44 protein-coding genes, 3 tRNA genes and 2 pseudogenes are annotated in these 57,671 nt (G+C 49.2%); 40 read left to right on the top strand and 9 right to left on the bottom strand.

Annotated features, from left to right (window positions below; all coding sequences use genetic code 11):
* The first annotated feature begins 360 nt into the window (after positions 1-360).
* Positions 361-639 carry a colicin immunity domain-containing protein gene (locus tag A3EQ_RS0117940; protein WP_020156525.1) on the top strand — a complete coding sequence of 93 codons (279 nt, stop codon included), beginning with the start codon at positions 361-363 and terminating at the stop codon, positions 637-639.
* 639 nt (positions 640-1,278) lie between these two features.
* On the opposite strand, the pseudogene A3EQ_RS23030 reads toward A3EQ_RS0117940, so the two are convergent.
* Positions 1,279-1,697 (bottom strand): annotated as a pseudogene (locus tag A3EQ_RS23030) (SgcJ/EcaC family oxidoreductase); the annotation flags it as partial.
* A 383-nt stretch (positions 1,698-2,080) separates the two neighbouring features.
* Positions 2,081-2,629 carry a signal peptidase I gene (gene lepB, locus A3EQ_RS0117945; protein ID WP_026500066.1) on the bottom strand — a complete coding sequence of 183 codons (549 nt, stop codon included), beginning with the start codon at positions 2,627-2,629 and terminating at the stop codon, positions 2,081-2,083.
* Positions 2,630-3,297: 668 nt separating this feature from the next.
* Between lepB and A3EQ_RS0117960 the strand changes: the two genes are divergently transcribed.
* The 7 genes from A3EQ_RS0117960 to A3EQ_RS0117995 all read left to right on the top strand — a co-directional run bounded on the left by A3EQ_RS0117960 (position 3,298) and on the right by A3EQ_RS0117995 (position 12,893).
* The gene (locus A3EQ_RS0117960) at positions 3,298-5,223 is read left to right on the top strand and encodes a sigma-54-dependent Fis family transcriptional regulator (protein WP_020156529.1); all 1,926 of its coding nucleotides are present in this window, start codon (positions 3,298-3,300) and stop codon (positions 5,221-5,223) included.
* Between the two features lie 205 nt (positions 5,224-5,428).
* Positions 5,429-6,415 carry a thiamine pyrophosphate-dependent dehydrogenase E1 component subunit alpha gene (locus A3EQ_RS0117965; RefSeq protein WP_020156530.1) on the top strand — a complete coding sequence of 329 codons (987 nt, stop codon included), beginning with the start codon at positions 5,429-5,431 and terminating at the stop codon, positions 6,413-6,415.
* Between the two features lie 25 nt (positions 6,416-6,440).
* Complete coding sequence (locus A3EQ_RS0117970) at positions 6,441-7,460, top strand: alpha-ketoacid dehydrogenase subunit beta (protein ID WP_020156531.1); 1,020 nt, start codon at positions 6,441-6,443, stop codon at positions 7,458-7,460.
* A gap of 28 nt (positions 7,461-7,488) precedes the next feature.
* Positions 7,489-8,856 carry a dihydrolipoamide acetyltransferase family protein gene (locus tag A3EQ_RS0117975; RefSeq protein WP_020156532.1) on the top strand — a complete coding sequence of 456 codons (1,368 nt, stop codon included), beginning with the start codon at positions 7,489-7,491 and terminating at the stop codon, positions 8,854-8,856.
* A 930-nt stretch (positions 8,857-9,786) separates the two neighbouring features.
* Positions 9,787-10,458 carry an N-formylglutamate amidohydrolase gene (locus tag A3EQ_RS0117985; protein WP_020156534.1) on the top strand — a complete coding sequence of 224 codons (672 nt, stop codon included), beginning with the start codon at positions 9,787-9,789 and terminating at the stop codon, positions 10,456-10,458.
* The gene (locus A3EQ_RS0117990) at positions 10,459-11,547 is read left to right on the top strand and encodes a hypothetical protein (protein ID WP_020156535.1); all 1,089 of its coding nucleotides are present in this window, start codon (positions 10,459-10,461) and stop codon (positions 11,545-11,547) included.
* Entirely contained in the window at positions 11,544-12,893 is a 1,350-nt protein-coding gene (locus A3EQ_RS0117995) for a bifunctional folylpolyglutamate synthase/dihydrofolate synthase (protein WP_020156536.1), read from the top strand. Before A3EQ_RS0117990 ends, A3EQ_RS0117995 begins: the two co-directional genes overlap by 4 nt.
* Positions 12,894-13,242: 349 nt before the next feature.
* On the opposite strand, the gene A3EQ_RS0118005 is transcribed toward A3EQ_RS0117995, so the two are convergent.
* From A3EQ_RS0118005 to A3EQ_RS0118020, 3 genes are all read right to left on the bottom strand, one after another.
* Complete coding sequence (locus A3EQ_RS0118005; RefSeq protein WP_020156538.1) at positions 13,243-14,319, bottom strand: NAD(P)H-dependent flavin oxidoreductase; 1,077 nt, start codon at positions 14,317-14,319, stop codon at positions 13,243-13,245.
* A gap of 45 nt (positions 14,320-14,364) precedes the next feature.
* Positions 14,365-15,483 carry an o-succinylbenzoate synthase gene (gene menC / locus A3EQ_RS0118010; protein WP_020156539.1) on the bottom strand — a complete coding sequence of 373 codons (1,119 nt, stop codon included), beginning with the start codon at positions 15,481-15,483 and terminating at the stop codon, positions 14,365-14,367.
* Positions 15,484-15,692: 209 nt separating this feature from the next.
* Complete coding sequence (locus A3EQ_RS0118020) at positions 15,693-16,310, bottom strand: alpha/beta hydrolase (protein ID WP_154652915.1); 618 nt, start codon at positions 16,308-16,310, stop codon at positions 15,693-15,695.
* A 570-nt stretch (positions 16,311-16,880) separates the two neighbouring features.
* Between A3EQ_RS0118020 and A3EQ_RS0118030 the strand changes: the two genes are divergently transcribed.
* From A3EQ_RS0118030 to A3EQ_RS0118040, 3 genes are all read left to right on the top strand, one after another.
* Positions 16,881-16,953, top strand: a tRNA-Thr gene (locus A3EQ_RS0118030).
* 6 nt (positions 16,954-16,959) lie between these two features.
* Positions 16,960-17,042, top strand: a tRNA-Tyr gene (locus A3EQ_RS0118035).
* Between the two features lie 101 nt (positions 17,043-17,143).
* A tRNA-Gly gene (locus A3EQ_RS0118040) sits at positions 17,144-17,216 on the top strand.
* A 503-nt stretch (positions 17,217-17,719) separates the two neighbouring features.
* Here the strand turns inward: A3EQ_RS0118040 and A3EQ_RS22630 are convergent.
* Complete coding sequence (locus A3EQ_RS22630; protein ID WP_154652916.1) at positions 17,720-18,046, bottom strand: hypothetical protein; 327 nt, start codon at positions 18,044-18,046, stop codon at positions 17,720-17,722.
* Between the two features lie 562 nt (positions 18,047-18,608).
* Here A3EQ_RS22630 and A3EQ_RS23275 point away from each other — a divergent pair.
* The 3 genes from A3EQ_RS23275 (at position 18,609) to aceA (ending at position 22,195) form a co-directional block, all read left to right on the top strand.
* Positions 18,609-18,761, top strand: a complete 153-nt coding sequence (locus tag A3EQ_RS23275) for a DUF3221 domain-containing protein (protein ID WP_407637038.1) — start codon at positions 18,609-18,611, stop codon at positions 18,759-18,761.
* Positions 18,762-19,326: 565 nt separating this feature from the next.
* Positions 19,327-20,904, top strand: coding sequence for a malate synthase A (gene aceB, locus A3EQ_RS0118075; protein WP_020156549.1), 1,578 nt, complete (start codon positions 19,327-19,329; stop codon positions 20,902-20,904).
* Positions 20,905-20,920: 16 nt separating this feature from the next.
* Positions 20,921-22,195 carry an isocitrate lyase gene (gene aceA / locus A3EQ_RS0118080; RefSeq protein WP_020156550.1) on the top strand — a complete coding sequence of 425 codons (1,275 nt, stop codon included), beginning with the start codon at positions 20,921-20,923 and terminating at the stop codon, positions 22,193-22,195.
* Between the two features lie 511 nt (positions 22,196-22,706).
* Here the strand turns inward: aceA and A3EQ_RS21430 are convergent.
* The gene (locus A3EQ_RS21430; RefSeq protein WP_322786164.1) at positions 22,707-22,988 is read right to left on the bottom strand and encodes a DUF4440 domain-containing protein; all 282 of its coding nucleotides are present in this window, start codon (positions 22,986-22,988) and stop codon (positions 22,707-22,709) included.
* A 186-nt stretch (positions 22,989-23,174) separates the two neighbouring features.
* Here A3EQ_RS21430 and A3EQ_RS21435 point away from each other — a divergent pair, with 186 nt between their 5' ends.
* From A3EQ_RS21435 to A3EQ_RS0118130, 9 genes are all read left to right on the top strand, one after another.
* Positions 23,175-24,257, top strand: coding sequence for a hypothetical protein (locus A3EQ_RS21435; protein WP_020156551.1), 1,083 nt, complete (start codon positions 23,175-23,177; stop codon positions 24,255-24,257).
* A 19-nt stretch (positions 24,258-24,276) separates the two neighbouring features.
* Entirely contained in the window at positions 24,277-25,209 is a 933-nt protein-coding gene (yhfZ, locus tag A3EQ_RS0118095) for a GntR family transcriptional regulator YhfZ (protein ID WP_020156552.1), read from the top strand.
* Positions 25,210-25,272: 63 nt separating this feature from the next.
* Positions 25,273-25,704, top strand: a complete 432-nt coding sequence (locus A3EQ_RS21440) for a PRD domain-containing protein (protein WP_020156553.1) — start codon at positions 25,273-25,275, stop codon at positions 25,702-25,704.
* Positions 25,649-26,008, top strand: coding sequence for a DUF2620 domain-containing protein (locus tag A3EQ_RS0118105; RefSeq protein WP_026500069.1), 360 nt, complete (start codon positions 25,649-25,651; stop codon positions 26,006-26,008). The genes A3EQ_RS21440 and A3EQ_RS0118105 overlap by 56 nt, the downstream gene beginning before the upstream one ends.
* 11 nt (positions 26,009-26,019) lie before the next feature.
* A complete protein-coding gene (locus tag A3EQ_RS0118110) occupies positions 26,020-27,312 on the top strand; it encodes a YhfT family protein (RefSeq protein WP_020156555.1) in 1,293 nt (430 codons plus the stop codon).
* A gap of 18 nt (positions 27,313-27,330) precedes the next feature.
* A complete protein-coding gene (locus A3EQ_RS0118115) occupies positions 27,331-28,245 on the top strand; it encodes a phosphotriesterase family protein (protein WP_020156556.1) in 915 nt (304 codons plus the stop codon).
* Positions 28,242-29,390, top strand: coding sequence for an aminotransferase class V-fold PLP-dependent enzyme (locus tag A3EQ_RS0118120; protein WP_020156557.1), 1,149 nt, complete (start codon positions 28,242-28,244; stop codon positions 29,388-29,390). The genes A3EQ_RS0118115 and A3EQ_RS0118120 overlap by 4 nt, the downstream gene beginning before the upstream one ends.
* Positions 29,391-29,417: 27 nt before the next feature.
* Positions 29,418-30,578: a YhfX family PLP-dependent enzyme gene (locus A3EQ_RS0118125; protein WP_020156558.1), complete on the top strand. Its 1,161-nt coding sequence runs from the start codon at positions 29,418-29,420 to the stop codon at positions 30,576-30,578.
* Between the two features lie 4 nt (positions 30,579-30,582).
* Entirely contained in the window at positions 30,583-31,788 is a 1,206-nt protein-coding gene (locus tag A3EQ_RS0118130) for a phosphopentomutase (RefSeq protein WP_020156559.1), read from the top strand.
* A gap of 322 nt (positions 31,789-32,110) precedes the next feature.
* On the opposite strand, the gene A3EQ_RS22640 is transcribed toward A3EQ_RS0118130, so the two are convergent.
* Complete coding sequence (locus A3EQ_RS22640) at positions 32,111-32,428, bottom strand: hypothetical protein (RefSeq protein ID WP_154652917.1); 318 nt, start codon at positions 32,426-32,428, stop codon at positions 32,111-32,113.
* Between the two features lie 162 nt (positions 32,429-32,590).
* Here A3EQ_RS22640 and rocF point away from each other — a divergent pair, with 162 nt between their 5' ends.
* The 15 genes from rocF (at position 32,591) to A3EQ_RS0118250 (ending at position 52,546) form a co-directional block, all read left to right on the top strand.
* Entirely contained in the window at positions 32,591-33,487 is an 897-nt protein-coding gene (gene rocF / locus A3EQ_RS0118145) for an arginase (RefSeq protein ID WP_020156562.1), read from the top strand.
* Positions 33,488-33,959: 472 nt separating this feature from the next.
* Positions 33,960-34,499: an RNA polymerase sigma factor SigW gene (sigW, locus tag A3EQ_RS0118155; RefSeq protein WP_020156564.1), complete on the top strand. Its 540-nt coding sequence runs from the start codon at positions 33,960-33,962 to the stop codon at positions 34,497-34,499.
* Positions 34,500-34,529: 30 nt separating this feature from the next.
* Positions 34,530-35,186, top strand: coding sequence for an anti-sigma factor (locus A3EQ_RS0118160; protein WP_280510713.1), 657 nt, complete (start codon positions 34,530-34,532; stop codon positions 35,184-35,186).
* Between the two features lie 256 nt (positions 35,187-35,442).
* Entirely contained in the window at positions 35,443-36,279 is an 837-nt protein-coding gene (cdaA, locus tag A3EQ_RS0118170; RefSeq protein WP_020156567.1) for a diadenylate cyclase CdaA, read from the top strand.
* Positions 36,272-37,504, top strand: coding sequence for a CdaR family protein (locus A3EQ_RS0118175; protein ID WP_020156568.1), 1,233 nt, complete (start codon positions 36,272-36,274; stop codon positions 37,502-37,504). The genes cdaA and A3EQ_RS0118175 overlap by 8 nt, the downstream gene beginning before the upstream one ends.
* A 68-nt stretch (positions 37,505-37,572) precedes the next feature.
* Positions 37,573-38,922 carry a phosphoglucosamine mutase gene (gene glmM, locus A3EQ_RS0118180; protein ID WP_020156569.1) on the top strand — a complete coding sequence of 450 codons (1,350 nt, stop codon included), beginning with the start codon at positions 37,573-37,575 and terminating at the stop codon, positions 38,920-38,922.
* A gap of 1,198 nt (positions 38,923-40,120) precedes the next feature.
* The gene (gene glmS / locus A3EQ_RS0118195) at positions 40,121-41,923 is read left to right on the top strand and encodes a glutamine--fructose-6-phosphate transaminase (isomerizing) (RefSeq protein WP_020156572.1); all 1,803 of its coding nucleotides are present in this window, start codon (positions 40,121-40,123) and stop codon (positions 41,921-41,923) included.
* Positions 41,924-42,617: 694 nt separating this feature from the next.
* Positions 42,618-43,193, top strand: a complete 576-nt coding sequence (locus A3EQ_RS0118205; protein WP_020156574.1) for a cupin domain-containing protein — start codon at positions 42,618-42,620, stop codon at positions 43,191-43,193.
* 790 nt (positions 43,194-43,983) lie between these two features.
* Positions 43,984-44,553 carry a TetR/AcrR family transcriptional regulator gene (locus A3EQ_RS0118210; protein WP_020156575.1) on the top strand — a complete coding sequence of 190 codons (570 nt, stop codon included), beginning with the start codon at positions 43,984-43,986 and terminating at the stop codon, positions 44,551-44,553.
* Positions 44,554-44,698: 145 nt separating this feature from the next.
* Positions 44,699-45,820 (top strand): ABC transporter permease, encoded by a 1,122-nt coding sequence (locus A3EQ_RS0118215; RefSeq protein ID WP_020156576.1) that lies wholly within the window; start codon positions 44,699-44,701, stop codon positions 45,818-45,820.
* 2 nt (positions 45,821-45,822) lie between these two features.
* Positions 45,823-46,524 (top strand): ABC transporter ATP-binding protein, encoded by a 702-nt coding sequence (locus A3EQ_RS0118220; RefSeq protein WP_020156577.1) that lies wholly within the window; start codon positions 45,823-45,825, stop codon positions 46,522-46,524.
* Positions 46,525-46,799: 275 nt separating this feature from the next.
* Positions 46,800-47,492, top strand: a complete 693-nt coding sequence (locus tag A3EQ_RS21445) for a hypothetical protein (RefSeq protein WP_020156579.1) — start codon at positions 46,800-46,802, stop codon at positions 47,490-47,492.
* Between the two features lie 33 nt (positions 47,493-47,525).
* The gene (locus A3EQ_RS0118235; protein ID WP_020156580.1) at positions 47,526-48,491 is read left to right on the top strand and encodes a hypothetical protein; all 966 of its coding nucleotides are present in this window, start codon (positions 47,526-47,528) and stop codon (positions 48,489-48,491) included.
* Between the two features lie 2,345 nt (positions 48,492-50,836).
* Positions 50,837-51,097 (top strand): hypothetical protein, encoded by a 261-nt coding sequence (locus tag A3EQ_RS0118245; protein WP_154652918.1) that lies wholly within the window; start codon positions 50,837-50,839, stop codon positions 51,095-51,097.
* Between the two features lie 453 nt (positions 51,098-51,550).
* Positions 51,551-52,546 (top strand): hypothetical protein, encoded by a 996-nt coding sequence (locus tag A3EQ_RS0118250; RefSeq protein WP_020156583.1) that lies wholly within the window; start codon positions 51,551-51,553, stop codon positions 52,544-52,546.
* Positions 52,547-53,106: 560 nt separating this feature from the next.
* Here A3EQ_RS0118250 and A3EQ_RS0118260 read toward each other — a convergent pair.
* The gene (locus A3EQ_RS0118260) at positions 53,107-54,609 is read right to left on the bottom strand and encodes an amidase (protein ID WP_020156585.1); all 1,503 of its coding nucleotides are present in this window, start codon (positions 54,607-54,609) and stop codon (positions 53,107-53,109) included.
* Positions 54,610-55,466: 857 nt separating this feature from the next.
* On the opposite strand from A3EQ_RS0118260, the pseudogene A3EQ_RS23310 reads away from it, so the two are divergent.
* Both A3EQ_RS23310 and A3EQ_RS0118270 read left to right on the top strand, forming a co-directional pair.
* A pseudogene (locus tag A3EQ_RS23310) lies at positions 55,467-55,618 on the top strand (nucleoside triphosphate pyrophosphohydrolase); the annotation flags it as partial.
* Between the two features lie 167 nt (positions 55,619-55,785).
* On the top strand, positions 55,786-57,060 hold the full coding sequence (locus A3EQ_RS0118270) for a hypothetical protein (RefSeq protein ID WP_020156587.1): 1,275 nt from the start codon (positions 55,786-55,788) through the stop codon (positions 57,058-57,060).
* The last annotated feature ends 611 nt before the right edge of the window (positions 57,061-57,671 follow it).

Here is a 57,671-nt window from a genome sequence, read left to right on the forward strand (position 1 = left end):
AACAAAAAAGTTCAAGTGTGCAGATGCTAAAAATGTACTTCCTAAGAAAATGATATAAGATAAGCCTAAAACAACCGAACCGACGATTATTTTTTACAAATCGTTCAAGCGATGTGTAAAAAACAACAGCGGATCTGAAGGACAATAACGGAAAGGCTAAAATGATTTAACATCATCCATCTAGCTCAAGGAAAAGAATAAAAAATCGCGAAGCAGTTTTGGAGTTACTTGAGTCGCCTGTTCGATATGTTGAACCGAACGGAACGTTGGTGAAATTTTTGAATGGAATGTCAGCCCATATCGATTCTATAACGGTAACACCACGGAAAAAGCCGTGTGATGATTGGAAGGTGGTAGACAGTGACCAATGAAGCTCAATACTTGGTGCGAGTATGCAATGATTTTCTGAATGAGAAGATAGATACAGTACAATTTGTAGAAAGGTATCAGACTTATTTTGAAAACTTCCAGGAACAGTTAAGCAGAGATGAGTTTGAAATACTGGATTTTATCTATATGGCTTGCGAATATTACCAATCTGACGCATCGATTAGAGAAACCGATCCTCATTTACTTGATGAAGAGCAACTGCGACAAGCTGTAGTGAAGAAGGTACAAAGTCTAAATGCTATCAGCTAAAATCCGCCCAAGCCAAATGGCAAGGGCGATTTTTTAGTATGCCCGGCATGGGTGTGACGCGATAGGGTGAAAGTCCTGAACGGGGGCTGGCGAGCGCCTGCCGTTAGCTGAAGGCAAGGGTGTCCGCCGTGAGACGGAATCTGAAAAAAGCTGGAGGCAAACACTCGGCCTGAGGTACACGAACCCAATCGGAGGCCGTCACAGTCGGACGAGTCTGCGAAACAAGACGAAGTCCCAAGCCGCCAAGGACTGTAGAGGTATATTGGGCAGGTGCATGAGTGGAAAGTGTCCATCCTTATCCGGGGAGACCTGTACGGAACGCCTTCTGTCGATGGGAACCAGAACCGGAAGGTTCTATTGAATGTATAGGAGTCGGCAGAGGCCAAAGTTTGACGCAACGATACTTCAAACTCTGTCAAGGTTGACGAACCCCCTAGCGCGGCCCCGCATGCCAGGTGGTGTGAGGGGACGGGGGTTAGCCGCCCCCTCCTGCTCGATTTTATTTTTCCGTTTTTGCCGACATTTTGCCGGGAACATGTAATTTTTGTAGAACATGGCCAGATTTGAATTTCCAGTTCATAGGAATACAGATTATTGATAAGAATGGCGGATGGTCGATCAAGCCTTGTCTCGGCGGATTCATTTAAGCAATTGTCTCAGCTCTTCGGTCATTTGTTCAACGAGTTCGGGTCTTCCATCAAATTCAGCCGGGGTGTTTTGAAAAAGCTGAATCTGCCATTTCTCCCCGTTTTTTTCTGTAGCCAGTGTGTGATGCGTGTTGACCTTCGGATTAATATCTGATTGTCCTGGGAGGCACCATGCCGGCGATGGCACGTAATATGACGATATTTCCACTCAGCAATCGCACATTTTTGACTTTGCCGACGAATCTTGCGGTTGGATGATCTTTAAAGATGGTGTTGAGGTGCAAAAAAAACATTCTCGCGTCCTATCTCCAAACTGCCATCGTATCCGATCAGCTCCCCCCTGTCCGCAAACAAATCCGCTATGGCACGAGCGTTTCTGCAGTTCCAAGCCTCTAAAAACCGGTGATAGAGTACCTAAATTTCATTTGATCTGTCCATATTTCCCTCCTTAAAGACTTGAAAGGTTATGCTTGCGATTTAGCGACAAAGAGTCAGGCGCTTTCTCCGTTTAGAAGCAGCGGGGCAGGGTGCCTTCGGATGAGTCAAGCTTGTTCCGGACGGTTTTTGGATCTCTATTTCAAAAGTCCTGCCATATCGAATGCTGTTAGAGAAGACCATCATTGATATTTTTGCAAATTTGTCCCACGGCACTGGAAGTGGACATATATAAATATTGACCCGTTCCTTGCAACCTAAGCGAAGAAGATATAGTCCTCTTAGAGTAGAAAGATGAGGAGAGCCAATTGCTGTCATCAACTTGGAAGATGTATTTGTAATAATTATACCTATTGATCTTACTCAGGAATTCCGATTTTTTTTAAAGGATAAAACCTGAATTTTACCTCGCCAATCACAGATTTAATCGGGATGAATTTAAAATGCCGGCTGTCCTTGCTGACCGGCCGATTATCGCCCATGACAAAGAGGTGGCCCTTTGGCACTTTTGATTTTCCGGTTATTTCTTTTAATGTAAAATCCCCTGTAAAATTGCCGCCCGCCCATAGATGGTTCCGATTGGGCTTCAGATATGGTTCCTTATAAGGTTTGTCGTTGATATATAGTGTGTCATCCTTTACTTCAATCCGGTCTCCGGGAAGACCGATAATCCTTTTGATATAGTATGCGTCCGCATCCGGGGCATGAAAGACGATCACATCGAAATGCTCCAATTTGCTGACCTTGCTGATAATGATTTTTTCATGATCTTTCAATGTGGGGGCCATCGATTCTCCGTAAACGGTTGAAGGAGAAAATAAGAAGTGCCGGCAGATCGCGACGATGACCAATGAGAAGAAGATCGTTTTCAGCCATGAAAAAATCTCTTTGTTTATATTTGTTTTCAATAAAACCACTTCCTTATTTAGATTTCCTGCCCATCCGATTCGTTTTTTATTTAAATTCATTATTTCAAATATTTGCTGCAGGTTCAACCGATCTAAATCATCCTTCCTTGTTCTTACGGAAAAACAAAGCAAAATACCAGAGGCGCCGGTGATGCGGTGCGGCCGGCGGCCGCGGAAACAGGGGATGCTGAATATCGAAGATGGGCCAGGAAAACCCGGCCAAGTCCCTGCAGCTGGGGTTCAGCCGGTAAACGAAAAACCTATCCTGACATATCCGGTCCCCGAAAAAGCAGGGAAATGGCCGCACGCCTGGCGGGAAATGCTTCGTTTAAACTTGCCTTTTTGTAAATCGCGGGGGCTGCCCGCAGGAATCGCCCAAACCTTTGAGGCTTAAAAGTGAAGGCACGATAAACGGGAAAATCACCGGGATATTGAACATGGCGGAGGCAATGAAACCGGCCATCCGTTCGCGGGAAAACTTGCGGAAGGAAACTTTTCCGACGGCCCGCGGACAGGATTTGCTTTATAATAGAAATAGGTGCAATTAACTCAAGGACAAAAGCCGTCCGGCTTGCGCATCCATGCGAACCATCGATGAAGGACACGGCTGAAATCTCGTTTCTCATTCTTTCGGGAACCACCAAACTGTTCATATGGAGGCGGTTGACGTGAACAGCCAACGGGAGATTGTCAAAGAAAATTGGAAGCGCTTTATTTTCAATGATGAGCTGGACGAAAGGCTTTCTCCCATCGTCAAGGAATCGTGGATCCGTTCAAAAAAGTGGAAGGTCGATCCTTTCCAGCCATATGGCCGCATCAAACCGATCAACAAGGAACAATATCAATACCTGATCGATTTATCGATACCGTTGATGGAGGGGCTTTATTCCATCGTGAAGGGATCGGGCTTTTTAGTCATTCTTTGCAATGAAAACGGGCAGCTGCTGAAATCAATCGGCGATCCCGATACGTTGGAAATGGCGGAGAAGATCCGCTTTGTCGAAGGGGCGGATTGGAGCGAACGGATGATGGGCACCAATGCGATCGGCACGTCCATTGTGATCGATCAGCCTGTACAAATCTTTGCCGAGGAACATTATTCGCAAATATGCCAATCATGGACTTGTTCCGCGGCCCCGATCCATGATTCCAAGGGCCGCATCATCGGAGTGCTGAATGTGGCCGGTCCATATGAAAAAGTCCATCCGCACACGTTGGGCATGGTGGTTTCCGCGGTCAAAGCCATTGAATATCAATTGAAATTAAATGAAAATGCCGAAAAAAATATGATGATGCAAAGGTTCCTGGAAGCGACAACCAATAACATGAAGGAAGGCATCCTCATCATTGACACGGAAGGAAAGATTATCAAGGCGAACGATCAGCTGAAGAAACTCCTCTGCCTCGACCGGCATCTGGAAGGAAAAAGGATCAACGAGATTTTTGCAAACTTGTCGATCCCGTCCAACCGGCCTGTCAATCTGCAAAACAAGGAACTCCATTTAAAGGTGAAGCCGTCGGGAAACATCCATCATGTCATGGTCGACAAAATCCCCATCTATAAAGACAGCCATTGGATCGGTTCGATGGTTATATTGAAAGAAATCCAAAAAGTGCGCCAATTCGTCAATCATTTGTCGGGAAACCAGGCAAAAATAACCTTTGATGATATCATCGGCCAAGAGCCGCACTTCCTCCAAAAACTGAATGAAGCCAAACTCGCTGCTGCGACCGACTCCAACGTTTTGATCATGGGGGAAAGCGGAACGGGAAAAGAAATGCTCGCCCAAGCCATCCATAATGCCAGCAAGCGGAGAAACAAGCCGTTTATTGCCATCAATTGCGGCGGAATCCCCCGCGATCTGCTCGGCAGCGAACTGTTTGGCTATGTCGAGGGGGCTTTTACCGGGGCGAAAAAAGGCGGAAGCGCGGGAAAATTCGAACTTGCTGACGGCGGCACCCTCTTTTTGGATGAAATCGGCGAGATGTCGCTGGAGATGCAAGTCCTTCTTTTGCGCGTCATTCAGGAAAAAGAAGTGACGCGGATCGGCGGCCATAAAGTGATCCCGGTGGATGTCCGCATCATTGCGGCGACGAATAAAAACCTCCGGGAAGAAGTGCAAAAGGGGAGCTTCAGGGAAGATCTGTTCTTTCGCCTGAACGTCATGCCGATCACCTTGCCGCCTTTGCGGGAAAGAAAGGAGGACATCCCCCTTCTTGCCCGGCACTTTATCGGCAAGCTTTGTCAAAAATTAAACAAACCCTTTCCGGAAATCCGGCCGGACTTTTTGGAAGCGCTGATGCAGTACGACTGGCCCGGGAATATCCGGGAATTGCAAAATATAATCGAAAGGACGCTGAACCGGACGACGGACCCCGTTTTATCCGCAAAGGATTTGCCGGATGAAGTGTTTCAAATCTTTCCAAGGCCGAAAATGGAAGAGGCGGCGTTGCATCGCGACGATATTAAAAAACAATCGATCATCCAGGCGCTGTATGTATGCAACGGGAATATTTCCAAAGCGGCCAGGCAGCTGGGAATTTCCAGGAGCACTTTTTACCGGCAAATGAAAAAATATAACATCGCTTATTAATGTTTCATTTTGTATCAAATTGTATCAATATGTAACAACAAAGTGTTTCAAAATGGGACACTTTGTTTTTTTATGATCGGGCTCGGGTTTGAAAGAAAGGATGGGCGTTTCGCGGCCGGCTGCCCGCTTTCTGGCCATTGGCATGCTTTTTGCATATATACTCTTAATGGAAGCGCTTTATTTTTAACTGAAGGAGGAGAGTAAATTGGCGATTCCGATCGATCACCTGCTTTGGATGTATGAAACGATGTACAAAATCCGTTATTACGAGGACAAAATGGCCGAAGCTTACGCCGAAGGAAAGAACCCCGTCTTCAATATCGGTGCGGGGCCCGTACCCGGTGAAATGCATCTGGCGACGGGGCAGGAACCGGCCGCCGTCGGCATATGCATTCATCTGAAGAAAGAAGATACGGTGACGTCTCCGCACCGGCCGCACCATCACGCGATCGCGAAAGGTGTCGATTTAAACCGGATGACCGCCGAAATCTTCGGGAAAGTGACAGGACTCGGAAAGGGAAAAGGCGGGCATATGCATTTGTTCGATCCCGATGTCAAATTTTCTTGCGGCGGGATTGTCGGAGCCGGCATTCCCCATGCCGTTGGCGCGGCGCTTGCCGCGAAGAAAAAGGGAACGGACTGGGTAGCCGTCGCTTTTATCGGGGAGGGCGCGGCCAACCAAGGCGCTTTCCATGAATCGTTAAATCTGGCTTCGCTTTGGAATCTGCCGCTGATTATCGTGATCGAGAACAATCAATACGGGATATCGGTTCCGAAATCCGCGTCCACAGCGGTTCCTTCGAATGATATCCGGGCGGCCGCTTATGGCGCGAAAGGATATTATGTGAAAGAAAATGACCCGATCGAAATGTACCGCGTTTCCAAAGAAGCGGTGGAGCGGGCGAGAAAGGGAGAAGGGCCGTCGATTATTGAAATCGAAACTTACCGTTATATGGGGCACTTCCAAGGGGACCCGGAAGTTTATCGGGATAAGAAGGAAGTGACTTTGTTAAGGGAAAAGGATCCGATTGTCCGGATGCGCCAATATTTGATGAAAGAGCATGGGATCGAGGAACAACGGCTGGCCGAGTTGGAAAATAAGGCAAAACGGGAAGTCGACGCCGCTTATCAGTTCGCCCGCGAAAGCGATTATCCGGAACCGGAAGATGCTTTGAAGGATTTGTTTGTGTAAAACACGATGGAAAGGGGTCATCCAAATGCAAAAGACGAAGAAACGCCTGTTAACGGGAAATAAAGCGATTGCCGAAGCGATCCGTTTGGAAATGGAAAGGGATCCGAACGTGTTCGTCATGGGGGAGGATGTCGGCGTATACGGCGGCATCTTCGGGGCGACGGAAGGGTTGTACCAAAAGTTCGGACCTGAACGGGTGATGGATACGCCGATTTCCGAAACCGCATTTATCGGCGCCGCCATAGGCGCGGCTTCCGAAGGGATGCGGCCGATCGTCGAATTGATGTTCGTCGATTTCTTCGGCGTCTGTATGGACCAAATTTATAACCATATGGCAAAGATTCCGTATATGTCGGGAGGACGGGTCAAGCTGCCGATCGTGCTGATGACCGCCGTCGGCGGGGGATACAGCGACGCCGCCCAGCATTCGCAAACCTTGTACGCCACTTTTGCCCATCTGCCGGGCATGAAAGTGGTGGCGCCCTCCACCCCGTACGATTTGAAAGGGATGATGATTTCCGCTATCCGGGATGATAACCCAGTCGTCTTTATGTTTCATAAGACATTGCAAGGATTGGGCTGGATGGACCAGCTGGACGCGTCCGTCGGACATGTGCCGGAAGAAGCGTATACCGTGCCGATCGGCAAGGCGAACGTGGTGAGGGAAGGGACGGATCTTACGATCGTGGGCATCCAAATGACGGTCCATCACGCGCTGGAAGCGGCGAAAAAGCTGGAGGAACACGGCGTTCAAGCGGAAGTCATCGATTTGCGCACCCTCGTCCCGCTCGACCGTGAAACGATCCTTCAGTCGATCAAAAAGACGCACCGTTTGCTCGTCGTCGATGAAGATTATTTGTCGTACGGCATGACGGCGGAAATCGCCGCGCTTGCCGCCGAAGAATGCTTGTATGATTTGGATGCGCCGGTCCGCAGGCTGGCCGTTCCGGATGTGCCGATTCCCTACAGCCGTCCGCTCGAACAATTCGTCCTGCCGAACGCCGACAAAATTTTTCAAGAAGCGATGAAACTCGTCAACGAATAAAATCGACTTCCAAACGGGAGGTAGCCCCATGTTAATCGAAGTGAATTTGCCCCGCCTGTCCGATACCCTCGATGAGAGTTTGATCACCTTCTGGCACGTCTCGGAAGGGGATCCTGTGGAAAAAGGCGATACCCTTGTGGAAGTGCAGACGGAAAAGGCCGTCTCGGAGATTGAGGCCCCGGAATCGGGCGTTGTCAAAGAAATCAGAAAAAAACGGGGCGAAACGGCCGCCGTCGGGGATGTATTGGCCGTGATTGAAACGGCCGCTGCAGCCGCGGATTCCCCGCGGGAACAGGAAAAAGCGGAAGGGGAGACAGCCGAGGAAAGGGGCGTGCCGGAGGTTCCGGTTGAGAAAAGGGCGACGCCGCGTGTAAAAAAATTGGCCAAAGAGCTTGGAGTGGATTGGCGCCTTGTCACACCCACCGGCCCGAACGGCAAGGTCACCGAAGAAGATGTCCGAAACGCGGCAAAACAAAGGGAAGACGGAAAGCAGCCGAACCGGTTCGTGAAAGCGGCGCCCTCCGTGCGCAAATTTGCCAGGGAACATCAGGTGAATCTTGAAGAAGTGACGCCGACCGGCCCGAAGGGAAGAATATTGAAAAGCGACGTCGACGCCGTCATCGCCAAACGGAGATCCGAACAAGCGGAAGCGGAAAAAGAAACGAAGGCCGGCAAGGAACCGGCGCGGGAAATCCCGCGAAGCCAGCGCAGAATTCCGCTTACCGGCATTCGAAGGGCCATCGCAAACGCCATGGTTCATGCGAAATCGACGATTCCCCACGTCACCCATTTTGACGAGGCGAATGTCGCAAAGCTGGTGGAACACCGGCAGCGGATGAAAGCGTTCGCCGCCGAAGAGGGAATTAAACTCACCTATTTGGCATATGCGGTCAAAGCGTTGACGGCCGTGCTGAAAAAATACCCGATGCTGAACGCCTCGATCGATGATGAACGGGAGGAAATCATCGTAAAGGAAGACTACCATATCGGCTTTGCCGCCGATACCGAACGGGGCCTGGTTGTTCCGGTGATCAGACATGCCGATCAAAAATCGTTATTCCAAATCGCGAAAGAAATTCAAGAGCTTGCGGAAAAAGCAAGGAATGGTTCCATCAAAGCGGATGAAATGACGGGATCGACGTGTACGATTTCGAATATCGGTTCGGCAAACGGGGCTTGGTTTACGCCGATCATCAACCATCCGGAATCGAGCATTTTAGGCATCGGCCGAATTGAGAAAAAACCGGTCGTTGTGGATGACTCGATTGAAATCGCCCCGATGATGGCACTATCGCTCAGCTACGATCATCGCTTGATCGACGGCGTTCTGGCGCAAAAGGCGTTAAACGACCTGAAAAAATATTTAAGCGAACCGGATTTGCTGTTCGTTCGATAAAAAGGCCTTGGGAAAACGGTTTGCCCCGGACCATCTGACGGGGCGGAAGCCGCCATCTTCCCCCGTTCCCCTTTGAAAAGAAGCTTTGGTCCAGGGCCTCCCTGATCAAACCGGCAAACCGTCGGAAGGAGAGGGCGGGTTAACGGAACGCCTGAATGAAGCGGGCGCTATCCCGCCCGGGCAGCAAGGCGGGTGGAGGTTCGGGCGCAAAACGCGGCCCTTCTTTCCATCGCGGCAGCCGAACCCAAACAGCAGAAACCGCATGGGAAAAGGCGGTTTTCGTCGGCGAGGTAAGATGAACTCGCGGAAAGGCCAATTCCGTTGGCGGCGGCCCTTTTCCGCCGGGACAAAAGGCGAAATGGGCGGAAGGGATCCCGCCCGAACCGCGAAGCTATCTTTAAAGGCCGGCATCACGGCCTTTGAGATAGCTTTTTTTATCGAATGGCTCCAAAATTCCAGCCGTTATTGGAAAATTCCCTTCCGGCCTTTGGCCGGCGGGTATTCTAGCAGGCATCGGCGGTTTCGGTTATTCTGCATGACTTGGAAGCGGGATGCTCCTTTTTTTCGGCTTTTTCCAAAAAGCCTTCTGCAAATATTTCCGGTTTTGATCGGTCCCCTCCGCGGCAAACGGGCGCCTCATCGGCAACCGGCACGACCGCCTCAGGAGTGAAGGTCCGCCGGCCGATGTTCAGCATCTCGCTCGCGCGGAGGGCAGTTTGGCTTCCCCCGGACCATGGCTGCCGCCATCTGCCCGTTTTGGCGGGAACGGACCGTTGCCGGTCTGCCGCCCGCTGTGCGCTCCTCTGTGATCTGAGAGGGTGAAAATGACCGGTCCCGATACCTTTCATGGGCCGCCGCAAAATCCATTTGTTGAAACGGGAGTTTTGTAATAATATTATTGGTGATCATTCCGGATGAAGGAGTTCTTCCATGCTGAACCCTGATCTTCTGCGAAATGCGGCGATCCTGATCGAAGAACAGTTTTCCTGCGACCGATACAACGGGCTGGATTTTTCCCTGCGGCCATTCGCGATCAAGCTGGGGCAGGGAAATATTGTCATTTCGGCCCCCCATTCGGTGAACCATATCCGGAACAACCGGGTCAAACATGCGGACATGCACACGGGTTCGATCGCCCAAATCGTCCAAATGGCCACCAATTGTTTCAGCATCTTTAGCACCCGGATATCCGAAGAGGATCCCAATTATGTGATCGGAGGAAGGTATAAGGAGGCCCTGCGGGACCTTTGCGCCCGGTATCCGATCGATCTCGTCATCGATATCCACGGCGCATCCCCCGACAGGGATTTCGATATCGATCTGGGGACGCTGAACGGGGAATCCGTAGACGGGGAATCGTTGGAGATCATAAGAAAAATCTTCCATAAAAACGGCATTAAAAACGTGACAACCGACAGCGTGTTCAAGGCATCCCACCCCGGCACGATCACCTATTTCGCCAAAAACACGTTGAAAATTCGTGCCGTCCAAATGGAAATCAACCGGTCTTTCCGGGATCCGCGATCCAATATCGCCGGTTATGCCGCAATCATCCAATCGTTGATCGAGATTGTCGGAACATTCAAAAAGGGGCATGCGTAAATGGACAGCGCTAAATTTGAACGGATGGAAAACTATTCGGCCGTCGCCCGGCTGCAAATCGAATTGAACCCTACAGATTGCGAAAGATTGGGCCTGCAAAATTTTTTGTTCGCGACGGCGGAAGGTGAATCGGGGCGCAAGGCCCGCTGCATGATCTTCGCCAATCCGGACATCGAATCCGGCAAAGCGAAAGCTTCGAAACGTTTGTTGGAACGGATCGGATTTGACAGCCCGACCGTCATCATCCGCAAAGAACCTTATCAATTTGTCCGGCGCGGGATCCCGAAGATTGAGCATATCAATGAGAATGCCGTTTTCGCCACGAAGGATTTGATCGAAAAATACGGCGATCAGGTGGAATTGATCCATATATCGAACGGATACCGGATGAAGCTGGGGCTTAAGGAACATGAAAACAAGCAGTTAAAAAACAAGGTGTTCATCAACCGGTATCAAATGTTATTGCTCGGATTGGATGGCGGGCAAGCGGACCGTTTGGCGATCATGAAAAGCGGCAGGGACGCCGATCCCTCATTTTTGCGAAGGCTGTTCGCGGAAATCAGGGGCGGCTATCATGCCCTTTTGCGGTCGGTCGGCCAGATCTTCGTCGGCTATCGGGAATTGGATTTACGGGTGGGATACATTTACCCGTTTGACGAGAACCACCGGCTGTGCAGGATCCATCCGAACATCGCCAAATTCCTCGGCCTGGAAGAAAATGACCGGGTGATCGTTTCCTATAACCAAAAGGAAGTGGAATTGCCCGTCCTTTATTTGGACACGGGCAATGCGGGCGAAGTGATCAAGATCGAGAATGAGTTTATCGACAGCCACCTGTATATCGGGATACCGGCGACCGTCCGGTTCGATCTGTCCATCCCGAATATCGGGACGGTCGTCCGGGTGAGAAGGAGCACGAAATTTTTGCTGAAAAAACATATCAATAAATTAAGTTTGCCGATGATCGCTTTATATTTTACCATTTTCAGCCTGGTCGAAAATAATGTCCAGCGTCTCTTGCTGGTCCTCGTGATCTCTCCCCTCATCATTTTTGCCTCCCTTTCGGAGGAAAGGGCGAAAGTCAAATGAACGGCATCCATACCAGAAAAGAAGCGGAGGACCTCATTTACCGGTCCTATTTGCGGGCGGTCGGGAATATCAAGGAAAAGCGGGATGCCGAGGTCAGGAAGCCGGAACTGACGCGAAAGCTGTTCCGCCTCCTCGGTTCCCCCGACCGCGGTCAAAAATTCATCCTTGTGGCCGGCAGCAAAGGAAAGGGCTCCACCGCCCGGCTGATTTCTTCCTTGCTCAGCCATTTGGGCTGGAAAGTCGGCCTGTTCACCTCTCCCCACCTTGTCGCTTTTAATGAAAGGATCCGGATCGACGGAAAGGCGATCCCGGACGGGGATTTCATCCGTTTGGCGAACGAGATCCTCGGTCCGTTCACCGAGATCGAATCGGGACTCCGGGATGATGAATATCAGGGGCCGATCGGCCTGGCATTGGCCGTCGCCTGCCTCTGGTTCAAAGAGAAGAATACGGATATCAACGTGATCGAATGCGGCAGGGGCGGGAAGTTTGATGATGTGAATATATTGGACAATGAATGGGCGGTCATCACGCCGGTCATGGAAGAGCATATGACGCACCTCGGCCCCACCATGGACGACGTCGTTTCCCACAAGCTGGGGATCATCAAGCCAAAAACGAAATTCGTGTATGTCAGCGGACAAGGGGAGACGCTTCCCAAAATCAAGGAGCGGATGGGCGATTTGGCGCCGGCCCATGTTTTTTACTATGGGGAAGATTTTTTTGCGGAAAATATCTCGCCAGGGGAAACGGGCACTTGTTTTGATGTAAGGACGCCGAGGGCCTTCTATCCCCGTTTGCGGCTGTCCCTGCTGGGCGCATTCCAGGCGGTGAATGCGGCTGTGGCGGTCAAGGTTTGCGAAGATGTATATGGGGGCGCCATCCCTTATCAGACGGCGGACCGTTGCTTCGCCGCCATCCGATGGCCGGGGAGATGCGAGCTCATCGACCGGAATCCGGCCGTCATCGTGGATGGGGCCATCAATGAAAAATCGGCCGCCTATGTGAAAGAAGTCATCGAAAGCATGGGAAGGAAAAATGTCGTCTCCATCGTAGGGGTGCCGGCCGACAAGGATTACAAGGGCGTCATCCGGGTCGTGAGCGGGTTTTCAAAAAAACTGTTGATCACCAGCCCGGACATCTCCTATTTGACCTTTCCGGCGGACGCGCTTGCTTATGCCCGGTCGTTGACGGACCGCGCGGCGGAGATCCATCCCTTGGAGGCGGCGGTGAAAGCGGCCATGAGGGAGCGGGATGTGGATGCGATCCTGATCGTCGGCACCCAATCCCTCATCGCCAATGCGAAACGCCTGTGGAACCAGAACTTGATGGATATCGGGAAGTAAAGTCCGAAGGGGAGCGGGGCACTGAGGCTATGATGGGAGCTGTCCGTTTTTTCTCTCCGGTCCGCATCAAATCAAACCGGTTCGAAGCGGACCTCGCACACCTGCCCGTGCGGGAAAATGCCGTTCCGGACGCTTCGCTTTCGGGGTATCGCCGCTTGTCGGGTTGTTCAGTTGCCGGGAAGTCCAAAGTTTAGCCTTCGTTTTCGCGGGTATTGCCTTTTCCCTTTTCAAGGCTGAACCGGCAGGAGGAAGCCCGCAAGACGGTTTCATCCGGCAAGGCCCTGATCCCCGCCTTCCCCGTTCCCGCTGCCCTTGAGATGACCTGAAAATGGCACGGGCAAACCGCCATTTAGGTCTGGAATCGATGGATGATGGTTTCCACTTGACGGGCGATGGTTTCAATCAGTTCCGCGGCAGGCACGTTTTTGCTCAGCCGCGGATTTTGCCCGCACCAAAGGGACATCCACTCTTTCTTGTTCTGTTTTGCGGCTTCGGACCGGATATCCCGGGTGAGCATATGTTGAATGGGATAGGCCGGCAGGGCATCCTCATGTCCTTTCATCCGCAGGATAAATTCATTGATTAATCCCCGGGCCGGTTTGCCGCTGAATGCCGAGGTGATGACCGCCTGTTCTTCGGAGGCGTTTAAAATCGCTTGTTTGTGCCGTTCATGCGCTCCGCTTTCTTTGCAGGCAACAAAGGCCGTTCCCATTTGGACCGCCTGGGCTCCCAGTATGAGGGAAGCGAAAACGCCTCTGCCGTCCATGATGCCTCCGGCGGCGATAATCGGGATGGAAACATGATCCGCCGCTTGCGGAATAAGGGCTAGGTTTCCGATCATGGATTGATCGAAGGGTTCCGCAAAACTGCCCCTATGTCCCCCGGCTTCGCTGCCTTGGACCACGACCATATCCATGCCCGCCTCTTCATTCATGACGGCTTCCTTTACCGTGGTGGCCGTTCCGATGGTAACGATTCCCCGCTTCTTTAATTGACGGATCGTTTCGCTCCCGGGAATGCCGAATGTGAAACTGCAAACGGGTACTTCATATTTCAAGACGATTTGAATCATTTCATCGAAAACGGAGGTGTCGATTTCCGGGACCTCCTGCTTTTTTGCGATTCCTAACATTTGGCGGATGGGTTCCAGCAGTTGATTGGCCCTGTCAATTTCTTCTTGAATGACGGCCGGATGTTCGGGGACAAACAGATTGACGCCGAAAGGTTTGGAAGTCAATTCTCGGATCTTTTGAATATCCGCCGCCAATTTTTCCGGTGTCATATAACCCGCCCCGATCATCCCCAGACCGCCTGCATCGGATACGGCGGCCACCAGTTCGGGCGTCGTGATCCCGCCTGCCATTCCCGCTTGGATAATCGGGTATTGAATGGATAATCTGCGGGTGACTTCCGTATGATTCCACATGTTCTTTTCCCCCTCCACTTTTATCGAACGCTCCCCGCTTCCTTTTTATGCTCGAAAAGATTCCCGATGGATCAGCAGCCGGGCGATCTTCTTCCGGTCCACCGAAAAGCCGAAGCCGGGGCGGTCGGGCACTTCGATCACACCGTTTGTCATCCTGATTTCCGGCTCGACGATATCCGTTTCCAAATATTCCGCCGGGGGGGTGTTGTCCCCGGGGATGGAAAAGTCGGGCAAGGTTGAAAGATGCAGGTTCATCGCCCGGCCGATGCCGGTCTCCAGCATTCCGCCGCACCATACCGGGATCCCCTTTTCCCGGCACAGGTCATGGATGCGCACCGCTTCATGGATTCCCCCGACCCGACCGATCTTGATGTTGATGATCCGGCAGCTGCCGATCTCCGCGGCTTTCCGGGCGTCTTCCGCGCTTAAAATGCTTTCGTCCAGACAGACCGGCGTCTTCAGCTCCCTTTGCAAACGGGCATGATCGATCAGATCGTCGGAGGCGAAGGGCTGCTCGATCATCAAGAGCCCGTATTCGTCCAATGCCTTCAGCCGGTTCATGTCTTTTAGGGTGTATGCAGAATTCGCGTCGGCCATCAAAGGGATATCGGGGAATTGTTTCCGCACCGCCCCGACATAGGCCAAATCCTTTCCGGGGGATATTTTTATTTTGATCTTTTGAAAACCTTCCTGGAGGGCTTTTTCGACTTTTTCCGCCAGCCGGGCCGGGGATTCCTGCATCCCGATGCTTTTTCCCGCTGCCACCAGCCGGTTTTTTCCGCCGAGCAATTGATAGAGGGGCTTCCCGTTTTTCCTGGCGTACAGGTCCCAGAGGGCGGTCTCCATCGCCGCTTTTGCCATATAATTCCGTTTGATCATCGAGACCGACGGCCGAATGTCCCGGGGATGGCCGAAGGTCTTCCCCAACACGGCCGGAATGATAAAATCTTTCAAGATATGCACGGCGGTTTCGTAGGTTTCCTCGTTATAAAAGGGTCCGGGCAGGGCAACCGTTTCGCCCCAGCCGGAAATCCCGTCTGCGTCGACGGCTTCGACCAGGCAAATCGTTTTCTGCCGGGTGGCGCCGTGGCTGGCGAGAAAAGGCCTTTTCAGGCCGATATGGATATGATGGAGGACGATCTCGCGTATCCGGACGGATTCCATTGGCAAGATTCCTTTCTTGTGTCGTTTGGGAAAGATGCAAAAGTGCCGGAAGGAAAGGGATAAGGCGCCAAAGTTGCGGAAAAGGGGCCGGACGCAAAACTTTAGGGAAAATCAGGCCGCTGGGGGACAAAGCCGGGAGCCGATTTTCCTCCGGTTCTTCGGAATTGGAAGCGGGAACCGGGCCCGTTCCGCAGGCGGGTTGGCGTTGATTAAAGTTTTTTTACGGCGGCAAGCAAAGTCTTTAAAATATCGATCGAACCTTCGATATCCATTTCCAGTTCTAGGCTGTGATCGGCACCGGGGATCAAAAGAAGATCCAAATTCGGATTGGCCTTTAATTCCTGAAACCTTTCGCCGGCATACGCCGGGTCCGCGTTACCGATGGCAACGAGCCCCTTTTGCCGGCTGTTTTTCAATCCTTGAAAAACATCGTCCCTGTGCAGGAGAGGAGTGAGCCAGAGGGCTTTCGCTTCCCGGAATTCGTCCCATTTGCACAGCCGGGCGAGGGCGATGGTCCCGATCGATTTGGCCACGATGCAGAAATTGGCGTACGGGTGCCGGTTTAAAAAGTTTCGGACCGTTTCCTGGACAGCCGCAATAAATTCGGATTCGTTTGTCGAGGGAAGGATGTCGTGATAATGGATTTGCAAAAGGTCAAACCCTTTTTGGAAGTAATACTTGGAGGCATAGTAGAGGAGCGGCGCCTTCGCCGTGTATCCCCGGCCGGGAAGAACGATGGCCAAACCGTCGGAAGGCGGATCATGCAGGACCAGCTCGCAAGGAATCTTTCCCCGCTTCCATTCTTCTTCAAAAGCGATTTTTTTCATGGTTCCAGCTCCTTTTTTTCCATTATACAATGTTTTCGCCCTTCGGAAAAAGCTTCGGGCCTGCTGCCGGGCGTCCGGAATCGGGCCGGTGCTTTGGCGGTTTTTTGACTGCGGCTTATGGGATCCGGCCCGCGCATAAAAAGGGTTCGGGGGCCGCATTGGCGCCCGGGCGCGAATCGGACAGCATGCAAAAATGATCGCGGAAATTTATTTTCCACTGTTGCGCGCCCTATGGATCAATCTCCTTGCGGCCGGCGGCCCGGCTTTTGAGCGAAATGTCTCTCTTCCGCCTGATCGGAGGTTGTTCTTTGCGGCGGATGGAGGCCAGGCCTCACGGAAATATTTAATGGGGGCGAACCAAATCCCTGTAAATAAATGATTGCGGGGGCTTGACTAGGTCTCATTTCTCCTTTATAATACACTTTGTCGGTAGAAAAAAGTCCGCCGCATACGCCTTGAAACGCAAAGGCATGTGGCCAATACGAGCGAAATCCCATCGTTCCCCTTGAAACGACGAACCGGGAGCGGGACGGCTGAAACAAAACGGAACTCAACATTCTTCTTCAACAGGCCGACTTAGCTCAATTGGTAGAGCAACTGAATCGTAATCAGTGGGTTGCGGGTTCAAGTCCTGCAGTCGGCATCATACGGAGGGGTAGCGAAGTGGCTAAACGCGGCGGACTGTAAATCCGCTCCCTTATGGGTTCGGCGGTTCGAATCCGTCCCCCTCCATTCAAAGAATCAGCCTTGCCGGCAGTTGAGCCGGTCCGGTTCAGGAAGCAGACCTCCGATCAGACAAGGGGCGAAGTTCAAATTCCCCGAAATATACCCATGCGGAAGTAGTTCAGTTGGTAGAACATCACCTTCCCAAGGTGAGGGTCGCGGGTTCGAGTCCCGTCTTCCGCTTACTAGCAATCACGCGGTTTTGGCGGTTTGCCAATGCCGCGTTTTATTTTTCCTCTATTTGTATGAAAATTCTGAAAATATTTTGAAACCGCCGCCGGTTTTTGCGTCCGAAAAAACCAGGGAAAATTCGACGGTAAAATTTGCGCCCAATATCCTTGCCGCAATGCAAAGAAAAATCTTTTGTCCCGTCAACATGACAAATTGGAGCCAATCATCTGCGTTATATGCCCTTTGCGATGTGGATCTTCTGTGCGCTCCCTTTCTCAATTTTTATTGACCAAACCGGTTCCGATTTTGGCCGTGTTTTGGCCGGTTTTCCGGTCTATGGATTCAGGGTTGGCATTTACCGTAAAGGGTTTCTCGCCTTTTTCGGGCTGGTTTTTGCGAAACAAGGGCCTTCTTTTATATGCCGGTTTCGCTGCTGCGTGCTCCAGATTCCTCGGTGCAACGGCAGGTTTAAGGCCGAAAAGGCCGGGTAAAAACGATCGCGAAGCCAGCGGTTTTTACTTGATGGATCGAGTTTTTTGTTCTACAATTTTTATTAGAAAATTCAAAATAAATATATCTTTTTTTGAAAGACAAAATCTGCGGTGGGTGATCCTGCTGCCCGGTTCCCATTTTTGAAAGGGGGGCGAGGATGGATGAAAATCAAAGGCTTCATCTGGAACATGATTTTGGGAGGATTTCTGGGATTCCTTTGGATCATTTTTAGCGAACGGGTAGTTGATATCGCCAATTCCTTCCAAAGCCCTTGGCTTCTTGGCGGATTGATCATCGTCATCGGAACGCTTTTGTTTGGGGAAGTTTACCGAAGAGCCGTCAATCATCAAGGATCCGGTCATCTTAGATTTAAACATTTGCCCGCGTCGCTTTCCTTTGGATTGGTCGTTGTCATCTATTTCCTGATTTCGCCGTGAAAAATGGAAAAGATCGATTCGAAACGGCCCCGATCATTTCCTCTTCCGATCCGGACAGGAATAACCGTTTGCGGATTTTCCGCATGGAATTTCCTCATGGCGGATCCTTTCCTCCCATGGCATAAGCGATGAACTTTCATTCCGGAATGATGATGCCGATTCTTCTGCCGAATTGAAAAGTTCAAAAATGCGAAGGGGATTGTGATAAAAAATCTGTGTTGTTTGTGATGGCAGGCTTATGCATTTTCTTGCTGTCCGGGTGCGCAGGCCAACCCGGCCATGAGAATCGGTCCGGAAGCGCAACCGGTCCGTTCGGCAAGGATCCCGGTCCCGGAAGCGCAATTTACCGGTCGCCTGCTTTTATTCATGAAGGATACATCTTGATCAACGAAGCATCGCGGGCGATATTAATTACCGATGAAAATTCGATCCAAAAGATATGAAATAACAGACTAGGGAAATCGTCGGAAAGTATATTGCTAATGTGATCTTTTTGAAAACCGATGATCCTTCGCTTTTGGATCATATCAAATCAGGGCAGAGGGTCAGGGTCGGAATCTATCGGTTGCTGGAATCGGCACCGCCGCGAGGTTCCGTAAAATATATTGAACCGGTATCGGAGCAGTGATTCAATTTTCCTCTTTTGATTTCCCCATCATTTCCGCGGATCACCCGCCTTCCTCGAAAATCCGCGCGAAAATCTCCGCATTGACAGAAAAATCCCTCCCTATCCTTTTGGCCGCGAACGATGAAACCAATAGTGAAATAAATCCTTTTTACCGCAATTTCTTTTCCTTCCCCCAATCCCCGGATTTTTCGGAAACATGCCCCTTTCCGCATGCTTCCAAAATGATCGGACCGGTTCTTTTCCGAAGCCGGCTCTTATTTTGTCAAAAAATTGGTTTAAAAAACGTTGAACATTTTTCTGGAATCTGTTATATAATAAAATTAATAAAAATTATCTGTAATATTACAGTAGGTAAAAAGGAGGGGATTCCGTGGATTGCTCATTTTGCAACGGGAGCGGGGAAACCCCGTGCCTTTGCCGCGGAGGGAAATCCGATATGGGCGCCTGCGAGGATTGCAATGGCGACGGCTATATCGTTTGCCCGCGTTGCAACGGCACGGGACTTCTGGAGTAGGAACCGGAAAGGGGTTGTAAAAAACAATTTCGGGCAAAGGAGAGGTGGAATTTGGCACTGCAAAAAGAAAGGACGGAATTTGAACGGCCGGAAATCTTGACGGAGGAAGCCGAAGGCTTTCTGAAAAAGCTCCATCGGCAATTTGTGGGGCGCAGAAGGGAGATTTTAAAACAAAGGCAGGAACGGCAACGATTTTTTGACCGGGGCATGCTGCCCGATTTTCTTAAGGAAACGGAGGCGATCCGTTCCGGGGATTGGACGGTGGCTCCCGTTCCGGAGGATTTGCAGGACCGGCGGGTGGAAATCACCGGACCGGCCGGCGATACGAAAATGGTCATCAACGCCTTGAATTCCGGAGCGAAGGTGTATATGGCCGATTTTGAGGACGCCCTTTCCCCGACCTTCGAAAATGTGCTCCGGGGGCAAAAAAATTTAAGGGAAGCCGTGCAAGGGACGTTAACTTATACGGCGCCGGACGGGAAATTTTACAAATTGAGTGCGAAGACCGCGACCTTGGTTGTCCGGCCCCGCGGCTGGCATCTCGTGGAAAAACATTTTCTTGTGGATCATGAGCCGATTTCCGCAAGCCTTTTTGATTTCGGCCTGTATTTTTTCCATAACGCGAAGGCGTTGATCGAAAGGGGATCCGGCCCGTATTTTTATTTGCCGAAGCTGGAGAGCCGGGAAGAGGCGAGACTGTGGAACGATGTGTTTCTTTTCGCCCAGGAGGAACTCGGCATCCCGAGGGGGACCGTTAAAGCGACGGTTTTAATCGAGACGATCACCGCCGCCTTCGAAGCGGATGAGATCCTGTATGAGCTCCGGGAGCATAGCGCCGGTTTGAACTGCGGCCGGTGGGATTACATTTTCAGCGCCATCAAAAAATTTCGCCGGCATGAGGATTTTCTTTTGCCCGACCGGGCGCAGGTGACGATGGAAGTCCCTTTTATGCGGGCCTACACCCTTTATGTGGTGAAGGTGTGCCATAAACGGACCGTCCATGCCATCGGGGGGATGGCCGCGCAGATTCCGGTCAAGGATGATCCGGAGGCGAATGAAAAGGCTTTCGCCAAGGTCAGGAAGGATAAGGAAAGGGAAGTCAAGGATGGTTTTGACGGCAGCTGGGTGGCCCACCCGGGATTGGTGCCGGCGGTCATGGAAGTATTCGACCGACATATGCCGGGTCCCAACCAGATCGGCCGAAAGCGGGACGATGTGACGGTCAAAGCGGAGGATCTGCTCCGGTGGCCGGACGGAAAAATTACCGAGGAAGGATTGCGGACCAACATCTCCGTCGCCCTGCAATATATCGAAGCCTGGCTCTCGGGAAAGGGCGCCGTTCCCTTGTTCCGGCTGATGGAGGACGCGGCGACGGCGGAGATATCAAGGGCCCAGGTTTGGCAATGGATCCGCCATCCGAAGGGGAAATTGGAAGATGGCAGAAAAATCACGCTGGCATTGGTCCGGCAATTCATCCGGGGGGAGCTGGAAAAGATCAGGAAAACCTTCGGAGAAGAGACATTCAAGCAAAAACGGTTCAAGGAAGCAGAGGAATTGTTTTCCAAACTGATCGAGGAAGACGAATTCATCGAATTTTTAACGGTTCCCGGATACGATTATCTCGACTAGAAAGGAGCATGTTGCCATGAATCGAACGGAACAAATTCAAAAATTGAAGGAAGAATGGGCTTCGCCGCGCTGGGAAGGGATCACCCGCCCCTACGGTCCGGAGGACGTGGTGAGACTTCGCGGCTCCGTCCTGATCGAGTACACCTTAGCTAAGCTCGGGGCGGAGAAATTTTGGAAAATGCTTCATGAAGAAGATTATGTCCCCGCCCTCGGGGCATTGACCGGCAATCAGGCCGTCCAGCAGGTGAAGGCCGGACTAAAGGCGATTTACGTCAGCGGCTGGCAAGTGGCCGCCGACGCGAACCTGGCCGGCCATATGTATCCGGACCAAAGTTTGTATCCGTCCAATTCCGTCCCGGATGTGGTGAAAAAAATCAACCGGGCGCTGCAGCGGGCGGATCAGATCGAGCGGCTCGAAGGTAGGGAGGACACCGACTGGTTCGTCCCGATCGTCGCCGACGCGGAAGCCGGGTTTGGCGGCGCGTTGAATGTGTTTGAACTTATGAAAGCCATGATCGAGGCGGGAGCGGCGGCCGTCCATTTTGAAGATCAGCTGTCGTCGGAGAAAAAATGCGGCCATCTCGGCGGTAAGGTGTTGCTGCCGACGAAGCAGGCGGTGCGCCATTTGATTGCGGCGCGGCTTGCGGCGGACGTGCTGGGCGTGCCGACCGTACTAATCGCCCGGACGGATGCCAACGGGGCCCGGCTGGTGACGAGCGATATCGACCCCTATGACCATCCTTTTTTGACCGGAAAACGTTCCGAAGAAGGGTTCTATTATGCAAGGGAGGGAATTGACCAAGCGATCGCCCGCGGTCTGGCCTACGCCCCCTATGCGGATGTGATCTGGTGCGAAACATCGGAACCGAATCTGGAAGAGGCGAAGAAATTTGCCGAGGCCATTCATGAAAAATTCCCGGGCAAACTGTTGGCCTACAATTGCTCACCTTCGTTCAACTGGAAAAAGAAACTGGATGAAAGGACGATCCGAAACTTCCAAAAGGAATTGGGCAAGATGGGGTATAAATTCCAATTCGTGACCTTGGCGGGGTTCCATACGTTGAATCACAGCATGTTCGAATTGGCGCACGATTACCGCCAACGGGGAATGGCAGCTTATGCGGATTTTCAGGAAAGGGAATTCCTAAGCGAGGAAAAAGGCTACACGGCCACGAGGCATCAGCGGGAAGTCGGAACGGGATATTTCGATGAAGTGGCAACGGTTGTCTCCGGCGGAACCAGCTCAACCATCGCCCTGAGAGGTTCCACCGAAGAAGAGCAATTCGTCTGAAAACGAACGCCCAATTTCAGAATAATCGAAACCGCCTGTCGACGCAAGTCGGCAGGCACCTGCGAAACGAAACAGGAACCGCCCGATTTTCCCTGCCGTCCCGAATTTCGAGATAACCAAGCCAAGAGAAGGCGCCCGTCTTTCCAATCGGCGTTTGGTGACACTTATGGAGGATCCGGTGCCTTCTCTTTTTTTCGTTGATCTGGAGAAACCGCAGAAAATTTTTCCGGCAGGACGGTGTATTCGGCCGGAAAGCCGGTGCCTCCGGAATGCCCGCGTGGTGTTGCATCTGTCTTTTCTGTCCTATCCGTGGGCGCCAGGACGCTCGAAAAGCGACATTTTTCCGAAGGGCGGGGACACGCATGCGATGTTCGTCCCTGCTCCTCAAGAAATTCCATTCTGTCTCAGTCGCCGCGCCCCGGCACGGGAGATCTGAACGGATTGGCCGTTTTCGTCCCCTGATGAAAAAACATGCGCCATTCGCCGTCCTTGAATTTCCAAATGGAACTTCTCAACGTGTATTCCTTTTTTCTTCATTGAACAAAATATACGCGACAAGGACGACGTCATCGGCCAGCAGATGGACTTCAAACCGGACGATTTTCGTTTTCACCGGCCCAAGTCCGTTCTCTCCCAAGAAATCCGCTTTATACCTAACCCTTCCGGGACTGCCGAACTCGAAAAAATCATCTGAAAGCAGCCTGTCGATTTTTTCCGGCGAAGTCCGGACTTCCGGTATCAAAAGGTTTTCCAAAGCGAAGATACGGGCTTTCCATGCCTCAAGGTTTTCCATTCCAATCCTCCCGCCAATTTTTCAAAATTATAACAAAATCTTGCGTTCACGTAGGATAAATCGGAAGCGAAAAAATTGCTTGCAATTTTGAAAGAAAACGTTGAAAACGCTGTCTGAAACCGTTATAATTACAATATACAATATAATGTATATTGAAAATTAATAAAGTGATGGGAAGAATCGACGATGTTTGAAGCCAATGACCGATTGCGTTCGGCCATAAGGGAATTGGGGCGGTCCGTCGTCTCGGTGAATCCAAAAATCGCTGAAGAATTAAAAAGCAAAGATCAACCTTTATTCTATTTCGGAGTCAAAGACACAGACCAGATCCCCGACACCGTCGTGGATAAACTGAGGAGGCACAAAAATTTTATTTGGCTGACGGTAGACAAAATGGCGGACAGGGGCCGGGCCATCGACACGGATTTGATCAATCCGCTGACGTACCGGGTAATGACCGGTTCGACCAGCGGCGGACCCATCAATATATTAAAGGGCATCACGGATTTTGCCGTCGGCACCGACGGCGGGGGTTCCGTTTTGGCGCCCGCCATGAGCTGCCAGCTGCCCGCGGTTATCGGTGCGGGTTTGGGATTATTTGTCAAAAAGAGAAAAGTTTCCGCCGACGGGATTGAATTTTCAGGAAGCATCGGCGTCATCGCAAAGACGGTTAAGACGCTGACGATTGTGATGGAATATTTGACAGGCAAACCGCTGACCGGTTCGGAAAAAAAGAAATGGAAAATCGTGATCCCGAAAAAAGGTTCGCTCATTTGTCCGGACGGGACGGATATGAACGAAAAAGTCCTTTCTTATCTTTCAAAAATCAATGAAAAGGAATGGGTTTTCGAGGAAGCGGAAATGACCGGGACCGATGATCGGAAAACAGGAATTCAGGTGATTAAAAAATATTTATATGAAAATGATGCGGACTTGATCGTTACCTGTGAAGGACCGGTCGATGTTTTCGGGTACGGCGAAACATTGCCGAAGTTTTTTGGAAAGACCGGAGAAAAAATCACGCAAAATCACGGGAAATATTTGCTGAGGGCCGCGAACATGTGCCAAACAACGGCGATTGCCGTTCCCGTGGACCAATTGGCCAGCGGTTTGCTGATCATCGCGAAAAAAGGGGAAGAACAGGCGCGGATTGCCTTCGATTTCGCATTAAAAATGGAAAAAATCATCCGGCTGCCTGAAATTTGGCGGAAGCTTTTTCTGTCGGGGAGCGTCAGTCGAGACGGATTCCATTTTCAAGAAGAAAAATAAGTGCGGGGAAGGTGGAGCGATGAGCCGAGTTTGGGAAAGCCTCTACTCAAAAAACGGATTGGCGGCCAAGGAAATCGCCAAACAATTAATTTCAATCGAAGAAGGGGAACGGATTCCGCGAATCCAGGACTTTGAAAAGGATTTTCAGTTCGGGCGCGGCACCATTCAAGGGGCATTGAAAATATTGGAAAATCTGCGGGCGGTCCGTTTGGAATCCAGGGGCCACTTAGGCACATTCCTGGTGGCAAAGGATTTGGACCTGTTAAAAGAAATCGCCGGAATCGGTTCCATCATGGGAGCGATGCCCCTGCCGTATTCGTCCTTGTACGAAGGCTTGGCGACGGGGATCCTCGAAGCGTCAGAAAATATGTTGAGCAGGATCGATTTGGCGTACATGAGAGGGTCGAAACAAAGACTGCACGGGTTGAAGGCCCGTCGGTATGACTTTATCGTATTGTCCCAATTGGCTGCGGAAGAAGAAATCAAAGAAGATGACAGCTTGCAGATTGCCGTCAATTTCGGCCCGAGAACCTATGTCACGGCCCACCAAATCTTTTTCGCCGATCCTTCGAACGACCGCATGAAAGATGGCATGCGGGTGGGCATCGATTTTACATCCATCGACCAATCCCGGCTGACGGCGTTGGAATGCGAGAATCTGGATGTCCAATTGGTTCCGATCAATTACATGCAAGTTTTTGAGATGCTGCAAAAAGGCTCATTGGATGCCGCCGTTTGGAACGTTGACGACACGAGGACAAACAAAGCGTTCAAAAAGGCCGATTTTCGCTCGGAAAAAGCCAAGAAATTGTCGGAAAAGGCCACATCCGCGGTCATTTTAATCGAAAAGGACCGCTCGGAAGTCCTGGAATATTTATCGAATCTTGACGTTCAAAAAATTACGCGGATTCAACAAAAAGTAGTGAAAAAAGAGATTATCCCCCATTATTAGACGAAGTGCGAAAAGGTTTTGCTTACGGTTGATACGATACCCATCATGAGGTGAAGGATGGTCATGCGATTTCAGGAGCTTACAACCCGGCTGGAATTGTTGCAGGAACAGGGTCTGATCAATGAGAAGGTTTGCCGTGTAACGGAATCCGTTTTTGAGGAATTAGCCAGATTAGTGAAAAAGGACAGCATCGAGCAGGCGGAAATGGTATTTACCCATTTGCCTTTGGCGTTGATGCGGATCGTCAACGGGGAAAACATTGATCGGCCGGATCCGTTCATATTGGAAGAAATGAAAAGATCCGAACATTTTCCCGTTGCCGAGACCCTGGTCCATTTTATCGAAAAGCTGTGGGAAAAGTCTTTGCCCCAAGGGGAAAAAGACTTCCTATATATCCATTTCATCAATTTATTAAATATCAATCAGGGAGGTGATGAACTTGAAGATTGTCATCGGGGGACAAGTGGAGAAGAAGGCGATCGAAGAAAAAATTAAAGAAATCGATCCGTCGATTGAGACAGTGATCAAGTCGGATCTGGAAGCCGCGATGGCGATGAAAACCGGGCAGGCGGACTATTATTTCGGAGCCTGTCATACCGGAGGCGGCGGGGCATTGGCCATGGCGATCGCCTTGATCGGCAGAGACAAGTGCGAAACGGTGTCGATGCCCGGGAAAAAACCGAATGAAGAAAAGGTCATCGAAGCGGTAAAAAACGGTAAAAAGGCCTTTGGCTTCACTGCAGATCATTTGGATTTGGCGGTGCCTATGCTTATTAAAGCCATAAAAAGCGCGAACTAAGGAGGGGTTGTATGGAAACGTTATTTGTTGTGCTGATTGGAGCGATTGCCGCGGTTTTGGCGAACAGAAATATCGCCGTGTTCAATGACGGTCTTCGCCCCATTGTTTCCGAGCATATTGAAGGAAGATTAAAACGAAGGGAATTGGCTTTGACCGCCTTTGCGATGAGCTTCGGATTGGTGATCGGTTTCGGGATTCCCTTCACTTTAACCGCCAGCATTATTTTAATTCATAGCATTTTGTTAGGTACGGATATTATCGGGCTGGTCACGCCGAAAAACAAATGGGGAACCCCGGCGGCGGCGTTGATAGGCGGCCTTTACGGCTGGGGGCTGGTCGTCGGCTTGGAAGGTTTTGTTAAGTTATTTAAACATTTGCCGTTAAACTTCCTGGATCCGCTGGGGCAAGTGGGAACACCCGTAGTGGTGACTTTTATGGCATTTCCGGCGCTGGCGGTCGCCATGCAGTTCAGCGTTAAAAAAGGAGTCATCACGTTTGTCACGGCTGCCATCGCCAGACAATTGGCGGTTTTCATCAACGAAAGCGGCGTTTTCAAAATAGGCGGGAACGCAGTTACGTTAAACCAGGAAGGTATTGCATTGATTGTCGGAATGATTTTCCTGTTTGCCTATGCCATGAAGGAAAAGGCGGATGAAGGTTCCGGCGTGGATTTGGCTTCTGTCTTCAGTGAAAAAGTGATTTCCATTAAAAAGAATGTCGTTTATTTGGTCATCATCGGCGCTTTGATTGCCGGCGCCACGAATTTGGTGTTGATGGCCGGAGACCCGATCTCGCTGAACCTGCTTGCGGAAGGGAAAAAGACGGATGCTGGGATTGCGGCGGTTGCCAGGGCTATCGGGTTTATTCCGCTGATTGCCAGCACGGCGATTGCCACCGGTGTGTATAGCCCGGTAGGTTTTACGTTCATCTTTGTCGTCGGTCTGTTTTCCCCGAATGTTTGGGTTGCGGTGATCTTGGGCGGACTGGTCATTTTCATAGAAGTCATGCTTTTAAGTGTAGTTGCCCGGTTCCTTGATAAGTATCCGGGAATCCGAAAATCCGGGGAAAATATCCGCAACGCCATGACGAAATTGCTGGAAGTGGCCTTGCTGATCGGAGGAGCCAATGCTTCCAACATGATTGCACCCGGCTTCGGGTTCTTCTTCATCGCAGGATTTTATTTGTTAAACGAAGCGGCCGGACGCCCGATCGTCAGGATGGCTGTCGGTCCTGTCGGAGCGATTGCGGTCGGAATCATCGCCAACATTCTTGTAGCATTAGGCATCATGTCGGTACCCAAATAATGGCTGGAGTGATTCATTTTGATACAAACGGTCAGAGGAAAGATAAAAAAAGAAGAATTAGGTGTTTGTGCGGCCCATGAACATCTGATTATTGATCTATCAAAAATAAAAAAAGATCCGGACACCATTTTGGACAATGAAGAAGAGGCGGCTGCCGAATTGAAACGGTTTTTTCAAGCCGGCGGCCGCTCCTTGGTCGAATTGACCAATGATGGAATGGGCAGAGATGTTTTGCGGTTAAAAAAATTAAGTGAGCTTACCAATATTCATATTATCACTTGTACCGGATTCTATAAAGAGCCGTTTATCCCTGAATTTGCAAAAGGGTGGGACCGGGACCGTTTTGCGCACCATTTTATTACCGAAATAAGGAACGGCGTGAACGGAGTCTTTCCTGGGGTTATCGGGGAAGTGGGAACGAGTTTGAATCAAATCACGCCGTTGGAAAAAGAACTTTTGCTGGGTGCGGGGCAAGCCGCATTGGAAACGGGGTTGACGGTTTCCACCCATACCACCTTAGGGACGATGGGGATTCGGCAAGTGGAGCTGCTTTTCGGGCTTGGACTCCCCAAGGAACAAATTGTCATCGGCCATCAGGATTTAAACCCCAATAAGGAAGAAGTTTTAGAGGTGCTGAGTTCCGGAGTTTATATCGGATTTGACACCATTGGAAAAAACAATTACAGGCCGGATGAAGCAAGAATGGAATTTTTGCTTGACTTTATCGAGAGGGGGTACCATAAACAAATTCTCCTCTCCTGCGATTTGACCCGGAAATCCCATTGGAAAATGAATGGCGGAATCGGATATGACTATGCTTTGTCTCAATTTATCCCGGCCTTAAAGGAACGGGGAGTTACGGATGATATCATCGAAGATCTCCTCGTTCACAATCCAGCCAATGCATTTTCCATAAAGGAGCCTGTGTCATGACAAACCAACCAGCGAAACGCAAATATAGCGAATCCGTTTTGCCGAGTCTGACGCTGGAAGAGGCGCAGCAATTGCAATTCCAATTCGTGGAAAGCATCAGCAGACATTTTACAGGCGATCAATTTTTGTCGTTGGGAGACCTGGGATTGGGGTCCCGTTATCAAAGACCTGAACAGACGGAAAAAGCGGAACGGGTTTTGGCGGATTTTTTCGGTGCGGAAGCAGCAGCTCTTGTCCGGGGTGCCGGGACAGGAGCCATCCGCATTCTTTTAAGCGTCCTCTTATCCCCCGGCGATTCCATGTTCATTCATAAAGCGCCCGTTTATGCGACGACGAAGGAAACGATCCGGATGTTGGGAATCCGAACGGTGGCCATTGATTTTAACCGTCTCAAGGAAATGGAAAAAGCCCTCCGGGAGGACGCTGACTGCAAAGTCTTCTACATTCAGCATGCGAGGCAGCAGCCTTCGGATACTTATCATTTACAAACGGTCATTGAAACGGTGAAAAGGATCCGACCCGACTTGACCGTAGTGGTGGATGACAACTATTGTGTCATGAAAACTTACGGAATCGGGGTTCAGTGCGGCGCTGATTATTCCACTTTTTCCGGTTTTAAATTGATGGGACCGGAGGGAATCGGCGTCATTTTGGGAAAGAAGGAAAAGATTGATCTCATCCATGCGAGGAATTATTCCGGAGGCGGCCAGGTGCAGGGCTTTGAAGCGATGGAACTGCTCAGAATGATGACCTTGACGCCGGTTTTGTTTGCCGTACAAAGCAAACAGGTGGAAGAAATTTGCCGCCAGTTGAATGAAGGGGCGATCGAAGAAGTGGATTGCGCTTATGTCGTCAATGCCCAATCGAAAAACGTTATCGTGGAATTGAAAGAACCGATCGCTCCGGAAGTGATTAAACAAAGCAACCGTTTCGGGGCGGCAACCCATCCGGTCGGGGCGGAATCGAAGTATGAGATTTTGCCGTTGTTTTACCGGGTTTCCGGCAGTTTCATCGAGGCCGAACCCCGGCTGAAAGATTACGGGATCCGGATCAATCCGATGAAGTCAGGAGCCGCCACCGTGCTGCGAATTTTAAAAGAGGCGATTCATGCCGCCAAAGAATCGGTTCATGCTGCCAAGAAGTGAATTTTCGCATACAGGAGGACTGCTTCCATGTTTTTGGATGTGACGGTGAGGAGGAATCCCGAGCTGATTAAAACGGGCGTGAGGCTACATCAATCGGGCAAGATTCCTCCCAACACGTATGTCATCGATTTGGATATGGTAAAAGAAAACGTGCGAAAAATTGCCAAAACGGCCGCCGACTGCAATATTCATTTGTATTTCATGTCCAAACAGCTCGGCAGAATCCCCGAACTGGCGAAAATAGTTGCAGAAAACGGGATAGAAAAAGCGGTTGCGGTCGATTTTGACGAGGGAAAAAGATTGGCGGATCACGGTGTTCGAATCGGACATATCGGCCACCTCGTTCAACCCGGCAAACATCAATGGGGAGAAGTGTTGAGCTGGAATCCGGAAGTGGTGACGGTTTTTTCCTACGAACGGGCCGCCCAATTGTCAGCCGCTGCGGAAAAATTGGGGAAAAAACAAGATATTTTGCTGAAAGTCACCGGTCCCGACAACAAAATTTATGACGGCCAGGAAGGCGGAATTGAACTGGAACAGCTCGCTGATGCCGCCGGCCGGATCAGCCGGCTGCGCGGGGTTAACATCGTCGGCGTTACCACTTTTCCGACCCTCCGGATGAACGACGATAAAACCGGGATGGTGGGAACGAACAATCTGTATACCCTTTTAGAGGCGAAAAAGATATTGGAAGAGAGAGGGATTCCTGTGAAACAGGTGAACGGCCCGAGCGGAACAAGCTGCGAAACCATCCCCTATTTGGCCGAACACGGAATCACCCACGGCGAACCGGGGCACAGTTTAACCGGCACCACTCCGTTGCATGCCTATAAAGATCTGCCAGAAAAACCGGCGATGATCTATGTCACGGAAGTTTCCCACAAATTTAGAAACCATTATTTTGTCATCGCCGGGGGATATTACGGACGCTCCAGAATGAAAGGCTGCCTGGTCGGGCATGAGGAAGATTCCATCCTCAACCGGTATGTGAAAGCCTATCCCACCCGCCCGGAATCGATCGATTACTACGGAAAAATCGAAGCTCCTGCCGATTTTCCGGTGGAAATCGGGGATACCGCCATATTCGCTTTCCGGAGCCAGATCTTCGTCACCCGCGCCCATGTCGCGTTAGTGGAAGGCATTCAATCGGGGAACCCGAAGGTGATTCATTTTGAAAGGAAGTGGTAACATCATGGGCAGAATGATGCTGCTGGTGATCGACAGTTTCGGGATCGGGGCGATGGACGATTGCCGGGACTATGTGCCTTCCGACTGCCGCGCCAACACGTATAAGCATATTCGGGAAGCGAAAAAGGACGAGCTGAAAATTCCCACGTTGTATCGGCTCGGACTGGGTGCCCTTGTCGACGGAAAATCCGCACCGGAAACGAGCGCCTACGGGTATTCCAAATTGGCCCATCACGGGGCCGATACGTATTTGGGCCATCAGGAAATCGCGGGAAGCTGTCCGAAAAAATCGAACAAACGATTAATGAAGGAAGTGCACGGGCAAATCAAACAAGCGTTGGAAGCGCACGGCTATGAGGTCGCCTACCCTTTCAGCCATTGCCGGGTGTTGCTGGTGAACGGCGCGGCGGTGGTGGCGGATAATCTCGAATCGTCCCTCGGCAATATCATCAATGTAACGGCCGATTTAAAGAAAATGACCTTCGATGAATTGAAAAAGATCGGCCGAATCGTCAGGGAAAATGTCGATACCTCAAGGGTCATCGCGCTGGGCGGTCCCTATACTTCCATCGAGCGCATCCTGTCCTGCGTAAAAGAAAAACATAAAGATCAATGGGGCGTGGATACACCGAAGGCGGGCGTCTACGGAAAGGGCTATATGGTTTACCATATGGGTTACGGCGTCGAAATCGACAAACAATTCCCCATGATCGCCGCAAAACACGGATTGAAAGTTTACCGCCTCGGCAAAACGGCAGATGTCCTGCACGGCACGGGTCCTGCCGAACCGATTGTCAATACGACGGAACTTTTGGAAAGATTTTCGGAGCTTTATCGAAAGGAAGAAGGAAACGCCTCCTTTCTGGTCAATATTCAGGAAACCGATTTGGCGGGGCATGCCGAAAATGTCGATTGGTATTGCCGGTTGTTAAACGAAACGGATCAATGGCTGCAGGATTTTATTCCGCAAATGCGCGAAGAGGACATATTGATCATCATGGCCGATCACGGCAACGACCCGACGATCGGGCATTCGAACCATACGCGGGAGTATGTTCCCATTTTCATCGTCGGGAAAAAAGTGAAACCCGTCTATATCGGCATGCGGGAAACGATGGCTGACGTCGGCGCCACCTTATGCGATTTTTACGGGCTGCCGAAAACGAAGGAAGGGGAAAGCTTTTTGGATTTGATTCTCGACCGAAATTAAAAGAACTTTCCTGACCGGCTGAATGCCCCAAAGGAAAATAAGATGAATGCGAAAAAAGCGGCTCACCGGTTCGGATGGCGGGGCATGCCTTTGGCAACCGAACCGGTCTCTTTTTTAGGCTTGGCTGGGCGGATCCCTCCCGGCGGCAATATGGCCATGAAAGAGGCGGCAGGCCGGAACCGGAGATGGGTTTTCCGATGACCCGCATCAAAATTTTTCCGGATGGCCTTTAATAAAAAGAATGAATGTCCGGCATCCTTTTTTGCATCGGAGGTCGAGGTTTCCTATCAAGGGTAGAATGTTCGACATTTTTGTACAACGTTCAATAAAAAGTTCCGCTTGTCAGATACTTGAGTAAAACGTTCCACATGGGGTTTGGTTTTCCCGGCGGATCGCCCAACATTTGTGTCGGATCGTTCCATTTCATAAAAAAGTCGTCCGACACCGCATCGGACGGTTCGTCATTATCAACAATCGATCCATCATTTCGACCTCTCCGTTCATCACGAAAAAAAATTTGACCGTTATCAAAGAAAAAATATCCATCATCCATGAAAAAACGTCCATCACAGCTGGAGAAATGTCCATCATTCGACATCCGCTGCGACCCGGCCGGCCCCGAACGAGAAAGCGGCGGCATCCTGCCGTTCCCGATTTGAACGTTTCCATCGACGAGCCCTTGAACGTGAAAACGGCGGCATCCTGCCGCCTTTTTGCATGCGGGGGCGCATAATTATTCGAAATTTTGTCAAATTGAAACAGCGCAAGCGAAGCGTTTACAATAGGCGTGGGAGGGAACAGCATGGAAAAGAAAATCGCCATCGTCGGGATGCCGATGAGTTACGGCCAGCCCCATCCCGGCGTCGCTCTCGGTCCGGATGCCGTCCGCCACGCCGGTTTGACGGAAAGATTGCGGCAGCTCGGCCTTGCCCCGGAGGACATGGGGAATATGGAAATCGGTACGGGGGAAAGAACCGTAGACACGGAGACGGGAATGAAAAATCTGCATCAGGTGGCTGAAGCCTGTGAACAATTGGCCGCCCAAGTGGACCACCTCTTCGGGCAAAATTTTTTCCCGCTCGTCCTTGGCGGCGACCACAGCATGGCCATCGGAACGATCGCAGGAGCGGCTAAACATTTCCGGAATCCGGGCATCCTATGGATTGACGCCCACGGGGATTTGAATACCCCGGAGACTTCCCCTTCGGGAAATATTCACGGGATGCCTTTGGCCGCCAGTTTGGGGCTGGGGGCGGAGCCGCTGATAAATCTGTACGGTTCCGCGCCGAAAATCCGCTTTGAAAACATCGTTTTAATCGGCATCCGGGACTTGGATGAGGGAGAAAAAAGGCTGATCCGGGAGAGAAAGATCAAAGCCTATACGATGCATGAGATTGACCGGGCCGGAATGAAACGGGTGATGGAAGAGGCGATCGCCTACTTGCGGGAAAGGGCGGACGGGGTCCATTTATCCTTCGATCTCGATTCCTTGGATCCCAGTGAAGCCCCGGGGGTCGGAACGCCCGTGAAAGGCGGACTGACTTTTCGGGAAGCCCGTTTGGCGATGGAAATGCTGGGCGAATCCGGCTTGATCGCCTCCTGCGAATTCGTCGAAGTCAATCCCCTTTTGGACACGAAAAATCAAACGGCCGGCCGGGCGGTTGATTTGATCGCGGCCTTGTTCGGACATATGCGGTAAAAATCTAAACGGAACCCTGCGGCAAAATGCCGGGTCCGGTTTTCCAAATAGGGACCGGCTTTCTCCAAAAGGAACCTGCTTTCTGCGGAAGGCAGGTTCTTTTACGGTGTATATGCCCGCAAGAAAAAGCGGAAGACCGTTCCGCCGGCGCGCAATTGATGAGGATAAAGAGAATTCTCCGGCGGACCGGGCAAGAAATCGGGGGAATTTCCCCGCGGATCCGCGGCCGCAAAAAATCTTCGCCCGGAGAACTCAAACGGCAGAAAAACCCCCGGATCATCCGCCGCGGCCGGGCCGCCGCAGAAAAAACCGGCGGAATTTTCCCTGCGGATAAAAAAAGGAAAAAAGGTGGAAATTTTTTCTGGTAAAATAGAGTTACAGTCCTGCATCCTCCTTCGAAAAAAAGCCAGGAAACTGAAACTTTTTTCGGAGCCGGACGTATGGAAAGTCGACCGCGGGCGGAGGTATCATAATGGAGGAATTGGTCAAACGAAAAATTAAAGAGATACACAGGGGCAACAAAAACGCCTTCGGAGATATCGTAGAGTTCTACAAAGATAAAGTTTTCCAAATCTGTTTCCGGATGGTGGGCAACCGGTCGGAAGCGGAAGATATCGCCCAAGAAACCTTCATCCGTGCCTATATCAATATCGGCAATTACAATATGGACAAGAAATTTTCCACCTGGCTGTACCGGATCGCCACCAATCTTTGCATCGACCGGCTGCGCAAGAAAAAAGCGGATTATTCGCTGGATGCGGAAGTGACCGGCACCGAGGGTTTGACGATGTATTCCCAGATCCCGTCCGCCGATCCGCTGCCGGAAGACGCCGTCGCCTATATGGAATTTCAAGATTTTCTCCAAAGGGAACTGTTGGCCTTGCCGGAAAAATACCGGACAGCGATTATCTTAAAATACATGGAAGAATTGTCGTTAAATGAAATCAGCGAAATCCTCGATTTGCCGGTTGGAACGGTAAAGACCCATATCCACAGGGGAAGGGAAGCTTAAAGGAAAAGACTCCGCCATTTGTAAGGGGAGATGGATGAGATGAGACAATGCCCCGATTATCTTTATGAATACATGCAGGAATCTCTTGACGGGGACATCCCGGCCGAGCATGACCGGGTCTTGAAGGAACACTTGCGCACATGCAAAGATTGCCGGGATTATTTTTACGAATTGAAAAGGACGGAAATGTTCATCAAAAGCCTGGCCAACGTCCATGCGCCGGATGGCTTTACGGACGAGGTGTTAAACCGGCTGCCGAAAGCGGCGAAAAAAGCCCGGCTTAGGCATTGGTTCAGCCATCATCCATTTCTCACCGCCGCCGCCATCTTTTTGCTGTTGATGTCCGGCAGCACCTTCTCGGCGTGGACGGACAATCATGAGGATTTTTCCGTGACGAAACAGCCCGATTTGATCATAAAAAACGATACCGCCATCGTGCCGGAAGGAAAAACCATCAACGGGGACATCGTGGTGAGAAACGGAAGCATCCGGATTGAAGGAAAGGTGGATGGCGACGTAACGGTCATCAACGGCGAAAAATACATCGCCTCCGCAGGGGAAGTCACGGGAGATATTCAGGAAATCAACCAATTGTTTGAATGGATCTGGTTTGACATCAAGAACAAAGTGAGCCAATGGATAAAAATCTTCGATGGAAAGTCGGAAGAGGAAAAGGACTTCCAATGACGCTTTTCATTTTTTGTGACGCTTGGAGTAAAATAGAATTGTCCAAGCGTTCTTCTTTTTTCCAGCCCGAACGGCCTTATGAAAGCCTTGCTTTTATGATATAATGGAAACCAATATGATTGCTTCCTGCTATTATGGGAACCAGTATGATTTCATCCTGCTATCATGAGAAACCGATATGATTTCTTCCTGCAATAGGCAGGAAGCCCGGCCTATCCATACGTATCGGCATACAGCGGTTATTGGAGGATCCACGATGTCTCTGTCAAATTTTTTTTCGCATTCCACCATCTTCGAATACATATCCAGCATCATTGATATATTGGTTGTCTGGTATTTTATATATAAAATTTTTATGGTCGTCCGCGGAACAAAGGCCGTCCAGCTGATCAACGGCATTTTTGTCATCCTCATTTTGAAGGGGGTCAGCGAATTTCTCGGTCTGCACACGCTGCTTTGGCTGATCGACCAGGTCATCGATTACGGATTGTTGGCGATCATCATCATTTTCCAGCCTGAACTGAGGCGGGCGCTGGAGCAGCTCGGGAGGGGGAAGATCTTCACCCGCGTGCGCCAAAAGGCGGAGGAACAACAGGAAAAAATGGTCGAGGCCATCGTCAAGGCCAGCGAATACATGGCGAAACGGCGGATCGGCGCCCTGATCTCCATCGAACAGGAAACCGGCCTGACCGATTATATTGAAACCGGGATCCCTTTAAACTCCCAAGTTTCATCGGAATTGCTGATCAATATCTTCATCCCGAACACGCCGTTGCATGACGGGGCGGTCATCATCAGCAACAACAAGATCGCCGCCGCGGCCTGTTATTTGCCGCTGTCGGAAAGCCCCTTTTTGTCGAAGGAGCTGGGGACAAGGCACCGGGCGGCCCTCGGCATCAGCGAAGTCACCGACAGCATCACCATCGTCGTCTCCGAGGAAACCGGAAAGATTTCCCTGGCGAAAAACGGCGAACTGCATCGGGATCTATCCTTGGACGCACTCCGTGAAATGTTGAGGAATAAACTGAATAAAGATGTGGAACCCCAAGCGACGCCAACTATTTGGAGCAAGTGGGTGAAGAAAAATGGATAAAATATTTGGAAGGCTGATGGAAAGCAAATGGTTCATCCGGATCTTCGCTTTGGTGATCGCAATCCTGCTCTATTTGTCCGTATCCGTGGATCAAAGGGGGTCCAATTACAGCGCCGGCAGCAACAATTTCTCGACGACGGTCGAGGATGTTCCGGTGGAGGCGTATTATGACCAAGAGAATTTCGTCGTGACGGGCCTGCCGGAAACGGCGGACGTTCATCTGGAAGGAAATTCCAGCATCGTGCAAATCACGAAAAGTCTGCGGGATTTCACCGTCTATGTGGATTTGACCAACGCACCGATCGGCATTCAAAAAGCGGAACTGAAAGTGAAAAACATCTCGGATAAGTTAAAAGTTCGAATCGATCCCGCCGTGGTCACCGTCAATGTCCAGGAAAAGGTGACAAAAGAATTTTCCGTGGAACCGGAATTCAACAAAAATGCCCTGGAGGAAGGATATACGGCGGAAGAACCGCTGGTCGAACCGGGGAAAGTCAGCGTTACGGGCGGAAAGGACGTCATTGACCAAATCGCCTACGTCCGGGCGGTCGTCAATGCCGACGCTCCGGTGAACGAAACATTTACCCGGAAGGCGGACGTCCTGGTGCTGGACAAAAACATGAACAAACTGGACGTGATCGTGGAGCCGAACCAGGTTTCCGTCACCGTTCCCGTCGCCAGCCCCTCAAAGACCGTCCCGGTCGTCATCAAGCAGACCGGTTCGCCGAAAGAAGGAATTATTATTAAAAGCATCGAACCATCTATAAGGGAAGTCATCCTGTTCGGAAAGAAGAAGGTGTTGGATGAAACGCCAAGCATTGAAATCCCGATTGATGTGAGCAATATTGAACGGGATACCAAGATCAACATTCCCATCAAGCTGAGGGAGGGGATTACGGCGGCATCGCCGGAAACAATCACCGTCCATATATCCGTTGAAAAAGAGGAAACGAAGGAAATCTCCAATATACCGATCCGTTATAACGGGCTGGCGAAGGGTTACGGGCTGTCTTTCGTTCAGCCGGTCGGCGGGGAAACATCCCTCACGGTCAAGGGTCCCGCCCATGTTTTGAAAGATCTCCAGGCGGATGATTTTGAATTGTTCATCGATGTGAACGGTTTGACGGAAGGCAGGCATGAAGTCGACATCCAGGTGGAAGGGCCTGAGGATGTGAAATGGGAGCTCGTTTTGAAGACGGCCATCATCCAAATCGCGAAAACATGAGATGGAAGCGAAAACCGGATAAGCTTTTGAAGCATTTCAACAATGGCATGGAAAAGGAGAGAAACTGAATGGGTAAGTATTTTGGTACTGACGGAGTTCGCGGAGTCGCCAACAAAGATTTGACGCCGGAATTGGCATTTCGTTTGGGCCGGTTCGGAGGGTACGTCTTAACGAAAAACAAAAAAAGGCCGAAGGTTTTGATCGGCAGGGACACGAGAATTTCCGGGCTCATGCTGGAAGGGGCCCTCGTTTCCGGCCTGTTGTCCATCGGCGCGGAAGTGATGCGCCTGGGCGTAATCACCACTCCGGGGGTGGCCTATTTGACCAAAGCGCTGGGGGCGGAAGCGGGGATCATGATTTCCGCCTCCCACAATCCGGTGGAAGACAACGGCATCAAATTTTTCGGTCCGGACGGATTCAAGCTTTCCGACGAGCAGGAAAATGAAATCGAGGAGCTGCTCGAAAGAGGGGAAGACAATCTGCCCCGCCCGATCGGGAAGGATCTCGGACAAGTGATCGATTACTTCGAAGGCGGGCAAAAATATATCCAATACTTAAAACAGACGGTGGATGATGACTTCTCCGGCTTACATATCGCCTTGGATTGCGCAAACGGCGCGACCTATTCCTTGGCCAACTATTTGTTCGCCGATCTGGACGCGGATCTTTCCACGATGGCCGCATCCCCCGACGGACTGAACATCAACGACGGGGTCGGTTCCACCCATCCGGAAGCGTTGGCGGAATTTGTCCTGGAAAAGGGAGCCGATTGCGGCCTCGCCTTCGACGGCGACGGCGACCGGGTGATCGCCGTCGATGAAAACGGGGAAATCGTGGACGGCGACCAAATCATGTATATTTGCGGCAAATATTTGAAGCAGCAAGGCCGGCTGAAAAACCATACGATCGTGTCCACGGTCATGAGCAACCTCGGATTTTATAAGGCGTTGGAACGGGAAGGGATCGTCAGTGTCCGCACGCCGGTCGGCGACCGGTACGTGGCCGAAGAGATGCGGAAGAACGGATACAATCTCGGGGGCGAACAATCCGGCCACATCATCTTCTTCGACTACAACACGACCGGCGACGGCATGCTGACCGGCCTGCAGCTGGTCAACATCATGAAACAGACGAAAAAGCCTTTGTCCGAATTGGCGAAGGAAGTGAAAAAATATCCGCAAAAACTGGTCAACGTAAAGGTCACGGATAAAAATAAGATCATGGAAAACGAACGGGTCAAACAAGTCATCCGGGAAGTGGAACAAGAGATGGGAACAGACGGCCGGGTATTGGTCCGGCCCTCCGGCACGGAACCCCTGATCCGGGTGATGGTCGAAGCCAGCACGAATGAAGCGTGCGAAAAATTTGTCAACCGCATCGTTCAAGTTGTCGAAGAAGAAGCGGGAACAAACGAATAAAAGGGACGGGAAGCCGCCTGAAGGGCCCTCCGGGAAAGCAGGGCCTTTCAGGCCGTTTTTTTATATATCGGCAACCTTTTTCCGGTTTAAATATCGATGCGGGTCCGCAGGAAAATTTTCCTGCGGCGGAGGGAGCTGCGCTGGCCGAATCCTGCGGGGGTGAAAAGATGCCCTGCGGAAAAGATGCCCAGTAGGGCACGAGCCGTACCGGCCGGTTTGGCGGGGTTGTCCTGCGATGACGGGAGCCGTGCGTCCTGCTCCTTGTTGGAATGAAGAAAATTTTTTCGGTGATAGGTGTCGTTCCCGCCCCCTTCTGGAAGAAAGAGGATGTTTTATGGCGATGGCCGCCCCGGTCCCCGTCCTTTTGGCCGTTTCAAACTCCCGGTTTTTCCCGCTTTCTTTCCGCTTTCGCTTTCGATTTTATTTTCAGGACCGGCCGTTCCCCCTGACCCCTTCCCCGCAAAAGAATATACTAATTAAAAGCGGTTTTTTCCCTTTTGCAACGGAATTTTGGGAGAAAAACAATCCGGCTCCAACGAAAAAGGGCGGGGATGTTATTGCCACGAATGTGAAAATTATTGGAGAAAACAATCCGGCCCCAACTCCTCCGTGAAAGGTCGGCATCCGCGCCGGAAAATAGGACGGAACCTACACAGGCATTTTGGAAAGCATGGACAGCGGCGAAAGGGGAAGGGAGCCCGTCGGCGAAATGGTCCGAAGCCAATTTCCCGATCATGGGGCGGACGCAAGACCGGCTGCGGCCGTCATTCATCCGGAAAACCAGGCTTTCCGGCCAATGCAGGAACCTCGCCACAGCCCCCCTTTATCCGCAACAAAAGGCTACCGGCGGCGGATTGGGACGCCGCCCTATTGACGGGGGAAAAACAACTGTTATAAGATTAATTTGCTTTTAATTTTTTCCGGAAAGGAGGGCAGTTTTTCATTTTTTTCAAGCGCCAGAACTAGGCCCTGGGACGTGCAGGGGCTTAGTTGACGAGGTGGAGGTTTATCGAGGTGTTCGGCGGATGCCTCCCGGCTGTGCACACGCAGTCGAGAGCCATCTTCCCAAAACATTAAGGCGACTTAATGGACAAAGGAAGATGGAAGGTGTGCGAACGAAAACACCATACGGAGATAAGGGGGCAAGATTGCTCCCTTAACGGCTTCTTGTCCCCCTTATGACAAGGAGGAAAGAAGTATGTGCGGAATCGTCGGTTACATCGGAACGGATGATTCGAAAGAAATTTTGCTGAGAGGCTTGGAGAAGCTCGAATACCGGGGCTATGACTCGGCGGGGATCGCCCTGTTAAATCAGGAAGGCATCCATATTTTCAAAGAAAAGGGGCGGATTCAAGATCTGCGCCGGGTGGTCGACCCCGCCATCCAAGCCGGCGTCGGAATCGGGCATACCCGGTGGGCGACCCATGGAAAACCGAGCAAAACGAACGCCCATCCCCATCAAAGCGCCTCCGGGAGATTCGTCATCGTCCATAACGGGGTGATCGAAAACTACGAGCAGTTAAAGAACGAATATTTGGCGGATGTGCCGTTACAAAGTGATACGGATACGGAAGTGGTCGTGCAGCTCGTCGAACGTTTCGCCAATGAGGGGCTTCCGGCATTTGACGCTTTCCGCCGGACGTTGAAGCTGTTGAAAGGTTCCTACGCCTTTGCCTTGCTGGATAAGGAAGACAAGGAGACCATTTATGTGGCCAAAAATAAAAGCCCGCTCCTTGTCGGACTGGGCGACGGCTTCAAGGTGGTCGCTTCGGACGCGATGGCCATGCTGCAGCTGACGAACCAATTTGTGGAGCTGATGGATCAAGAAACGGTCATCGTGCGGAAAGATCACATCGAAATTTACGCGTTGGACGGGACGAAAATCGAGCGAAAACCGTTTACGGCCCAGCTGGATGCCTCCGATATCGAAAAGGGGACGTATCCGCATTATATGTTAAAAGAAATTGAGGAACAGCCTTTGGTCATCCGCAAAATCATCCAAGCATACCGGAACGAACGGGGGGAACTGGCCGTCGATCCGGAAATCCAGCGGGCGCTCCATGAGGCGGACCGGATCTATATCATCGCCTGCGGCACGAGTTACCACGCCGGATTGGTCGGAAAGCACTATTTGGAAAAACTGGCGAAAATTCCGGCCGAAGTGCATCTGTCCAGCGAATTCGCTTATCAAATGCCGCTTATTTCCGAGAAACCCTTGTTCATCTTTATTTCCCAAAGCGGGGAAACCGCGGACAGCCGCGCCGTCCTGGTGAAAGTGAAAGAGCTCGGCTACCCGGCGCTGACGATCACCAACGTGCCCGGCTCCACCCTGTCCCGGGAAGCGGACTATACCCTGCTTTTGCATGCCGGACCGGAGATCGCCGTCGCTTCGACCAAGGCATATACCGCCCAGCTGGCCGTTCTTGCCGTGCTCGCTGAAGTGATCGCCAAAAGCCGTTCGCGGCAAAGCGGCGTGGATATGGCCCGGGAACTGGGCATCGTGGCCAACGCGATGGAAACGGTATGCGGAAGCAAGGACGAATTTGAACAGATCGCCCGCGAGTATTTGGATTCCGCCCAGAACGCCTTCTTCATCGGGCGCACCTTGGACTATGCCGTTTGCCTGGAAGGCGCGTTGAAGCTGAAAGAAATCTCTTATATTCACGCGGAAGGCTTTGCCGCCGGCGAACTGAAGCACGGCCCGATCGCTTTGATCGAGGACGGCACGCCGGTTTTCGCCCTGGCCACCCAGGCCAGCGTCAACTTGAACATCCGCGGCAATGTCAAAGAGGTCGTCGCCCGGGGCGCAAATCCGTGCATCATCTCCATGGACGGCCTGGTCCAAGACGGGGACCGGTTCGTCCTGCCCGAAGTCCATCCGTTACTGACACCTCTTATCTCTGTCATTCCTTTGCAATACATCGCCTACTACGCCGCCCTGCACCGCGGCTGTGACGTGGATAAACCGCGCAACCTGGCCAAATCGGTGACGGTGGAGTAGGTGGAGGAAAAAATTTATAATGTTGTAGAAAGCTAATAAATCCCGTCCCGGGAAAATAAAATCTGTCCGGGGACAATAAAAAATGTCCAAGAAGCCGAGCGTGGTAGGGGTTTGCCCTGATCCATGCTGGGCTTCTTCTTTTGTTGAAAGTGATACAGGGGAAAGGAAAGAACATTGGTATAACAGGCAATTTCCCAATATCCCCCACCCCGCTATGTTCCGATTGAGGTGCACTCAAAATATTTTCCTGGACATTTCCCAACGTTCCATTTCCCTAACCCCTTCTCCCAGATCCCCTAATTTCTTCCCATCAGACGGACACTTTTTATTTTTCTGCTTTTTGGTTCCAATTGGTTCCTCAAGCCTGAGAACCCTTGCGGCTCTAGGAAAGAGAGGGTTTGAGGGGGAGGGGAGGACAGGAATTATTTTCTCTTGACATCGTAGGATATCAATATGGGAAGTTTACGTTCCGTTCGGTTTGATTGCTTAGAGGGGGCAGGGGAAAAGGATTGTCACATGGGATACCACAATAGCTGGCTTACCTTTTCGGGTTTCGTGGCGATGAATGGCCACCGCATCTTGAGGGCGTCCTCACGATGATTCCGTTTGCCCATGTGCTTTTTCACGTCTGACTGGGCAATTACATAAAATAGTCGCAGATTCCGCAATCCAAGCGTGAGGAGCGTGAACGCCATTGAATCCGAATTACGCCCATTTGTATATTCCCACGCAGTGGCCCTATCCGATGTCCTGTTACTGCCCCCCTTATTATGACGGGTGGAACTGGCCGCCGTATGCTTACGGGATGCAACAACATGTAAGGAATGACAGGATTCCTCCAATCGAATTGAGAGATTACGGCGGAAAACCGTTTGTTGTCAATATTGAGAGAGCCGCCGAGCAAAATCAAAATTACCGAACCGCATTATGGACAGGAAAACATTTGCAAGTGACGTTGATGAGCATTGAGGTAGGAGGAGATATCGGACTGGAAGTTCATCCGAATGTGGACCAGTTTATTCGTATTGAACAAGGACAGGGACTTGTGCAGATGGGAAAACGAAAAGACCGGCTGGATTTGGAAAGAAGCGTGTCCGAAGATGACGCCATCATGATTCCAGCTGGGACGTGGCATAATGTGACCAATACAGGGCATGTTCCCTTGAAGCTGTATTCCATTTATGCTCCGCCCGAGCATCCTTTTGGCACGGTTCACAGGACGAAAGCCGAGGCCATGGCCGCTCATCGGCAATGGACAGCGTCGTTCTGACACCAAAGCACAAAAAGGCTGACGTGAACCAACGTGTCGCAGATCTCCCGAACTGGGTTGATCTGCGGCTTTTTTTAAAACAGGATAGAGATGGCAAAAGCTCCGTTTGCATGAAAACTTTGCTACAGAGGCTTCTTCGATGAACAGGGGAATGTCAGCGCACACCGGTAGATTGGCCCGATTACCTTTCGCCTTGCCCTCATTAGTTTCCTGCCACAAAAATTGGCAGTTAAGTTCAGTTCGGTTTGATTGCGTAGAGGAGGAAGGGGAAAGGACACGAAACTTCCAGGAATGCCAGGCTGACTTTATCATTGGCATTCGCCAGCAACCATAACGTGATAGTGTAAAAAATGGATATTTGAAGAAACGAGGGGACGGTTTTGAAGGACAAAAATCAGAACGGATTCGGGGCAGGCATTTTCGATTGCTTGGTATGTTTTTGTCCATTTTTCTAGCCATTGCTGCAACCCTGTGGTTCACCAGAGACAATTTATTTTACTAGTTTAATTTCTCCAATATCGGGTTTTCGGTTGCGGCAACCGCGATTTCAATTGCCGGGCAAACGTCGTTTTGCCGCTGTAGATTTTTCCGACTGTTGTCCCACCCGTCTGCTCCTCCGCCTCTTCCTCGCGAGCTGTCCATTGGACGCCGCTCTGCTTAAGAAGGGTCAAGATTGGAAAATCTATTACAGAAGGGGATTGAAGGGGAAAGGGGAGGGGCGACCGTCCCAATGGCACGCATTTTTTGTTACAATAAATAGGAGAGTCGGCATCAAAGGATGGTAGAGAACATGGGAAGAAGGCACGTCTTTACAAAAACGGAGCTGCTGGACCAAACCAAACAATTGCTGCTGGAATACGGTTATGAAGGTTTTCAACTGAAAATGTTGTCGGAGCGCCTGGTTGGGGCAAGAAGCACCATTTATCAATATTATGCCAACAAAGAAGAAATCGTGGCCGCTTGTCTGAGACGGGTCATGGAGGACGTGCTGCATCAAGCCAATGCGGTGGACGAGACGGACTGCATGAAAGCGCTGCAGCAATTGCTGACGATCTATCTGAAAGAGGCGGGTTTTCACCAAATGCTCGGGTTCGTCCACAAAATCAATAAAACCAATTCTCCCGCGACGGCGCGAGATCTTGAGTTCGTCGAGCAAGCACATTTTCTTTTAAAAAATCAACTGGAGCGACTGTTTGTCCGGGCGCGGGAAGAGGGCCATGTCAAACCGGACATTCCGCTTTCTGCCGTGATCGGCGTCTTTTTGAACCTGATCAATACGCCCAATCTGATGAACATTCCTTTGCCGCAATGGAGCGAATTGTTGTATCGGATTTTTTGGGAAGGGGCGGGAAACCGCTAAGGTTTTTCCGTTTTTATTTTATTTGACACATGTGTCAGATAAACGGTATAATGGCGATGTCGGTTCGGCGCAGGACTTTAAGTCGTTGCAGCATCGAATTTGACACAAGTGTCATTTATTTTGTGTGTGAGGGGAAGAGCGAACCATGTTTCTGGCATTGAAGGAAATGCGACACAGCAAAACCCGATTTCTCATGATCGCCGTCATCTATGTGTTGATTGCCTGGCTGGTGTTCATCCTATCCGGGTTGGGAAACGGGTTGTCTACGCTGGCGGCTTCGACGTTTCTGAACATGAAGGCCGATTATGTCGTTTTTGAACAGGGATCGAGGGCTTCCATGAGCAAGTCTTTGCTGTCCGGCGATTTGGCGGAGAAATTGTTGGAGCTGCCGAATGTGGAAGCCGCTTCGCCCATGGGAATCGTCATGGCGACGGCGATCAAGGAAAACGGCGGCTCGAACGAGGAAAAAGTGGATATCGCGGTGATCGGCATTGAACCGGGCAGTTTTCTCGAGCCGAATGTCGTTGAAGGTACGGGGCTTGCAGCTGATCAGCCGAACTACGCAATCGTCAATGAAACGATGAAAGAAAAAGGGTTCAAGCTGGGGGACACGTTTCAATTGGACGGTTCTTCGCAATCGCTGACCATTGCCGGTTTTGTCGAAGATCAGACGTACAACCACATCACTTCGGTGTTTGTGCCCATTGAAACGTGGCGCAAGCTGGCGTTTGCCGCCCCCGGATCGGACAAGGGGCTCAATAACCCCGTCAACGCGATTATGCTGCAGGGCAAAGCCATCGATCCGAAATTCATCAACGAGCAGCTGCCGGGTACGGAGACGGTAACCCGCGCCGCGGCGGTGCAGGGAATTCCCGGCTACAAAGAGGAGAGGGGCACCATCTTCATGATGCTTGGGTTTCTGTTTGTCATTTCCGCATTCATCATCGGCGTGTTTTTCTACGTCTTCACGATGCAGAAGTCCAATCAGTTCGGGATCATGAAAGCGATCGGCGCCAAAAACGGATTTTTGTGCAAATCCGTCATTTCCCAGGTATTCGTCTTGTCGCTCTCGAGCATTATCGTTGGCATTCTGTTGACGTACGGGACTGCGGTCATCATGCCCCAAGACATGCCGTTCCATCTGGACTTCAAGCTGGTGTTGACGTATTCCCTGATCTTGCTGGCGATCTCGTTACTGAGTTCCCTGGTATCCGTTCGCACGATCACCAAAATTGATCCGCTGAAAGCGCTCGGGAGGATGGAATAAGCATGACTGTGACCAAAGGTTTGCAAATCGTATCGGTATCCAAATATTACAACGAAGGCTCGGAGCGCATTACGGCATTGGACCGCGTCTCCTTGACGGTGGAACCGGGGGAGTTCGTCGCCGTGGTGGGGCCTTCCGGTTCAGGGAAAAGCACCTTATTGGCCATTGCGGGGGCCCTGCTGAAACCTTCCGAGGGCGAAGTGATCATCAACGGCAAACGCCTGTCCAACCTGTCGGACAAACAATTGTCCGATATCCGCTTGCGCGAGGTCGGCTTCATTTTGCAGGCTTCAAATCTGGTGCCGTACCTGAACGTGCTGGATCAGCTGCTTGTTGTGAAGCGGATGGCGGGCAAGGTTCGAGAGGAAGATAAAGCTTTTGCCGTAAAATTGCTTGAAGAGCTGGGGCTGGCCGCGAAGATGAAATGCTACCCGGAGGAGCTGTCCGGGGGCGAGAAACAGCGCACCGCCATCGCCAGGGCGTTCGTTAACGATCCTTCGATCATTTTGGCGGACGAACCGACGGCAAGTCTGGATACGAAACGTGCCCATGAAGTGGTCTCCCTGATTGCCCGTGAGGTGAAAAACCGCGGCAAAGCGGCGGTTATGGTTACGCACGACGAGCGGTTGTTGGCCTACTGCGACAAAGTTTACCGGATGGAAGACGGTAAATTGTCGTTGGCGGAATTGGCGTCAACTCATTGAGGATTAACGAGAGGAATTATGGGAATTTCCAGCAACTACCGGAACCGACGGCCACGGCCGTCGGTTTTTGCTGCTGAATGATTGTAATCTCTCCTCTTTTTGCACCAACTATGCGGACGGGTTTGACAATCTGGGAAAGTTTGGAAGGTTACAACGCCGTGAATGATAAACACCGTCTTGGAAAAAATGGATTTTCCTTTTTGATATTGATGTAACATTGATGATAATGTTGTATAATTGATAATAATCTTAAATTTTTTAGGAGGTTCTTTATTATGTCTGAAGAGATTAAACTTCCAGCCTCTTCGTACGAAGAACTTATCAAAATAATTATGGCTTATGGAAGTACGAAAATTAAGGAGCCTAACTTAGAAGAATTAAGTAAACTTTGCGGAATTCCAACAACAACCATCAGTAGGAATAGTGGCTTTTTGGTTGCAACAGGAATAATTGAGGGAGGAAAATCAAAAACCATCACGGAAAAGGGAAAAGCTTTAGCTAGAGCTTTAGAACATAATAAGACTGATGAAATTTCAAGACTATGGAGAGAGATAATATTAGAAAATGAGTTTTTGAACAAGATGGTTACTGCAATTAAGATTAGAAATGGTATGGATCATCAAAGTTTCCAAAGTCATATTGCTTATTCTTCCGGTCAAAGTAACAATTCTTACGTAAAAACGGGTTCTAATACTGTAATTGAGATAATAAAAATAGCTGAATTAATTGTAGAATCTGATGGTAAACTCATTATCAAAAATCAGACCGATGATTCGGTTAATATTGAAGAAACTAGAATCAACTCTTTAAACAAAGAGGAAACAGGTGTTAATAATTTTGAAATTAATAGAAGAAATGGAATATTAATTAATATCGATATCAAAGTTCATGCAAAAGTAGACGAATTAGATTATTTAGCAGAAAAACTAAAAAAAATCTTATCAGACATTAATAATCTTGATGATTAGATGATTAATAGTCTGATAGAAGAGGTTTTTGAAATGACATTTGAAATATATCCTACCACTGCTGAACATATAATTAATGCCACAGACGCAGTTTTGCTTAAAAGGAATGGGTGTGACGAAAATTTTGTAGCTTCATTTATGGACGTCCCAGATGAAACTGCTAGAAATGCTTTGAGAATGGCAGAACAAATAGGTTTAGTTAAATTATGCCAAAATTTATACTATCCCTTATGTCCATTTGCCACATATCTAGCAACTGGAAACGAAAAACAGAAAGCAATTGTTATCAGATTATTATTAGAACAATATGAACCATATAGATTATTTAAAGAAAGATTAATTGTAACTGGATTTGTCCAAGCAGCATCCGAACAAATTAGAGTATTTTTCGGTATGTCTGCACATAGAGAAGTTATTAAAAACACTCTAACGAGTCTAGGTACATATTCTCAATCACTTCTTTCTGAAGGTGCTGGTCTGTACAGGGTTGCAGAAGAAGTTAGAGAAAGGGCTGATTATATTCTCGGAATGAATGAAATAGTTTCACAAAAAGAACAAGAAGATATAATAGTTAGAAAGTTACTAGGTCCTAATGCATCTTCATGGATTGATCCTAGCGATACACTTGAACAATTAGTGATTGCATATTTAAAGTTATCGGATTCCAAAAACGATCCAAGGGGACCGATATTATATGCTGGGAATGCTTTCGAATCATTTTTAGTTAAATTTGCTGATCATCATAACGTATCCCTTCAAGGAGCAACAGGCATTAATTCAAAGATAGATAAACTGAATGCTGCTGGAAAACTGAACACAAAGCATAAGTTTATGGGGAAATATCTAGGGCATGTTCGAAATGCTTGCGAACATGGTATAGACCCAGAAATAGGACAATCATGGCAAATTTCACAAAAAACTTCTCACGAGTACGTACATTTAACTATGACATGTATTGAAATTATGGTGGATAGTCTAAGTGGGGTTTATAGAGTATAGCTAGAAATTTGTAATCATTTTTTTTATTTATTTTTCATAGTAAAGTAAAAAAATTAATTTGTTCGCACAGCCGTGTATAAACTTTTCATTTCCTTGATTTTTGGAAATTTTTATTTGAATTTTATAATCTGCAAAGTACCATCACGAATTCGTGGTAAATGAAATAAAAAATTTAGGCGAGTAATATTTTTTTCCTAGTATTTGTCTTGGCTTTCTCTTTCGTGACTCAGTGACGTTATCATTTTTCAAAACGCAAGAGAAATGCCCTTCCGTTTGCCGGGAAGCCATGCTCTTGCAGGGACCGGATATTCCACTGGAGATTCCGACAACGGGCAATCGAACCTGCGGTCATGCTGCAGGCCGGTGTACACTCCGGTGAGTGTTCTGCCAGTTACATGTGACCGCAATTGAGAGCGATTACAGATACAGAGGAGCAAAGAAAGATGCCGTAGGGGGCTGCTGGCCAAATTGGCGTTCCCGCGATGCAGCGGCAGCGTGCTGGAGCGCTGCGCTACAGGGACGGCAGTGCATTTTCGGAAAAGGCGCAGTAACCGCAAGTAAAGTTTCAGTAAAGCCGCAGGGCAGTCTCGGCTTCGGCGGAGCGGAACGCAGTAAACTTAGTAAACGCAGTAACTTTCAAAATACATATCTCTTTGCGCATACACGCACACATATGTATATATATTTGTATGTTTACTAATTTTATTACGTTTACTGCGTTCCGTGTACAGCGAATCAGAAGCATGCATGCAATTTTACTTGCAGGTTACTAACGTTTACTGAACCACGGCGGGACGGAACTTCGAACACCGGTACGCCTGCCCGCGCCCGGCCTATAGGCCCGACGACGAATCCCCAAGGTCACGTAATGCCAGTGCAGCCTCCCTTGCCCCGTGGCGTCCCCTCCGCTCAACACCTGTCAGTGCGCTACTGGAAGCCGCGGCCTGTCGATGCCGCGCGCACAGTGCGTACGTCGACCTGGTAGCAGAGAAGGGGAGGGTGTATGCCCTGCCGTTGTATGCCGAAGCTGCCCCTTGCAACCGGAAACCGCACCAGTATGAATGCGCGGGGGACTACTTGCAAACAACGCAAACAAAAGGCAGTACGGTCGTACCTCTGGGATAGTAGCTTGCAGCCGGGCAGAAGGCTGGGAGAATGCCCGCCCGCAAAGGATTCGGCGAGCACCTTCCGACATCTGGAAGGCACCGATTGACCAGCTATGCGGCCCGGTCCAAACGGTCCATGCGACGAACGCCAAAGGTTTTTCATCCTGTAGATGCGGCAAAAAAAAGATACAATAAGGCACAGCGCCCCCCTTCATTCGTTTGGACAAGCTTGGTTCTTAATATCCGAGTCTGTTCAGCGGCGGATAACGATCGCGGCCCGTTTGCGTTCGGGATCACCCGTAAACCTATCAATAGGGTTATGAGGCTTTTTAATTCGTGAATATTTTCGAAGTATGAAATCAACATATTGCATCTTATCGCCGTCGCTGGAGAAAAACGGCTGGATGTCATGCTCCAGGACTTCTAAGGAGTTCTTTCAAATGGTTTTATTCTTATCTTGCACCTAAGCGAACCCGCCAATTTTCTCAAATTAAGCAGGTTTTAGCGTATGAAAGTTTGTCCGGGAGAACGTATCGCAGAGGAATATGTTTTATTGGAGAGAGAAAATCAAGTTTTTAAGAATGTGTTCTTGAAGGTCCAGGGACAATAAATAAAAAAATGCCAAGAAGCCTATGAAATCGTTCTTCAAGACGAATAAGATTAAGATACTCAATAGAGCATGACCTCATGTCTTTTTTAGTTTTCTGGCTTGGAAGCGATCTGATCTTGGGGGATAGGATCTTGTTCTGAACGGTCATCAACTGTTCTGTGGTATTGTCCGTTTCGATCGTTTATCCCTTTGCCCTACTATGTACACAGCTAATTTATCCCGTCCTCCGAAAATCAAAACGCGAGCGTGGGAGGGGGTTGCCCTGATCCATGCTGGGCTTCTTCTTTTGTTGATAGCTATACAGGGGAGAGTGGGATAGGAACGGGTGCTGATCTTTCCAGCCGTTTCCCAATATCCCCCCTCCCGCTATGTTCCGATTCAGCTTCTCCAACTAATCACCCAAATCATTTCCCTGGACATTTCCCAACGTTCCGTTTTCGTGTTCCCTTTCAACTTTTTTCCTAAACGACGGACATTTTTCCTTTTCCTGGTACTTTGTACCAAATGGTTCCTCAAATCCCAAACACCCTTTTGCGGCAATGAGGAACGGGAAAAGCTGCTCGAATCGCTAACAGGAGTTGGAGGGGCGTGGTCATCTCCCAAACGATGTCTGTTATAAGGCCACCTAATTGATGCAAGTATTTTCCGTAGTACGGATGGGAACGCAGCCGGCTGTCATCGGATGTTCGAATGAGATATTTGCCATCGGACTTTTCTGGTTCACGAACCGCCTGCTTGTCGATGCGAAACGTTCCATGCTCGGATATTTTTCTTCAAAAAAACGGCAACCTTTTTCAACGACCAAACTGACGGCAAAACAAGTGCAACGCTCTGCGGCTCTAGAACTGGAGCCTTCTCTGAAGATTCAAGGCATCCATCCTTGCCCCTAGGTACACGCAGAAGTATGCCGAAATGCCTCTGGTCCCTTTTGTTATCAAGAGGTCAGAGACATTTTGTTTGCCTATTCGCTGTTGAATTCGTGTTTCCGTTTGGCCACTTGATCGAGCTCAATCCTCCTACCAAATTCAAGTGAAAACAAAGAAAATGCAAGTTAAGTCCATTTAAAGAGTATCTTCAAAACGAATCTATTAAAGGATGAGGTGAATTTCGAAAAACAACTCCTCGCTATTAAACATCCGATATGTTATAAAAACGAACGTGTATAGAAGACGACCGAATGGTGGTCATCAGATTCATTCCAAAGAATACGACAGCAATATTTGGAAGTAAAACAGAACACTTAATCCATACTCCAGTGACATATATTATGCTAGAATATATTTAGTAATTTTATAAAATTCACATCTTAAACTACATTATTGTTATTATTATTGGAGGGGGTTATGTACGCAACTTCAAATATATTCATGGCACTAAAAAAAGTATTGCCATTGTTAGTTGCTACTGTATTTCTTGTGGGTTGTAGCACAAAAAAAACAAATTCCATAATGCTTGGTAAAAAGAGTGAATCAAAAGAAGAAATTTCTTATGGAGAAAATTTGCTTAATGAATTACAAAATGTTTATGAGACACAAGATTTTCCGTACACAATTTTGTTAGAGGTTGTATATGAATTGGAAAAAAATAAAACCGTAAAAGACGAAAATATGAAACAAGAATTGATAACATTAATGAATGATGCAGTGTTAAAAATGCTAGATACAGAAGACCCTGAGAAAAAGGATGAACTTGAAAAAATTTTCTATCCAGATGGAAAGGTGAATATTAATAATATTGCCTACGAAGACTATTTAACTGATATTGTTAAGCAGAAAGTCATTAATGTTTTAAATCCAACATATGCAACTTTAAAGAGTCAAAATTTAACAATGGAGATTCTGGATAATTATAACAATGTAATCAGAAAAGGTTCATTATACTATGGAGAAGATGGGATTTTCCATTATTTGAATCAAAATAAAATTAAATATAGGTTCATTGGTGAGGACTTCGAGTCATCAAGTTTTCTTGTTCTAACAGAAGAGAATATAGTAATAGAGTTTGATTATTCAATGGTGGAGAATATATTTAAAATAAAAGATAAAAGTGGGAATATTGTTAATCCATTTAAAGTATTAATAAGTGAAGATGAAAGACGTTCCGTTTCCAGGATCCTTACTTTTCAGAAAAACGAAGAGGAATTTTATAGATTAATGAGAAAGCAAAAAGAACAAAGTGAAATCAAAATAGGAATGACCGAAGAAGAAGTAATAAAAATACTGGGTGAACCTATAAACATAAATAGGACAATTACAAAATATGGTACTTTTGAACAATGGGTCTATAACCATATGTATCTATACTTCGAAGATGGAATTCTATACGCAATACAAGATTAAATCACTATGGGCATTCTTTAGATAAAAACGGTTAGATGTAAAATTAAATACAACAACAAAAATATTTATATAGCCATAGATAAACCATGTAAGATTTCCCGCGTCACAACCACAAGCAAACAGGGTTTTATCTATATTGCCTCTGGGGCCAAACAGGTTCGAGCCATTGAAGAAGCAGGACTGAAGGGAATTGGGTTCAGGAACACGCAAAATTCTAATGTGTATAGCTACGAAAAGTAAGAGTAGCATTCCTGTTCTCGGGGACTTGATTAAAATATCCTCTTGATTTAATGCAGGGGTATCAGACAATGACCTTGAATTCATGCCAAAGAGACCTATAGATAAATTGTTCACTACATCACAAAATTGATAAGGTAAAGAATCAAAAGGTGTTGTTCATCTGTGTTATCTAGATTCACCGGAAATTCGGGTGGTGGGCATCGAGGGTCCGCTTTTTAACTGCCGGCCCGGGATGCCCGCTTTTTTCTTTCGCCATTTTCCCTATCGTTGCATAAATGCCGGCTGATCTTGGATACGATTTGCCCCATCCTGCCAGGGGCTCAGACCTTCCGGGAATAATACGGATTTTCTTTCAAGTCAATCCACAAGGGCGATTGTTCGAACAGGTGCGCCAGTCGGAGCAGCAGGCCTTCCTTGCCTCTTGCCGCGATGAATTGCACGCCGCAAGGAAGGCCGTCTTCCGTTTTGTGCAACGGGACCGACATCGCCGGATGGCCGGTTAAGTTGGCAAGCTGGGTAAAAGGTGTCCGTTCGAAACTTTTTTCAAAGAGCCGGTCGACAATGCCCATTTTTTTCAACAGTTTGCCGAGATGGAAGGCTGCGGCCAGGCGGATCAAAAATTCTTGTCCCTTTGTCGGCGCCAGTTCCCCGATTTTCGCCGGGGGAAATGCGGTGACCGGTGTCATATAGAAATCATACGTTTCGAAGAAATTCTCCATTTGGCAGGCGGCGGTATCCCATTCCCTCAGACTGAGGGCAAATTCCGCCGCGCTCGTGACATTCCCCAGCATTCCGAGCAGCCAAGTGGCGGGTTCCACGTCGCCGGCTTTCACTTTTTTGCCCAACGCGCCTTCCACGGCCTTTAATGTCGAAGCCACCTCGCCCAAATACAACATCAGGTAGCTGCTCTCGATTTTGTTTCCGTCCACGGGCGCTTCTTTTTCTTCGACGATAAAGCCCATTTTGTCGAGATAGGCGGCCGCCTTTTCCACCGCTCTTGCGCATTCCGGATGGATTTTTGCTCCGATCGGGGATTTTACGGAAAAGGCGACCTTGAGGTTTTTGGGCAAGGGTTTTTCCAATTGGGACAAGTAGGAATCGGGATCATCTTGCACGAAAAAGGCTCCGCCCTTTTCGGGTCCTTTTAATAGATCCAGCATGAGGGCGCTGTCCCGGACCGTTTTTGTAAGCACATGTTCGACGGAGGCGCCTTGCCATACCCGGCCGTAATCGGGGCCGACCGGCGTTCTGCCCCTCGTCGGTTTTAATCCGAACAAGCCGCAATAAGCGGCCGGGATCCGGATGGATCCGCCCCCGTCATTGGCGCCGGCGATCGGCACCATTCCGGAGGCGACCGCCGCCGCCGAGCCTCCGCTGGATCCGCCCGGCGTGTAATCCGTATTCCAAGGATTTCTTGTCGGTCCGTACAATTTCGGTTCCGTGATCCCCATCAGGGAAAACTCCGGTACGTTCGTTTGACCGAGAAAGAGTACGCCTGCGCGCCGCAATCTTTTCACATATTCCGAATCTTGTTTTGCCCGGTAATTCCGGAACAGTTTCGATCCATGCGTCAGCTTCCCGCCTTCGATGGCCTGCGTATTATCTTTTAACAAAAAGGGGACACCGGCAAAAGGCAGTTCCGGATCGATCCTTTCGGCATCCGCCATCGCCTTTTCATACATTTTGTGAACGACCGCATTGAGCGACGGGTTCAACGCTTCGATCCTGGCGACGGCGGCGGAGACCAGTTCCTTTGGATGGACTTCCTTTTTCGCCACCAATTCCCGTAAACCGATTCCGTCGTATGTTTCATAATCTATCATTTTTGCCCCTCCTTCCCGGAGGTTGGTTTAAAGAAGAAACCCCCGTCATTTTCATACATTTCTGCCATTAATACCAATTTACTCCTATTATGCCCGCCATTTTTCGAAATTTCAATCTTTTATCTGCCTTTTATGGGAGCGGTGGGCAATATCGTGATTTGATTTTCCGGAAAACGAATGAAAATGAGCAGGAAAAATTCGCAGGAATGGCGAAGCCCGGGGGAATAGGAAGTCCACTTTCTTCCTTGCGGGAGTTCGGCAACCAATTGGATGCATGTTTACCGAAATTTGACCGGGTTTTCGGTCCCGGAAAAAGAGCAGTACAAAGACCACGCCCTGAAGGCGATCAGAGCGAGGGATTGGGGATTTCGAATGATGGATGGACATGTATAAAAGCATGTTGGATGATCCGGAGTGTATGAAAAAGTAAAGAAATTCCGCAACGATATCTTTGGAAATTGGGATCGAATTGGGGACTGGCGGGAGAGGGTGAAATAGGTTCCGGAGGGAGCCCGGGACCGGCGTGATGGAATCCAGCCATGAGGGAATACTCCTTTCTCGTCCTGCCGCGATTACGCTTGGTTTCCCCTTCAATAGGCGTGCGTCTTCGCTCACTCACCTATTGAAGGGACTCATTTGGCCGACAAGTATTTTACTCCTGCTAACCTACACAAAACCTATGACAGCCCTGACCACGCTTGACTTTTGAATATTTATAATTCCTTACAACGGGATTTATTTTTCGTCGGTATATTATTATCCACAGTCAAACAACCTAATGAAATTTATGTTAGTATAAGATAAAAATGGAATTTTTACTAATGGGAAAAATGTTTTATGATACCGAGGAAAAATGAAAAAAATACAAAACGAGAATCCTTTCCGACGATGAGATGAACTGAAAAAGAAAAGTTTCGAAGAATGGAAGGAATATATGGAGGCGGACAACCGAGAGGACGCCCTCGAGGAACTGGCGGACGTATTGAAAATCATGCACATTTGTTTCTGAGGCGAAAAAATATTATACATATGCAGGAACGACTTCCCCCCGGGATAGCGATACACCATTACGAAATGAAACGAATCCGTGCGTCTTACAGCACTCCGCACGCCGAATTCAAAAAATGGTCAGTCAATAATCTCTAAGTGGGAGGTAAATACCGAGGTGAGGAGTAAGTGGATAGAAGAATACAAGAATTAATTGATTTTACGAGGAAGAAATTCGGATTGGAGAACTACCGTTTACAAAGACATAGGCTGTACCGTGACGTCAATATCTTCAACGAAACGGTTTATACACTTTGCATGGAATGGTTTCCTGCACATGTAACGGAACATGAGGATGACGGTTCAAATCCAGAAGGGACGGCAGTGATTGAGATCGATCTTAACAGCAATAAATTTGCGAGGGTTATTTTTGTAGAGGGTAAATCATATTCGCAGGACGGGATTTCGTTTGTCAATTCAAAGATAAACGACATTATCCAATGGATTGAACGTGAAACAGGACTGAAATATGGGAAACATTTCAAATTACATAAAGAAAGCGAAGGGGAACTTCTATTTAACGCATGTTATGAAGGAGTAGCGGTGTCTCCTGCCGGGTTTATTGAAGTAAAATTTGATCAGGAAGGAAAACTCACATTGTTTTCTTGCCAAGGCCAATTTCCTTCTGAAGAAATGGTGAAGGAGGAAACTTACGCTCTTTCCCTTGAAACGGTGGAGCATTTGGCAAAGGAACAATTAAAACTGGTTGAATTTCCTTCTTATGAACAGAAAAAATTAATTCCTGTTTATGCAGTAGAAGAAATTTATGTCACAAACGATGGAAAGTCGGTGTTTCCGTATGAAAGGATAGCGGCCGGAAGACCGTATTTGAAAATCGATCAAACGATTTATTGGGATCAACCGATCAATGAGCCATTGAATAGAAAAGAGATTCGTTGGTTTGAAGATGTCACAGCTGAACAAGCATTTTCATTCGAGCCAAGTCCCGATTCATTCCCCATTACAAAGGCGGAGCAAGAAAAATGTATGTTCGCTGTCATGGATTTTTTAAGGCGGGAATATCCGAATGATACGGGAAAATGGATCCTTAAAACTCTGCATCGTGATAAAGGGTATATTCTAGCGTCATTAATGGCCAATCGCCAGGACAATCATGTATTTCAGAGAAAAATGACTGTCATGATCGATACAAAGAATTTTCAAGCAGTCAATTACATCGATAATAATAAGTTGTTGTCGGAATTTTTTGATCAATTTCAAACGCTTGATAAAGTAACGATTGATAAAGAAGAAGCGTATGAAAAAATCAAAAAATTTTATGAACTGAAGCCATTGTATTTCTGCGATTTTGCACAAAAACAGTATCTATTGTGCGGAAAATTGGATTGCCGATATGGTGTGAATGCATCAAATGGGGAAGTTATTGACTTAAACGATTTGTAATTTTGTGGAATAGTATCGATCGTGTCCCGTCAAATGGTGTAATATCGATTTCTGCCTTGTGACCCAAATTTACTTCTGCAAGAGCATAGCAGACGTTAAGAGATATTCAATAACTTCCTGGATGAAGACACGGTCCTGTGCATAGCAGACGTTAAGAGAGATTGCTCTCCCTGAACAACTTGGGCCATGGACTCTTGGCTGAAATACCGGGGCGCATTCAAGACCACTTTAAGGAAGTCCACATCACCGTCAGAACCAGACTTGCGCAGAAGCTCTAAAAGTGAATTCTAACGATCGAAGCCAAGGTTTGATTCTCCTTCTAAAGCAACGTCGCGTCACTTTCGTAGAAATCATGCCGTGCCTTCCATTGTCAAGAAGCTCGGTACAATTTTACACCACTGCAGAGGATGCTTTATGGTGAACAAACAAGACTGTAACTATGGATGAGTGGTATTTACTTCCTTTTTAATCGAAGTCAAAGAACAGTTCCGGGACTTATACCGGTCGATTTTTCCAGGAGTTGAAAAAATTCATTGGTTGCGGCGTACCAGATAAGGCCGTCTGAGAGATTGATCCGATCACCATGCCGAGAAAATCTTGACGCATACCCA

Source organism: Caldibacillus debilis DSM 16016, assembly GCF_000383875.1.
GTDB classification, from domain to species: Bacteria; Bacillota; Bacilli; order Bacillales; family Caldibacillaceae; genus Caldibacillus; species Caldibacillus debilis.

Excerpts from the sequence above, each read along its gene's own strand:
- rocF (WP_020156562.1), top strand. The coding sequence starts at position 32,591 with ATGGAAAAGAAAATCGCCATCGTCGGGATGCCGATGAGTTACGGCCAG.
- glmS (WP_020156572.1), top strand. The coding sequence starts at position 40,121 with ATGTGCGGAATCGTCGGTTACATCGGAACGGATGATTCGAAAGAAATT.
- A3EQ_RS0117995 (WP_020156536.1), top strand. The coding sequence starts at position 11,544 with ATGAACGGCATCCATACCAGAAAAGAAGCGGAGGACCTCATTTACCGG.
- cdaA (WP_020156567.1), top strand. The coding sequence starts at position 35,443 with ATGTCTCTGTCAAATTTTTTTTCGCATTCCACCATCTTCGAATACATA.
- glmM (WP_020156569.1), top strand. The coding sequence starts at position 37,573 with ATGGGTAAGTATTTTGGTACTGACGGAGTTCGCGGAGTCGCCAACAAA.
- A3EQ_RS0118110 (WP_020156555.1), top strand. The coding sequence starts at position 26,020 with ATGGAAACGTTATTTGTTGTGCTGATTGGAGCGATTGCCGCGGTTTTG.
- A3EQ_RS0118210 (WP_020156575.1), top strand. The coding sequence starts at position 43,984 with ATGGGAAGAAGGCACGTCTTTACAAAAACGGAGCTGCTGGACCAAACC.
- A3EQ_RS0118160 (WP_280510713.1), top strand. The coding sequence starts at position 34,530 with ATGGATGAGATGAGACAATGCCCCGATTATCTTTATGAATACATGCAG.
- A3EQ_RS0117975 (WP_020156532.1), top strand. The coding sequence starts at position 7,489 with ATGTTAATCGAAGTGAATTTGCCCCGCCTGTCCGATACCCTCGATGAG.
- A3EQ_RS0118020 (WP_154652915.1), bottom strand. The coding sequence starts at position 16,310 with ATGAAAAAAATCGCTTTTGAAGAAGAATGGAAGCGGGGAAAGATTCCT.
- A3EQ_RS21445 (WP_020156579.1), top strand. The coding sequence starts at position 46,800 with ATGTCTGAAGAGATTAAACTTCCAGCCTCTTCGTACGAAGAACTTATC.
- A3EQ_RS0118235 (WP_020156580.1), top strand. The coding sequence starts at position 47,526 with ATGACATTTGAAATATATCCTACCACTGCTGAACATATAATTAATGCC.
- A3EQ_RS0117970 (WP_020156531.1), top strand. The coding sequence starts at position 6,441 with ATGCAAAAGACGAAGAAACGCCTGTTAACGGGAAATAAAGCGATTGCC.
- A3EQ_RS0117990 (WP_020156535.1), top strand. The coding sequence starts at position 10,459 with ATGGACAGCGCTAAATTTGAACGGATGGAAAACTATTCGGCCGTCGCC.
- A3EQ_RS0118120 (WP_020156557.1), top strand. The coding sequence starts at position 28,242 with ATGACAAACCAACCAGCGAAACGCAAATATAGCGAATCCGTTTTGCCG.
- A3EQ_RS0117985 (WP_020156534.1), top strand. The coding sequence starts at position 9,787 with ATGCTGAACCCTGATCTTCTGCGAAATGCGGCGATCCTGATCGAAGAA.
- A3EQ_RS0118260 (WP_020156585.1), bottom strand. The coding sequence starts at position 54,609 with ATGATAGATTATGAAACATACGACGGAATCGGTTTACGGGAATTGGTG.
- A3EQ_RS0118130 (WP_020156559.1), top strand. The coding sequence starts at position 30,583 with ATGGGCAGAATGATGCTGCTGGTGATCGACAGTTTCGGGATCGGGGCG.
- aceA (WP_020156550.1), top strand. The coding sequence starts at position 20,921 with ATGAATCGAACGGAACAAATTCAAAAATTGAAGGAAGAATGGGCTTCG.
- sigW (WP_020156564.1), top strand. The coding sequence starts at position 33,960 with ATGGAGGAATTGGTCAAACGAAAAATTAAAGAGATACACAGGGGCAAC.
- menC (WP_020156539.1), bottom strand. The coding sequence starts at position 15,483 with ATGGAATCCGTCCGGATACGCGAGATCGTCCTCCATCATATCCATATC.
- A3EQ_RS22640 (WP_154652917.1), bottom strand. The coding sequence starts at position 32,428 with ATGCCGCCGCTTTCTCGTTCGGGGCCGGCCGGGTCGCAGCGGATGTCG.
- A3EQ_RS21430 (WP_322786164.1), bottom strand. The coding sequence starts at position 22,988 with ATGGAAAACCTTGAGGCATGGAAAGCCCGTATCTTCGCTTTGGAAAAC.
- yhfZ (WP_020156552.1), top strand. The coding sequence starts at position 24,277 with ATGAGCCGAGTTTGGGAAAGCCTCTACTCAAAAAACGGATTGGCGGCC.
- A3EQ_RS0118175 (WP_020156568.1), top strand. The coding sequence starts at position 36,272 with ATGGATAAAATATTTGGAAGGCTGATGGAAAGCAAATGGTTCATCCGG.
- A3EQ_RS21435 (WP_020156551.1), top strand. The coding sequence starts at position 23,175 with ATGTTTGAAGCCAATGACCGATTGCGTTCGGCCATAAGGGAATTGGGG.
- A3EQ_RS0118250 (WP_020156583.1), top strand. The coding sequence starts at position 51,551 with ATGTACGCAACTTCAAATATATTCATGGCACTAAAAAAAGTATTGCCA.
- A3EQ_RS0118215 (WP_020156576.1), top strand. The coding sequence starts at position 44,699 with ATGTTTCTGGCATTGAAGGAAATGCGACACAGCAAAACCCGATTTCTC.
- A3EQ_RS0118220 (WP_020156577.1), top strand. The coding sequence starts at position 45,823 with ATGACTGTGACCAAAGGTTTGCAAATCGTATCGGTATCCAAATATTAC.
- A3EQ_RS21440 (WP_020156553.1), top strand. The coding sequence starts at position 25,273 with ATGCGATTTCAGGAGCTTACAACCCGGCTGGAATTGTTGCAGGAACAG.
- A3EQ_RS0118125 (WP_020156558.1), top strand. The coding sequence starts at position 29,418 with ATGTTTTTGGATGTGACGGTGAGGAGGAATCCCGAGCTGATTAAAACG.
- A3EQ_RS0118005 (WP_020156538.1), bottom strand. The coding sequence starts at position 14,319 with ATGTGGAATCATACGGAAGTCACCCGCAGATTATCCATTCAATACCCG.